Raw genomic sequence first — 40,685 nt, 5'->3', positions numbered from 1 at the left:
TGTTCGCGTTGGCGGATTTTACAAATTGCCGACGAAAAAAGATTTGCTTTCACTTGTTGAAAAATTGAAATGGGCTCGCGATGCGGCTATTGATACGGTGAAACTTGTTGCAACATTTCCCTTTCCGGAATTTGAACAAGACTATGAATACGTTGCGCTTCGTCATCCGAATGAATATCCGTTCAACGAAGGAAGACTTGTTTCCAATAAAGGATTAGACATTGAAATTAAAGATTACGAATATCATTTTGCAGAAGAGCATGTGCAACATTCCAACGCATTACATTCTGTTTTGAAAGAGCGTGGAAATTATTTTGTCGGACCGAACGCACGATACAATTTGAACTTTGATAAACTCACATCGCTTTGCAAAGAAACGGCAAAAAGTGTTGGACTTCCATCGTTCATAAAAAATCCGTTCAAGAGTATTATTGTTCGCGCAGTGGAAACATTGTATGCAATTGAAGAAGCACTGCGAATAATCGAGCATTATGAAATGCCGGAAAAACCTTGCGTAGAAATTATTCCGAAAGAAGGAATTGGTTACGGATGTACGGAAGCGCCGCGAGGGATTTTGTTCCATCGCTATCGTGTTGACGAAAGCGGAAATATTCTTGATGCGAAAATCATTCCTCCGACAGCACAAAATTTCCGAACGATGGAAAGTGATTTACGAAATCTTGTTCCCAAAAATCTTGAACTCGATAATGAGAAACTCACGTGGTTATGCGAGCAAGCAATCCGTAACTACGACCCGTGCATTTCGTGCGCTACTCATTTTTTGAAATTGGAAATTGAACGCAACTGAAAAAATAAATTCTCCAATTATTGTTATCGGCGTAGGAAATGAATTTCGCAACGATGATGGAATTGGAATTTACGTTGCTCGAAAAATAAAAGAACTAAATCTCAACAATGTAAAAGTAATTGAACACAGCGGCGAAGGAGCAAGTTTAATGGAGTGTTGGAAAAATAAAGAAATGGTTTTTGTTGTTGATGCAGTTTCGTCAAACGCAAATGCTGGAACTGTTCATTTCTTCGATGCAAGCAAAGAAAAAATTCCCACTAATTTTTTTAATTACTCGTCGCATCTCTTCAGCATCGCTGAAGCAATCGAACTCTCTCGCACGTTGAATCAACTTCCGCAACAACTGCTTGTGTTCGGAATTGAAGGTAGAAGTTTTGAAACAGGGAATATGTTCTCCTCTGAAATGGTAACTGCGGCTGATTCTGTCATTGAGAACATTCTGAACTCTTGTGAGCGTTGATGATGTAAGATGCAAAAATCCCCAAGTACATTTTCGATTATTGGGCAAAGCATACACTGCGTCCGATATTTCACCGCATAACGACAATTGCGGCATCGGATACAACGGTTTTGTTAGTGGGAGAAACAGGCGTTGGAAAAGAAATCATCGCGGAATTTATTCACCGAAACAGTTCTCGCAGCGCGCAAGCGTTTATTAAAGTAGGACTTTCGACGCTTCCTCCGGAATTGCTGGAGAGCGAATTATTTAGGCATGAAAAAGGAGCATACACAAATGCGATGTCGGGAAAAATGGATTGTTTGAACTTGCAAACACCGGAATAATTTTTCTTGATGACATAGACGACAGATGAAACTGAAACCGGTGTGCAAAACTGGCGTATGTATCTTTCGGATGATAAAACGGATTCTGCGTTAACTGATGTCAACGGAAACTATACTTTTATTGGATTACTTGCGAAAAATTATTCTGTGCAATGGAATGCAGAAAAATTTTCGAGCGGAATGTATTTCTATCGTTTATCCGTTGGAGGAAAAACAGAAACGAAGAAAATGATTTTGATGAAGTGATTTTTTAGAAAACTACAAAGACGCAGAGGAAAGATTTTTCTTTTCTCTGCGTCATTCCTTTTTAAATTAGAAGAATAAGTTCTAAGGAATGAAATATTTTTCCATTGAATGTTAATACGTTGGTTTGCTTGTTCGTTGTAGAGTTGATTAAAAAGAAATTTGAATTTTTGGCAATTGTAGATTTACTTATTACTTTAATCCCGAAAATTTTATTACGATATATCGAACTATGAATAAGCACACAACACAATTTTTTGTTTTTCTCATTCTTACATTTGTCATTTCCCCCTTGAGTTATTCACAATGGGTAACGTTAAACTCCGGAACTTCTCAAGGAATAAATTCGGTATTTTTTCCTCACACGGATTCAATGCACATCGGTTTCGCAGTTGGAAAGCAGGGAACGATAATAAAAACAACGAATACAGGAAACACGTGGACGATTCAACCGACAGGAATAAATGATGAGTTAATGGCAGTGTATTTTCTCGACGCAAATAAAGGTTTTGCGGCGGGATATAACAGCAGATTTTTGGTAACTACTAATGGTGGAATGAATTGGACTTCTAATTCCATTGGGCAAACATATATTTTCACGGGGATAACATTTCTCAATGACAGTATTGGCTATATGTGCGGGATTGGAGGTTCACCGATGTACAAAACCACGAATGGCGGAGCGACGTGGTTTGGACAATATTCAGGTATCACTGTGGGGTTATACGCGCTTTCCTTTGTAAATGTGAATGTTGGTTTTGCTTGCGGCAATGGAGGAAAAATTTTTAAGACAATCAACGGAGGAACAACGTGGTCGCAAATACATTCCGAAACGAATGATGATATTTTTCTCGGCGCGCATTTCCGGAATGAGAATGTCGGTTACGTTGTTGGCGATTACGGAAAAGTTTTGAAAACCACGGACGGAGGAACATCGTGGTCAACTACCTCGCTGTTTGACGCTTTGTTGCATTCGGTAACGTTTTCAACGGATAGTATCGGTTATGCAGTTGGAACACCGGGATTTATTTTCAAGACGACAAATACAGGAACATCGTGGGAGATGCAGAATTCCGGCTCTTCTGCGGCATTGTTCACCATCACCTTTACAAAAGTTGATTCACTTGTTACGTATTATGTCAGCGGTTCGCAAGGAACGCTTCTCCGTTCTTCAGAAATTATTCCTACATCGGTTACCATGACAGAAAATAATTTTCCGTCGGAAATTTCTCTTTTTCAAAACCACCCAAATCCCTTCAATCCGTTAACCGTGATTCGTTATTCGTTAATCGTGAATAGTATTGTGTCCTTAAAAGTTTTTGATGTTCTCGGAAGAGAAGTAGCAACGCTTATACAAAATGAAGAAATGGATGAAGGAGAACACGAAGTAGAATTTGACGCAATGAATTTGCCGAGCGGCGTGTATTTTTATCGTATCGAAATAACAGGCGAATCAGAAGTTTTTGTTGACGTGAAAAAATTAGTGCTGGTGAAATAATACAGGAAAGAAATTCAACATTCCACGCTTCGAGAAACAGGAACGTGTAGTGTATGGAGTTACAACATATAAAACTTCAAATCAATTCCCTTTTTCATTTTCGTGATATACACAATTTGTCCGAGATGATACGAGAGGTGTTCGACAACTTGGGCAATGAGTTCCAGAACCGTTACGTCATAAATTTGAATACGACGCATTTCCCAAAGAGTTGATGAATCAACGCGTTGCAGTACGCAATCCGCTTCCTGCATCGTCGTTTCCAAGTTATGCAACAATTCGTTTTTGGGAATGTGGGTTCGTTCGGAAAATTCTTTTGCGCGCTCGCGAATATCCGCCGTTCCACCGATGCCGGAAATTATCCACTGACGTATATTTCCGCACAAATGCAGAAGGATATTTCCAACACTATTGTCCGTTTCGTTGGCGCGCCACCAGATTTCTTCTTCGCTTAATTCATTGACACAACGTTGAAATTTCGGGAAATATTCTTTCAAAATTTTTTTTCTGCAATATGCGATGTACTGGTGTGAAAAGGTTTCGTTGTCTTGTGTCATACGTGGTCTTTTCGATTTACACGGTATTACTTCGATAAGTACAAATAAAATGTTTTACTCGTATCTCAGCGCTTCAATCGGAACAAGTTTTGACGCTTTCCACGCGGGATAGACACCAAAAACTATTCCAACAAAAGAACAAATCAGTAATCCAATAATTGCCCAATCAAACGGAATAACGACAGAAGTTTCCATTAAGAGTGCGACAATATTGCCTCCGAGAATACCGAGGAAAACTCCAACCATGCCGCCGATTTCGGAAAGAATAACTGCTTCAATGATGAATTGACGGAGAATATCCCGTTTGCGCGCGCCTAATGCTTTTCGGATTCCAATTTCTCTTGTGCGTTCTGTAACGGATACAAGCATAATATTCATAATGCCGATTCCCGCCGCCAGCAACGCAATAGAACTGATGAAAAGAATTCCATACTTCACGTATTTCGTAAAATCATTGAATTGGTCAATAAGAGAATCGTTGGAAAAAATAGCAAAGTCATCTTCTTCCGAAGGAGCAACGCGGCGAATGTTGCGGAGTTGCGAGCGCACTTGTTCCATCGTTTCCGTGAACAACTGTTGCGATTGCGCTTTCACCATAATATTGAAACTGCGTTCTTTTCCGTAGTAGCGCATAAACGTTGTTATCGGAATAATTGCCTGATTATCCTGATTTCCTCCAAGCGATGAACCTTTTTCTTCGAGAACGCCGATAACACGATAATGTCTTCCATCAACTTGCACCGTTGCGTCGACCGGGTTTTCGTGAGGAAATATTTTTTGAACGATACGTGCGCCAAGTACAATATTATTGCGAGCATATTCAATATCGTCCTCGCTTATTCCGCGTCCATCTTTTGGAATCCAGTTATTCGTAATTAGTCCATCGGTATTTTCGCCGAAGAGCGTCACGGAAGGATTGGTTTCGTATCGTTTTGTTCGTACGGTTCTTCCGTATTCTAATGTTTCCACGCCAACATATTCAGCAAGAGTTGCGCGTTCTTTGACGGCAATTCCTTGTTCATACGTGATATTTTTTCTGTTGCGAAATTTGGAACGGTCTCTTCCGCCGCCGCCGATATTGACCGGAAATTTTTGCACCTGAAACGTGTTTGCACCTAAATCGCTCAAATCTTTTTCAATTGTACTTTGCAGAACACCCATTGCCGTCATCACCGCAATAATAGAAAAGACGCCGACGACAATTCCTAAAAGTGTAAGAATGGAACGAAGTTTATTGGCGCGAATGGAAGTAAGCGCAATTGTAAGAAGTTCTTTGAATTCCATTGAAACTAATGTTGTTTGAAAAAATATTATTCATACCGCAAGGCATCCACCGGGTCTAATTTAGCCGCGCGATAAGCAGGAAGCAATCCGGAAATTAAACCGACAACGATGGACATTAAAAGTGAAACGACAACGATGGAAAGAGGCATAGATGTTGGAAGAAACGAATCAATGAGAAAACTTAATGGTGTTGCAATGGCAAGTCCGATAAGACCGCCGATTAAACAAATTGCCGCCGCTTCAATCAGAAATTGTAAAAGTATCGTTCGACGTTTTGCGCCCAACGCTTTTCTTATTCCGATTTCTTTCGTGCGTTCCGTTACGGAAACAAACATAATATTCATTATTCCGATTGCGCCAACGAACAAGGACATTCCCGTAATAAACAATCCAATTCCGTAAATCACAGAAAAGATATTATCGAATTGTCGTTGCAAAAGTTCCTGTTGATTGATGGCAAAATCGTCTTCTTCCGCTGGTTTCAGATGTCGGACTTTTCTCATTATTCCGCGCACTTCTTCTTTTGCGTCTTCAATGTTTACACCATCGGCAACTTTTGCATTGATAGTGAACAACACTTGCTTTCCATATAGGTCAATAAAATTTTTTATCGGAATAAACACACGGTTATCGAGACTCATTCCCAAAAAATTTCCCTGCTTTGCATTTAAACCAATAACGATGAATGTTTTACCGCGGATCTTCACGCTTTTTCCAAGCGGTTCTTCGTGAGGAAATAATTTTTCTGAAATATCTTGACTGAGAACGACAACCGGTCTTCCATTTTCTGTATCATCCATCGAAAGGAATCTCCCGTCGGAAGGTTCCGCAAAACCGACTTTATCAAAGTTCTCGTCAACACCGTTGACGACGATATCATCCACGCGTTTGTCTCCGGTTTGAATAACACCGCGTAATCCTGCGGATGGCGAAACGATGGAACATAATTTTGTTTGTCGCTTCAATGCGTTCGCTTGTTGCAGTGTTAAATCTTTTCTGTTTCGTAATCGCCACCATTCTTCGCCAATAAACCATGGAGATTTTTGGATATACAGAACATTGGAACCCATCTTCGATATATTATCGGAAAAAGCGCGGTTCATTCCTTCGATTGCGGTTGCCATAAGCGTAACGGAAACAATGCCGATAACAATTCCTAACGTCGTAAGAATTGCGCGCATTTTATTTGCTTTAATTGATTTCAGTGCAATGCGGAGCCCTTCGGTGATTTCCCAGAGTTTCATTTCCTATTTCCGATTGCCAATTTCTGATTTGTTTGGCGTTGCTGTTTTTCTTTTCGGGAAGGATTCTGCTAATCGAATCACCCGTAAAGCCATTTGTTTTCCCCGTTCTTGTAGTTCTTCTTTCGTCATCGTAGAATTGAAAATTATCACCTTCGCTCATCTTTTTCAATCATTCCGTCTCGCAAACTAACAACACGATGCGCATGCAAAGCAATATCGTGTTCGTGCGTAACGAGAATGATGGTATTATCCTGCGAGTGAAGTTGTTCAAACAACGCCATAATTTCTTCCCCTGTTTTCGAATCGAGATTTCCCGTAGGTTCATCGGCAAGAATGATCGAGGGATTCGTAACTAATGCGCGCGCAACCGCAACACGTTGACGTTGTCCGCCGGAAAGTTCGTTCGGTTTATGATGCGCGCGGTCTTCAAGTCCTACTTGACGCAATGCTTCCATCGCACGTTCACGGCGGTCGCGTTTCCCAATTCCTCCATAGATAAGCGGGAGTTCAACATTATGCAACGCATCGGAACGCGCAAGTAAATTAAATGTTTGAAACACAAATCCGATTTCTTTGTTGCGGATTTTTGCCAATGCATTATCTTCCATATCGTGAACATCTAGTCCGTTCAAAATATAAATTCCCGACGTTGGCGTATCGAGACATCCAATAATATTCATCATCGTGGATTTGCCGGAACCCGAAGGCCCCATAATTGCGATATATTCATTTTTTTGAATTTGCAAATTTACCCCGCACAATGCGTGCACTTCTTCCGCTTTTCCCATATCATATGATTTCGTGAGTTGTTCTAGTTTGATGAGTGCGTGATTTTCCATTCAAATTAATTTAGTATATGATGAGTGATTGATAATTTTCAAGAAACCTATTGATTAACGCTATTACTGCTCTATATTCTATCATCTACTTTTTATCTTCAGTTTTCTGTTTCTCTTGTTCCACGCGAATTTTAGAACCTTGCTCTAAATCGCGATTGATTGCGCGATAACTTCCGGAGACAACGTTTTGACCTTCACTTAATCCTTCAAGTATTTCGATGAACGAATCATCACTTGCTCCGGTTCTTACTTCTGTCATATTTACCGTATCGCTTCCTACAACAAACACAACTTCTCTTACTTTCTTTTCTTCTTTCTTTTTCACAATTGTTGCTGCCATTTCTTGCCGTTCTTCTTCCGATTGCTGTTTCTTTTCTTCATCTTTTTTTGTTCGAATCGTTACGCTTTGAATCGGCACCGAAAGCACGTTCTGTTTTGTATCCGTTTCAATCACTGCTGTTGTGGACATTCCCGGACGAAATTGTTCATCGTTGAGCAATCGGATTTTCACTTCAAAGTTTGTAACTTCTTGTTGTGTGCCAAGCCCAAATGTTTTTGCAGTGTTCGCAATTTCACGCACAATACCGTTAAATTTGGCGTTCGGAAATGCGTCAACTTCTACGCGCGCAGTGTCGCCGAGTGAAATATTGATAACATCCGTTTCGCCAACATCAACTCGCGCTTCCATTGTCGAAAGGTCCGCAACGGTGAGAATGTGTGTTCCCTGCATAAACGTACTTCCGCTCACGCGCTCACCTACTTCGCTGATGAGTTCGCTGATAGTTCCACTCATCGGCGCATAGATTGTTGTTTTCGCAAGCGCTTCACGAATATTTTTCAGTGACGCTTCTGCTTGTTCAATCGCAAATTTCTGCGACTCACATTGTGCTACGGAAACATCCCAAACGGTTTTCGATGCATCAATATCCTGCTGTGAGGCAAGACTTTTTTCAAACAATCCCTTGATACGCTTGAAATCATTTTCTGCTTTTTTACTCTGAGTTTCCTGTATTACTAAGGCAGAACGTTGCGCATTTAACCCCGCTTCTTGCTGTTTCACTTGCGCTTCGTATTGGTCGGGTTTAATGCGCACGAGCAAATCGCCTTTTTGTACACGGTCACCTTCTTTCACTTCGATAGCAATAATTTCGCCGCTGACTTCGGCATTAATCTTGACCATTTTTTCAGGCTGAATTTTTCCAACAGCAGTTACACTTTGCGTAATAGTTCGTCGTTGCACTTTTTCTGTTTGAATAATGATTTCCGGTTTTTGTTTCCCTCTCAAAACCATTGTTACGACAAGTCCGATAACGACTACGCCGATGATTGACCAAATGATAATTTTCTTTTTCGATTTCTTTTTCTGATTTCCGTTTGACATAAATAAATGATGTACGATGTTTGTTTTTCGAATTATGATTTTCTACTTACTACTGACTTCTAACTACTTTTACTTGAGTGTTCCTACCACAAATTCAAGATTGCGTTTCGCAAGAATATAATTATAGACAGAATTGACTTTGTTTGAAATTGCCGACGTATAATTCGCATCAGCAACGAGTTTATCGAGCAACGTTCCAGCGCCAAGATTATATTTTTCTTCTGCTATTCTTCTGTCTTCAATTGCAGAACGAATTCCCGTTTGACTTACTTCGAGTGATTTTACTGCAGTTTCCAAATCCAATACTGCTTTCCGAACTTCTGCTTTCACCTGTCGCTCTTTCAAAGAAAGTTGCTCGTTTGCATTGCGCAAATCAATTTCCGATTGCTGAATCGAATTCTCTCGTTGAAAATTATTGAAGAGCGGATAACTTGCCGAAATTCCCCACGACATTCCACTGTACGTCGTTTTGCTCAATTTCCTTCCGGAGTAATCGAGCGATGCAAACGCGCGCAACGAGGGCCACCAATCGCCTTGGTAATATTTCACTCCCAATTCCGCCGCAGTTACGTTTTGTTCAGAAGTTTTAAAATCGAATCTGCGTTGCATTGCTTGTTGTGAAAATGCCGAATAGTTTTTTTCTTCACGTTTTACATTTTGAATTTCGACCGAATCAATTTCTTTCGGAACTGTTGCATCGGCGAATTCAAATTGCACGAGAGGGTCAAGTGTTAAATACGTTACCAAATCTACTTTCGATTTATCAAATTCATTTTGCGCTTGAATCAACGCAAGTTCATCGTTAGAAACAATTACTTGCTGACGATAGACATCCGCCAACGCAACACCGCCAAGTTTTTGCGATTCTTGAATTCGCTTGAGTTGCTCATTACTTCTTCGCAAATTATCTTTTCGCACATTCAACAATTGCTCTGTTCGCAAAACATTTAAATACAAGGAAATTGTTTGAAATATAGTTTGTTGTTCTGTTCGTTCACGCGTCAGTTCGGAAGTTTCCACATTTAAATTTGCTCTGTCCAACGCCGCAAAGTTAGCAAACCCATCGAAGAAGGTTAAACTCGCATCAACTCCAGCGGAAAAAGAATTTGAAACTCGCGGTTGGGTAATTGTTCCAAAGCCCGGAATTGTTGTCGAACTTGCCGTTGGATCTTGTGAACGCGTCCAGTTCCAACTTGTAGAAACGCTGGGAAATAAAGCTCCGTACGCAACCCGTTGAAAACTCTGCTGCGATTCAACAGAATTTCGAGACGATATCATTTGTGTATTTTTTTCCGAAGAAATCGAAATCGCTTCCGAAAGAGAAATAGTTTTTGTTTGAGAAAATGTTTTCGTTCCGCAAAAAATAATCGCGAACAACAATAAATAAATATGTTTCATCAATTTTGAAATGAACATTGGTATAACTGATTTGAATAATAAATGTATTAGATACTAAAATTGGTAAAAAGGTTGCAAGCAGTTATTGTCTCACGCAAAGACGCAGAGTCGCAAAATAATTTTCTTTGCATCTTTGCGGCTTTGCGTGAAACAAAACATTAGACTTGTACTTTTTGAGAAATTACTTCATCTTTTATAGAAAAAAGAAAATTTAAAGCCGCATCGTGTTCATTGGGAATTCTTCCTTCGAGAATTTCTTCTTCAATCATTTTTTTTAACATACCGACAAGTTTTCCTTCGGGAATTCCACACACACGCATAATTTCTTCACCCATCACCGGCGGTCGCCACGCACGAAGTTTATCGCGCTCCTCCACTTCTTTCATTTTTTGAACGACAACATCGTAATTTTTCAAATACTCTGCAACACGTTGCGGGTTTTGCGACGTAATATCTGCGCGACACAACAACATCAAATCGTCAATGTCGCTGCCGCAATCAAACAACAAACGCCGAATTGCTGATTCTGTAACTTCTTCTTTCACCAACACCATCGGTCGCAAATGATAGCGCACAAGTTTTTCGACATAGGAAAGTTGTTCGAGAGGAAGTTTTAATTTTTTGAAAATCTTTTTTTGCATTCGCGCGCCAACTTCCTCGTGTCCGTGAAACGTCCATCCAACATTTTCATCGAACGCTTTTGTGCGCGGTTTTGCAATGTCGTGCATCAATCCGGTAAAACGTAGCCAAACGTTATCGCTTGATTTTGCAATGTTGTCCACCACTTTCAACGTATGAAAAAAAACATCTTTGTGGTGAAAATCTTTTCGCTGTTCTTGTCCCACCATTTGCGAAACTTCGGGAAAAATTATTTCAAGCAATCGTGTTTGATGAAGTAATTTTAGTCCAACGCTTGGTTTCGGCGATGCAAGTATTTTGAAAAACTCATCCGTAATTCTTTCTTGCGACACAATCGAAATTCTCTCGCGCATTTCGTTAATAGCAGCAAGTGTTTTTTCTTCGATAAAAAATCCCAACTGCGATGCAAAACGAATCGCGCGCATCATTCGCAAAGGGTCATCGCTGAATGTTGCTTCCGGTGCAAGCGGTGTTTTTATGGTTTGCTCTTCAATCGCTTTTCTTCCATTGAACGGATCAAGAATTTCTCCGAAAGAATTTTTATTCAGCGATGATGCAATTGCATTCATTGTAAAATCTCTTCGCGCTACATCATCTTCAATCGTTCCGACTTCGACAAAAGGTTTGCGTGAATTTCTGTCGTATGCTTCTTTGCGCGAACCGACAAATTCAATTTTCACGTCATCGAGAATAAGTTGCGCTGTTCCAAATTTTTCAAACGTAACAATGTTTTTTCTTCCGAAATGTTTCGCAACGGTTTTCGCAAATGCCACTCCATCGCCAACAACAACAATATCAATATCGAAATGCTCGCGTTTACGTTCCATCAAAGCATCACGTACAAATCCGCCAACGACATACACTTGAACGTTTTCCGCGTCAGCAATTTTGCCGATGTGATGGAGTAATGGAGTATTGGAGAATTGGAGTTTGTTCACTTACAATAATTAGAATTTTTCTTTATAACAAAAAGTCATTAGTCATTTGTAATTGGTCATTAGTGTTTTTCAATTTACGAATGACAAATGACTAATTACTAATAACAATTAACAGATTGCCGTTCACGATTCACGAACCACGAAACGTTGTTCATCAATTCTCGAAAGTATCTCACTCGCAACAACCAACGCTTGCTTTCCCTCTTCCGCAGTAACTTTCGGCTCGGTGTTTTGCTGAATGCATTTCACAAACTCTTCTAACTCGACTTTTAGCGGATTGAGTTGCGGAATTTCTGGTTGTTCAAAAATAATGTTACGCTGATATTTTCCCGAATCAATCGCGCCGAGTTTCATCATTCGCGATTGCATTTGAAAATGTTCATCCACAAGCCGAAATACTTCCGCGTTGTTCTCCGAAAAATTTACTGAGATATACGCATCGTGCTGAAACATTCTCATCTTCCGCATTTTCTGCTGCGAAATTCTGCTCGCCGTTACGTTTGCAACACATCCGTTTTCAAACTTGATGCGCGCGTTCGCAATATCCACTGAATCGGAAACAACCGCAACGCCATTCGCATCAATTTGTGCAACGTCCGATTTCACCAAACTCAAAATTATATCAATGTCATGAATCATCAAATCAAGCACAACGGCGACATCGGCTCCGCGAGCAGTGAATTGCGCCAAACGATGCGCTTCAATAAACATCGGCTTCACATCGTATTTTTCAATCGCAAGAATCGCGGGATTAAATCGCTCAATATGTCCAACTTGAATTTTGCAATTGTTTTTTCTTGCGAGCGTTATCAATTCTTCTGCTTCGTTCGGCATTGTCGTAATTGGTTTTTCAATGAAGCAATGAATTCCGTTTTGCAAAGCAAGTTTAGCAATTTCAAAATGAAATCGTGTATTTGCAGCAATCGTTACTGCATTCACAGTTTCGAACAACTCATTCAAACTTGGAAATGCGCGAACGTTGTATTTCATTGCAATGTCATTTCGCTTTTGTTCATCAACATCAAACACACCAACGAAATTTGCCGAAGAAATTTCCGCAAGCATTTTTGCGTGTAATGAACCAAGATGCCCAACGCCAATAACTGCGATATTTGTTTTGTTGTTACTCATATTTCGTCATGCTGAACTCGTTTCAGCATCTACTTTGATTGAACAAAAGTTCCCGAAACAAGTTCGGGATGACGTGTTGATTGCTTCAAAACATTTTCTTTCAACCAATTTGAAAATTCACTCACCGAAAAAAACTTCAATTCTGGATTAAGCAATAAAATTTCTTCCAACGCATACGAATCCCACAATGCAACAGCACACGGTACGCCAACTTCCGCCGATGCTTTCATATCAGAAATTGCATCGCCGACCATCAGCGTTTCGTTTTTATCGAGCGAAAGTTCGCGCAGAATAATTTCGATTCCTTCGCCGCTCGGTTTGTGTTTTGTTACATCGTGTCCTGTTACGATGTAATCGAAATAATGTTCAATGCAGAATTGCTGCAACGAAATGTGCGTAGAAATTTTTCCTTTGCCCGTGAACAATCCGATTTTGATATTATGCTCTCGTAAAAATTCAAACAAGTCAATAATCCCATCGTACAGCGAACATATCGAATGATTCTCGCGATAGAAATTCCAAAAATCCTGCATCGCTTCGGCAAGTTTTTCTTTGCCGATGAGTTTTTCAATCGCTCCTTCTTCTGCCGGACCAAAGAGAGCGGTGATTTCTTTCGGGGAAAAAGTTTTGCGCAAATATTTTTTCGCAACGCAATTGAACGAACCGAAAATCAAATCGTTGGAGCGAGTTATTGTTCCATCCATATCAAAAATTACGGCGGAGAGTTTTTCGAGATGCGGCATTAATCGGGTTATGCGGAGTTGGTTTCAAAAAGCGGGGAAAATATAAACAAAAGCGAATGAAGCGTGAAGAATTGTTATTGAACGTAAGAAGTGATATTTTTTGCCCCGAAACTAATTCTGAATAGAACACGGATGAAACTGATTCAACGGATTTTCGCTGATATAATCCGTTACAATCTGTTTCATCGACGTCATCTGTGTTCTATTTAAATTCAAAATAGAACTACATCGTATGAACAAAATATTTTCTTTCCTTCTTTGTATTACATTATTTTCTTCATTCTCTTTCTCTCAAGAAAACCCCGCTCCAACTTGCGCTCGATTCTATTGGACAACCATGGGAAAACAAAAATAGCACATTGTAATTTTCTTTCAAAGCATGACGTAAAAAAATTTTTCTGGATTTTATTTTTTCCCATTTGTAAAATTCATTTAGATGATTATCTTTGCACCGCATTTATTTTTGTAACAATAACTTTTTGGGAAAATTTTTATGGGTACAGTTATTCAAGAGAATAATTATAAAACCGTTCTTATTACAGGGGCTTCAAGTGGAATAGGATTGGAATTAAGTCGGCTTTTTGCAGATGATGGATATCGCCTGATTATGGTGGCGCGTGAGTCGAAAAAATTGAAAGAAGCCGCAGGCGAATTGCAACTGAAGTACGTTGTTCCGATCAATACTATTGTCAAAGATTTATCGGATCCGAATGCTCCTTCTGAAATTTTTAACCAACTGCAAAAAGAACATATTACGGTTGACGTTCTCGTCAATAATGCTGGCTTTGGAACGTACGGTAATTTTTCAGAAACAGAACTTGAAGATGAATTGAAAATGATTCAAGTCAATGTTGTCGCACTGATGCATTTGACAAAATTATTTTTAAAAGAAATGGTGAAACGGAAAAGTGGGAAAATTATGAATGTTGCTTCCACTGCGGCATTTCAACCGGGACCGATGATGGCTTCGTATTACGCAACGAAAGCATTTGTACTTTCGTTCTCTGAAGCGATTTCGAGCGAGTTACGGAGAACAGGAGTAACATTGACTGCACTTTGTCCGGGACCAACGGCAAGTGGATTTCAAAAGCGGGCAAAAATGGAACGTTCGCGTTTTGGTCGCAAAAAAATGATGGATGCGGAAATAGTTGCTCAACTCGGTTACAAAGCGATGATGAAAGGTAAAACACTTGTTATTGCCGGATTGAAAAATAAAGTTCTTGCCAAAGCTGTTCGTATTACGCCGAGAAAAATGGTAACGGCAATTGTTCGCACTCTGAATACGTAGTTATTGGTGCATCGTGATTCGTGAACCGAAAATACGATGCACGATTCACTTTTTCAGCCTCTTCTGAATCGCCTCGCTTTGCAATTCACGTAATGCATCGCTTGCAATCCATTTTGCTGAACGAGAATCGCGTTTGTGAATTTCTTTCGCAACGCGAATTGCAATGGTATTTAAATGAACATTTCGCTTTCCGATTTGCCGCAACGCCCAATTTACTGCTTTCTTTACAAAATTTCTTTCGTCCGTTGACTCGCGTACGATATGCGGAAAAAATAGTTCGAATTTCGCATCGCTTTCTTTCTTGTCGTGAACGGCAAGATATGCCATTAACGAAAATCCCGCACGCTTTTCATATTCTTTTTCGCGTGAAGTCCATTCGCTCACTTTTTCGTACGCATTGGGTAGCAAACGAAAAAGATAACAACACGCCGTATCCACAATTGCCCAACTATCGAAATCCTTCAGCCACGATTCTGTTTGTTTCTCAGAAACTTTGTGCGGTTCTTCAATAAGCACAGCAATTGCCCGCGCTTCAAGCACGTTTGTTGCCCACAGTTCTTGCGCGAGTTTGTGATTTTTTCCAATTTTTTTTGCAAGAGTTTTCAGAATCGGAGCAGAAATTCCAATTACATTTTTTGATTCGATTTTAAAATACGATAACGCTTCTTTCGCTCGAGGATTGCTGAGCGAGTGAAGCATTGCAAGGATTTGTGTTGAGTTCATTCGTCTTAAAACAGTGCGATACGTTACAAATTTTTTCTGTTTCCCAGCGCAAATTTCAAGAACATAAAACTTCCGTGCAGATTCAATTTATTCGCAATGTTTGCACAGTGTTTTGCGAAAGTCCGTTGTCAATAGTTGAACGCTGAAATGTCAGTTTATCTTGTGCGACAAGATGCCGTTTACTTGCGAGCAAGAGAACAAAGAAATACAGGATGACGTGAAAAAATCGTAGGAAGAAAAATAATGTTGCCTCTTGTTTCATAAAAAAATTCAGTCAAACATACCAAAGATAATGAGAAAAAAAGCGCGCTCATTATTCCCATCGTTTCATCCATTGTGTTCCGCAAATGGTTTGGAATGAACAACGCGGACAACTTTTTTCCAAATCTTCTGTTGGTTTGAAGTCTGTCTTTCCATCAGTAATTTCGTTCAGAAGTTTGAAAATTACTTGATGCAACATCGCGTATTTTTCAGTTATCTGTTCTGCGGTATCAAATAACGGAACTTCTATACGTTCATCTATATTCTTCATTCCAAGAAAAATATAGACAGGAAAAATTTTTTCTAACGGAATGTTGTACGCACGAGAAGTGATGAATGCATAGAGCGGCAATTGCAACGAACCGATTGCGTTTCTCCACGTTGTAGCATCATCAGGTTTGAGTTTATCGAAGCGAATACGGTATCGTGTTTCGTCGCCGCTCGTTTTGTAATCGAGAATATACCATTGTTCGTCGCGTTGTTCTATTCTATCAATGCGCGCGGAAAAACGATACTGTTGATACTGAACAGAATGTTGTTGTTCGCTCTGTTTCAACACAATTGGTTGTGAACGAAGCATCGGAAATTGGTACTGTTCTAGAAATCGGTGCAATTGTTTTTCTATTTGCGACCGAAGCAACGCGATATGGATAAAGTTCCCATCTCCCAATGTTGTTCGCAGTGTTTTGGAAAGAATTTCCGAAAGTGTTTCCGGGCTCAAGTGTTTTTCTTGCAACGTTTGTTCCGTCCATGGATTAAAAAATTCGTCTAAAACTTTATGAACAATATTTCCTACATCGCTCATTTCTATATCATCATTGAATTGTTCTCCTTCCGATAAACCGAGAACGTACCGGTAATAAAACTTCAAATCACATTCCAAGTATGTATCAAGCGACGTTGCTGAAAAAGAAAATTTTTTGAGAAAATCAATGATAGAAGCGGTTTTTGGAATAGTTTCCGGGGTGGAATTTTTTAGCGAAAGTTGATACGAAATTGTTTTTACGTACTGTTCATCGGAATATACTTTATCTCGACGTTGTTTTTCCCACAATAATTTCTCAACAAATCTGCTACGCTCTTGTTTTTCGTTTTCCGTAAAAAAGATGTGCGCTTCTTCTGCGCCTTTCAATAATACGTCGAAATAATATGCGGCGAGGTTTTCTTTATCAGAATGGAATTCCATTCCGAGTTTCTCTCTCGCCTGTTGAGGAATAAATGATTCTGTTCCCGATGAACTTGGTGGCAAAATGTATTCATTCGCATCCAACACAAACACGCGCCGAAATTGTATCGTACGCGTTTCCAAAAATCCCAACACTTGCAATCCCTTCAACGGTGTTCCCGAAAAATGAATTTCGATTGTTTGCAAATACGCGCGCATCAATTGCGCATACGAACGAGCGGTTGAAAATTTCTGTTTCGCAATGAGCGAATGGGTTAGCGTATCAAGCGCATCAACTATTTTTTCCACAAACGGATAAAAATACAAATGACGTTTTGCCGTACTGTTTTCTTCAATGTATTGGAGAACGGAGATGCTGTTGTTTGCAAAATCACCGATGGTTTCATACGATTGCATTTGATGAATCGTGCGGCGATGAATTTCCCGAAGATGCGATTGAAGTTCGTTTGAAGAATATTCTTCCGTATCTGCGATAAGCGAAGGGAGATGGTTTTCCAATTCTTCCAGCGAAAATACTGCATTCGCTTTCGATGCGGCAAAATATTTTTCTATCGAATGAACCATCATACGTGTTATGTCCGCACGTTGATGAAAAAGAATATTTTTGATATACGGATGAAGAATAAAAGCGATATACTGCGATGCTGAAAAAGTATGTTCATTTTTTGTTGCCAGTAATTCCAATAAAGCGTTATAGAAAGAAAACACCGGCGAACGCGTTATTGCGTACCCGGCGGAAATATTGTATTCAACATTCGGCAACGACGAAAGAGAATGATGAAGCAACGGAAATAACGAATCTGAAGAAGGAAGGACGATAACTGTTTCTTCGTCAAGATTGTTATCCCTGCGCAGACACTCGTTCAATTGTTCATTGCAAGCAAATACTTGTCCGTGCGAATCAGGAGAACGATAGAAAAATGTTGTTGGCGTTCGTTCTTCTTCGGCAATTTTTTCCGTTGGAATTTCAAGCCGCGCGAGAAAACGCTGAATGCCGCTTCCTTGTTGAAAAAGAAACGTAACGTGGTGAAGTTTCGAAAATTGTTGCAAGAGATGTATTTCCGTTTGCGTGAACGAAAAAAATCCCGCGAACACAACTTGTTGAAATTCCGATAACGCCGACGGAGAAAAATTGTTTGCGACACGACGATATTTCATCGCCCGCGTAACACGATGTTGCTGTTCCAACGCAGTGTAAAATTTTTCGTACACGTCAGCAATGATGTGAACATTTCCGTATGTAATTCCAGCGAGAGTTGCGCGCGCTTGTTCGTATGAACAATTGGCAAGTTGCAATTCTTCCAACTCGCCAAACAATTTGATTCCTAACGGAAGAAATGTATCAAGAGAAAGAAAATGGTCTCCGCCGAATCGAATGTGTAATGCGCTATGAATCTCGAAAAGTAATGCTACCGCATCCAACGACGAAATTGTTTGTTGCTGTTCGGCAAAAAGGCGTTTCGTCAAGTCTTCGATTAGTTCTTCAATCGAAACAATGCGTGGCGGAATAAAACTTTGTTTTCGTTTTTCCGATATGTTCTTTCTTAAAAAAAACGCAGGACGTTTTCCAGGAAAGACCACAAGATTGCTCGAATAATCGGCTTTGGTGAACATCAATCGCGAAGCGACTTCTTCGATAAGATTGTGCGACGCAGGGAAAAGAAAACTTGCGCTCATTCTATCGTTATCACTTTCTGTAAATCCACATACGCGATGACACCGCGAATGTTCTTTGGCGCATATACTTCGCTAACGACGTTCCGATATTCTTGTACTTGTTTTCGGTACGATGCTTCGCGCTCGTTTCCTCCGGTTTTGAAATCCATAACGGTAACGATGGTTTCATCAATAATGATTCTGTCGCAACGATGAAGAACGCCGTTTCTATCCACGATTTCCTGTTCATTCAAAATTTTCCGTTGGGAAATATTTTTGAAAAAAAACAGAATTTCTTCCATCGAGAAAAATTGTTTGAGTGCCGATAAAATTTCTTCGGAAGAAACAGGCGTCTGAAGCATTTCCATTTCATTGTGAATAATGTTGGCAAGCGTTGTTTCCCAAGAATCATCAATGAATTGGATGTTCGAAAGTATGTGATGAATATATTCGCCGCGCAACGTTTCTACTCGAGAGGCACGCGGAGCAACGGGAACAAGATTTTCCGAGAAACGCTGATGATGGACTAGTTTTACCATATTGAATTTCTCTTGCGCGTTTTGTCGAGGGGAACGTTCGCTCGGTTTGATGACTGAAGGAGTAAGCAATGCTGTTGGGCTTTTTCTGTTTGCTTCATCTTTGAAATGCGCGAGGATGTAGAGTTCTTCTTCTGCACGAGTGAACGCAACGTATAATTTGTTCAACGCATCCGTTTGTGTCAGTAATTCTTTTTCGCGCTTAATAGTTGCGAGCGTTTCATTTTTCTTGCAGAGTTCTTCCCTGATATTCAGAATGCGCGCACGTTCTTCGCTGTCATCAATAATCAGATTTTTTGGAGTTGCGTTTTTTTCCGGAAGCACGCCGATGACAACGGGAAATCCTAATCCTTTCGCTTTATGAATTGTCATCACGGATACAGCGTTTGCTGATGATGAAAGACGGATGTTCCACTGTTCCGATTCGTCGTTCATTTCTGTAAATTCCAAATATGTATGAAGTGTATTGATTCCGTTTTTTTCCGAAACGCAAACAACTTCGAGAAATTTCAACAATGCCGCTTCTTCTTCGGGAAAATGTTGAAAGACATTGAAATGCTGATACACGTACGAAATACAATCGTACAGCGGTAAATATCCAACAGCGGTGAACAATGGTTCAAGGAATTGCATCCACGCATCCGGAAATTTCTTTTGAAATGATTTATATAAAGGAATGGTTGTTGCCGAGAACGTTGTGTTGCGCGATTCAAATAAAAAATTACAGAGTTCGGTTTTTGTGCAAGAAATTGATGCACGTTCGCACGCTTTCAAAAACATATTGCCCGATATCAACGTTGCAAACGAATGATTATCCATCGGCGAATCAAGAAACTTCAACAGCGAAAGAATTTCAGCAATGGTTTTTCGTTTTCGAACATCAAGATTGCTATGGGAAATGAATTCTATCTGCGCTTCATTTAGCCACGAACTTATAGCAACAACATCTTGGTTGCTGTACGTAAGAATTGCTATATCACTCCACGTATAATGTCGTGACTCGCAATCGCGAATGATGTTGATAAGCTCTTGCTGAACATTTTTCTCTTCATCGTTTTGCTGAATGCAATGAACAGCAACAACGCCTTTCTTTTCAGTTCCTTCCTTTGCGTGTTGAACAAAATCCGATAAGCCGGTACGTGCCGCCGCTTCTGCATAGTCGTTTGCCGTCGCAAGTTTTTCCGTGAAGAATTCGTCGTTGAACTGAACAATATGTTCATAACTCCGATAATTCGTTTCCAGTTGTTTCACTATTGGCGGAACGGAATAAAACTCGCTTCCGCTCATCAAACGTTTCATAATTCTCCAATCGGCGCCGCGAAAACCGTAAATGGATTGTTTCAAATCGCCGACGACAAACAACGAACCGTGTTTTGCAAGCGATTCTTCGAGCAACGGTCGTAATATGCACCACTGAATAGGTGATGTGTCTTGAAATTCATCAATGAGAAAATGAGCAATATCGTCGCCCAGTTTTTCGTAAAATTCCGGAATTGTGTTGTTCGTGATATAGTTCTTCATCATCCTATTGACTTCATCTATCGTAATGACCGATTCGCGTTTTGCAATGGTGGCAATTGGTTCTTCGAGAAGTGATAAAAATTTCACGTACGGGAAAAAATGAATGCGCGAAAACGTGAGCGCATAGCGGGATAATACTACATAAAACTGTTGCGCTGCGTCAGTAATTTTTGTTCCGTAGGTTTGTTCAGCGGCGATGTGTTGTTGAGTTTTCGGGGTATTGTAAAATTTGTATTTGATTTCTTTTTTAAGCACCGAAGGTATTTTTTTTTCACACGCGTCGTGCAAATCATTCTGAAAAAGTTTGTACGGCGGCAATCCCGATGCCGCGAGAAGTTTCAGCACAGCATTTGCTTGTTCTGCAAGTTCAGTTTCGAGCATTAGAAGCGTGCGCGAATAATCCTCCGTATCCAGCGGTTTAACGAGCGAGCGAAGTTCAGTAAATATGGTAATTGTTTCATTCAGGAACTTTTGAAATGGATTCCACAAATATGTTCCGCCGCGATTCGTGTGTTCCATCAATGCAACCAACTGCTGAATTAGCGGTACGTGTTGTTGATGCAACTGCGTATTGCGGGAAAATTCCTGAAACGCTTGCGTAAAAAATTCTCTCGAATGAAGAATGATTTCCGTGTGGGGATGAAAACCCAATTCGAGAGATGACGATTTGAAAACGGAAAGAATAAAACTATCAATCGTTTTGATTTGAAACTCGGAATAATGTTCGAGAATATATTCGAGTTGTTGTTCTGCGCGACGGAGCAATTCTTCTTTCGTGAGAGAAACAATTGCTTGTACGTCGTGAACAATTTTTTTTTCGCCAAGACAGATGCGTTTCAAACATTCGAGTATTCTCCGTTTCATTTCGTTTGCCGCATTATTGGTGAACGTAATGGCGAGAATATTGCGAGGATGCGATTGAGAAATTTTTTTTGAAAGGAGAAACTGCACATAGCGAAGCGTGAGTGTGTGCGTTTTTCCGGAACCCGCAGATGCGGAAATAACCGTAAGATTCGGGAACGAAAGAGCGGAATCGTTTTCGAGAGGAGAAGACATATTCCTCAATAGTGATTATTCTTGCCTCGAAAAAAAACAACTGTGCGAATAGTACGTGAATCCACGTATACTGTTCACACAGTCGTTATGTATTTCACAATGTTTGCTGTGAAGTTTTTTTCCGCCGTACAAGTTGATGCGCAATAGAAGAAGCGGCAAAAAGTTTAACCATATCCCAAACGGAAAACAACAGAAATCCTTTTTCAACCGATTCTGAAAAACGGTGAAGATAAAATGTGTAAAGATGAAATGTTCCGATGAAAAAAAGCACAAGCATACTTGTGAACATTGAAGCAAAAATCCACCAAAAATTTTGCGCGCGCTCCATTGCATAGCCAACGAGAAAAGCAATGAATGGAAACGCCAGTAAATATCCTCCCGTGGGTCCAAGTATTTTTGCGATTCCAAATCCTGCTCCCGAAAAAACCGGAACTCCTGCGATGCCAAGAGAGATATACAGAAGTTGACTCAAAGCACCGTTGCGTTTTCCGAGAACTGCGCCAGAAAGAAGAACAAAAAATGTTTGCAACGTGAAGGGGACCGGAAATGTTGGGATTTCGATTTGAGCGCCGATTGAAGTAAGCAGTGAAAATCCAACAATAAAAACAATGTTGAGAGTTGTTGCATTGTGTTTTGCAATGGATAATGTTGATGAATGAGTATGTTCCATACTGTTATAGTTTTGATTGAAAAAAATGTGCAGTTACATCTACAACGTGTCGAACAGTTGTTCTATCGTGTTCGTTGAATGCGTTGTAAAGATGACCGACGTGATGTAAAAGTAAAAACTCCGTTTGTGTCTTATTCGAATGTTCAAGAAGTTCATGCGCTTCATTGAGCGGCGTAATAACATCTTCAGTCCCTTGCACGATCAGCCAAGGAATAGTTAACCGTGATGCGGATGTCGTAATACAAAATTTTTCTGCGTTGTATTCCATATCGTTCAAAAAATCAATTCCTAGTTTCAACGGATGTGATTGTATCCGATTGCTTGCCGGAAGAAATCCATCTTTCTGCCAACGAATTTTTTGATTTGTGTTCCATCTGTCGAAACGAGCAATGGAAGACCACGTCGCAAGCATTGATACACGCGAATCGTTTGATGCGTGAACAATTGCAATTCCTCCGCCTCGCGAATGAGCGACTAGCGCAATAGTTTTCGTGTCAAAGAAATTTTTTTTCAACGAACCGTCGTACAGTTCATCGGTAACGCTCCGAATATCCGCCAGTTCTTTAGAAATTGAATTGTGTTCGAATGCGTTGTAATCAGTAATTTTTTTATTGTTGTCTGCAATTCCGTTATGAGAGAAATTGAAAACAACTGAAACAAACCCGTGGTGCGCAAATTCTTTTCCAACAAATGGGAACATTCCCCAATCTTTGAACGCCATAAAACCGTGACAAATAATAACGAGCGGTTTTTTTGTTCCATCATCCATCCAACGAATATCTCCCGTGATGATTTTTCCTGATGAAGAAGGAATTGCAAATGATTCTTGAAAAATCTTTGACTTGTATTGCAGAGTTATTGTTCGATTTTCTTTCGTATCGTTTTTTAAAGTGGGTGAAAAATACGAAAGGGATATTCGATTTGCAATTCTTTTGAAGAAATATTGACAAAAAAAATCGCTTTTCTTTCTTTACGTAAATTTTCCTACTTTTTCCCACAAAAAATAATAACAGGAATATTTTATGAGAGCGAAAGTATTTTTCTTTTTTCTTTTCATTACAATGTTTGCAATGGTTCGCGCGCAAGAAGAAACAATTCTTCCTGCGCAAGCGGAAGCGATTCGAATACTTGCAAAAGAGCGCGGCTTTACAGAGAAAACGTTGGATGAATACACCATTATCCATTACGGAGTTCCATTCGTGCGACTTTCAAAATTGAAAGCCGCAGGTGTCATTATGGTTTTTCAATCGTCAAATCCGCCATCGCCGCCCGCTGAAATTGTGCAGCCGTCTTCACCGCCAATTCAACAACACTCTCCTAAAAAACTACTCCTTGCGGGAAATTTGGAAGTGGGAATGTCGAAACTATTTCATCTCGTTGATGGAAAAATAATACAAGAAACAATAACCGCAACCGCGCTACTCGACGGAATATGTTCCATCGAAACTCAAGTTTGAATTTGGAACCTTTGTATCAGTTTTATTCAAAACGTCAAGCGGGAAGTTCTGTTGCGGCTGCGCTTGGTTTCGATTTCGGTTTACTCTATGCCGCAAATGAAAGTTTGCGACTGGGAATTCATTTTAAAGAACCGTACACGTACTGTTTTGGCGTATTGTCGAATTTTAGTCTTGAAACATTGCACTCTCTTCCTCAACATCGTGTATGAAACTTGCAATCATTTCCGATATTCACGCAAATCTTGAAGCGTTGTCGAAAGCGTTGCATATTATTGATTCGCTCGCAGTGGATGAAATTGTTTGTCTTGGCGATATGGTAGATTATGGCGCAAATCCGAATGAATGTATCGAACTCATCCGAAAACATTGCTCTGTCGTCTTACTCGGCAATCACGATGAAGCAGTGGAAAATATTCAAAAAGCGCATTCGAATTTTACGGAACTTGCATTGAAATCTACGGTATGGACAAACCAAAAAATCACTGACCATAATAGCATTTTCCTCACGCATCTTCCGATATCATGCGAGCAATTTGGAAGCAAATTTGTTCATTCGTCTCCCAAAGATCCTGCGGGATGGCATTATATTCTTTCGGAATACGATGCGTACGAAAATTTTCGTTACTTTTCTACGCAACATTGTTTTTTCGGACATTCGCATTATGCCGAAATATTTTCGAACAGTGAAGAAACACTTGAACCGATACGAATAGAAAACCAAAGCGCATGTTCCATTTCAGAATTTCGTTTGAATCATCTACATAAATATTTGATTAACGTTGGTAGTATTGGACAACCGCGCGACCACGACTGGCGTTTGAGTTTCGGCGTGTTCGATACGGAGCAACTCATTTACAGAAATTATCGTGCCGAGTACGATGTGTACTCTGCGGCGCAAAAAATCCGTCGTGAAAAACTTCCGGAACATAATGCACGACGTTTGTTCGTTGGGAAATAACTTGTTTCTTTCAAAAAGTTCTAAAAAAAACGCGGAGAAAGCATTACGGTTTCGTTCGTTCCTCACGCTCCTCAATTTTTCCATATATTTATTGCCACGTTGGAACTAAATTTTCATACAATATCTTTTCATCAGCGATGAAATCAATTCTTCTCGTACTTTTCATTAGCTCGGCTTATACCGAAATTGTACTGACGCAGTCAAACGATATGAAATCCAAACTCGCTCAGAACTATGAACGCGGCGGCGATTGGGAAAAAGCAATTTCTCTGTACGAAGAACTATTTCGCAATGATTCTGCGAACACTTTCTATTTCGACGCACTTCGGCGCGGATATTTGCAACTGAAAAAATATGAAAACGCAATTTCCATTTGCGAAAATCGTTTGAAAAAAACTCCGAACGATATTGCGCTTATCGCTTCTCTTGGTTCAGTGTTTGCAAAAGCGGAGAAAGAATCGCTTGCCTTACTCACGTGGGAACGAGGAATTGCGCTCGACAGAAGAAATTTCGTTGTATATAAAATCGTTGCAGATGCTGCGCAGGAAAACCGAATGTGGGAAACAGCAATTGCTTTTTATTTGCGTGGAAGAACGGAAATCGGGAATAAAAATTTATTTGTAACAGAAATAGGTTCGCTCTATGCTATGACGATGCAGTATAAAAATGCAGCAAGGGAATTTCTTTTACTTTTGAACGATACGCCGCAGCAACTTTCTCTCGTCCAAACGCGACTATCTTCATTCACCGGGAAAAAAGAAGGTCTTGTCGCGGCAACAGAAATGGTAATAGAAGCAAACAGTCGAGAAAAAAATAATTTGCAACTGAAACGACTTCTCGCGTGGCTTTTGATGGAAGGGAAACTATATTCGGAAGCGTTGAATTTGTACCGCGAAATAGATGAGCAAACGCGCGCCAATGGAAACGAACTGTATAATTTTGCCGAACGTGTTTTTCGTGATAAGGAATTTTTTATCGCGGCGCAAGCGTATTACGATGTCATCAGGTTGTATCCGCGTTTTCCGATGATTGCAACCGCACAATTTGGGTTTGCGCAATGTTTGGAAAAACTTTCCGAAACCTTGAGCGTTGCAGATTCGACAACGTCAAGAAAATTTTCTTCCTTGCAATTCCGCATTTCATTCGAAGATGCCGTATCTACGTACAGAACTCTTGCTTCCACTCACAACAAAAGCGAACTTGGGACAAAATGTTTGTTGCAGATTTCGATGATTCAAAGTGAGCATTTCAATAATTCTTCGGAAGCGCTTGCAACACTTGGCGAACTGAAAAATAACGTTCCTCTCTCTTCACCGTTGCGAATTGATGGTATTCAGCGAACAGCAGAAATTCATTTGCAACTTGGCGATACTGCTCTTGCAGAAAAAGAATTGCGCTCTATTCTTCAGGAACAACGCATTCTTTCTTCGCAAAAAGAACTTGCGCAGTTTCGTCTTGCGGAAATTTATTACTTCAAAGGAAATTTTCAAGAAGTATCGAAACACCTGGAGGAACTCACGAAAGTGCTTGCAACCGATATCGCCAACGATGCGTTGAGTTTGAGTTTATTCATTGAAACGCATCGCGGGAAAGAAGAGTTTGTTCTAAAAAAATTTGCCGCCGCAGATTTTCTTGCTCGGCAAAATAACTATTCCGAAGCCATAACCGCGTTTCAGCATCTCGTGGAAAATTTTTCCAATTCGGAACTCGCCGATGATGCCTTACTGAAAACAGGCGAGCTTCAATACACAGTGAAACAATACAGCACAGCAATTTCTACGCTGCAAAAAATTTATTCTCACTATTCCGAAAGCATGCTGCGCGACAATGCAATGATGATGATAGCGAAAATCTATGACTATGATGAAAAAAATATTCCGAAAGCAATTGAATCGTACGAAATTATATTACACGAATTTCCGAAATCGTTATTTGTCGAAGAAGCGCGAAAACGCATTCGGGTGTTAAGAGGAGATACGCTATGATTTTCGATTCCAGAAAATCTCAAAAACTTTTACTACTTACTTCTTACTTCTTTCTCCTAACAACACTTTCCTTCACGCAGGGAAAAATACTTATCCCTATGGACTTATCGCAATCCGACCATTTGAAGTCGTACGGAATTGCGTATTGGATACTTACAAAAAATATTGATGTAGATTGGCTTTTGAATTATCGCGGCGGTTCGTTTCTCTGCGATGCCAACGAAAGCATCGCAAACGAATGTCGCGTGCGCGGAGTTTTTTACGAACAAGTTTCTGGAAGCGATGCGGCGCGAATTTTCAGCGAAGTGCAAAGCGAAGATAATAATATGGAAGCGGTTCGTTTAGAAAAAGCGCCGAAGGTTGCAGTGTATCAACCATCGAATTTTCGGCCGTGGGATGATGCAGTTGTGCTTGCGTTAACATATGCGGAAATTCCGTTCGATAAATTATGGGATGAAGAAGTGCTGGGAAAAAAGTTGAATCAGTACGATTGGTTGCATGTTCATCACGAAGATTTTTCGGGACAATATGGAAAATTTTATGCGTCGTTTCATTCTGCGCAGTGGTATATCGAACAACAAGTGCTGAATGAACAAATGGCGAAGAAACTTGGCTACAAGAAAGTTTCGGAAATGAAAAAAACAGTTGCGCGCGAAATAAAAAATTTTATTGCGGGAGGAGGATTCACGTTTGCAATGTGCGCCGCAACAGATGCATTTGACCTTGCTCTTGCGGCGGAACATACTGACATTTGCGATGTGATGTACGATGGAGACCCGCAAGATTCCAAAGCGCAAACGAAATTGGATTTTACCAAAACTCTTGCATTTGAAAATTTTACATATGAAACAAATCCGCTTCGCTACGAATATTCCGATATTGACATTCCTCCGAGCGATATGGCAGGAATGATGAATTCTGAAACGGATTATTTTACGCTGTTTGAATTTTCTGCAAAGTATGACCCGGTACCGACAATGCTTACGCAAAATCATGTCAATGTGATTCACGGATTTATGGGGCAAACAACAAATTTCAAAAAAAATTTGATAAAGAAATCTGTGATTGTACTTGCCGAAAAAGAAGGGACACAAGAAGTGCGATACATTCATGGTAATTACGGACGCGGAACATTTACGTGGTACGGCGGACACGACCCGGAAGATTATCAGCACGCTGTTGGAGACCCTCCCACGCAATTGGAGTTGTACAAAAATTCTCCCGGATATCGTTTGATTCTGAATAATGTTCTCTTTCCCGCGGCGAAGAAGAAACAGCAGAAGACGTAATTGGTAATTTGTTATTAGTTGTCTTGCTTAAAAAAACGTTGAGATTTTACGAATGACTAATTACCAATTACAAATGACCACCGACGAATAACGGCAATCCCAAGTGAATCACCAACAACTTTTTTATTCCTACGATGAATGGAAAGTAAATAAATTTTCCACGTATGTTATTCATTCTGAAATTGAAGAGCATATTCATTCGTTGAAAGAAAGCGAAATAAAAATTGAAGAAGCCGGGATTTCGTTTGAAGATAGAACAATGTATTTGCTCTCCATCGGGAATGGAAAACGAAAAATATTTTGCTGGACACAAATGCACGGAGACGAATCTACTGCAACGAAAGCAATATTTGATGTTCTGAATTTTCTTTTGACAAACAGAAATACAAGCGAAGCAGAAAAAATTCTTTCCGAATGTACATTGTATTTTCTTCCGATGGTTAATCCCGACGGAGCAGAATGCAAGCAACGAAGAAACGCGCAAAACATTGACATTAACCGCGATGCGCAAGCGTGTGTTTCGTACGAAGCAAGATTGTTGCACGGTTTACGTTTGAAGTTGCGACCGGAATTCGGTTTCAATTTACACGACCAAGAATTGAGTACTATTTCCAGCACAAAAGAAATTACTGCTCTTGCATTACTTGCCCCGGCATTTGACGAAGCGAAAAGTGAAAATGAAACGCGAACAAAAGCAAAGCACGTTGCCGCTGTTATTTCCGAAACAATGAAACAATTTATTCCGAATAATCTTGCGCGATACAACGACGATTTTGAACCGCGTGCATTCGGCGATTCGATGCAATACTTTGGTGTGAGTACGATACTCCTCGAAGCGGGGCACAGAAAAAACGATTTCGAGAAAAAAAATATTCGGAAATTGTATGCGGTGAGTTTGCTTTCTGCTTATTATGCAATTGCTACAAACGAATTTTCTTCCTCGAAAATTTCTTCGTACGAGCAACTTCCATTTAACGGTAAAAAAGCGTACGATGTCATTTTACGCAATGCCATTATTCAATTTCCTGAAGAGAAAATGTTCACTGCCGATATTGGCATTTCGTATCAAGTGGATACACATTGCGAATTTCCTCCGAAAATAGTTGACATTGGAGATTTATCTACGTTCGCTGCGCTTCGAGAAATAAATGCAAGCGAAATTGTTATTCCCCGAGAAAAAATTGTATTGGGGAAAAATATTGATGTGGATTTTTTTCAAAGCAAAGGAATTGAATTTCTAAAAACGGCGTGGTAACATATCTTTTCTTGGTCAAACCTCTCTCTTTTAGTATTTTTTCACCGCTTAATTGAATACAACCATAGTTCACTAAACTGCACATCAATTTTTGGATATAAAACAAAAGCAAAAAGAATTTGAACGCATTGCCGTTCCACATATGGATTTACTTTTTAGTTATGCAATGCGAATCACCAACAACGAAGAAGATGCGCAGGATTTATTGCAGGAAACGTATCTGAAAGCATTTCGTTTTTGGGAACAATTCGAGAAGGGAACTAATTTGAAAGCGTGGTTGTTTCGGATAATGAAAAATTCGTATATCAACCGTTATCGCAAAGAAAAAAAAGAAGGCGAATCCGTTAGTTACAACGAAATCGAAGAATTTTATGACTCCCTCAAAGATGAATCTGCCGTCGAATCTTCCGACTTGCAGCATAATCTTTATACGAACTTACTCGACGACGAAGTAACTGACGCACTCGATTCCCTTCCCAACGATTTTCGCACCGTTATACTTCTTTGCGATATTGAAGGTCTGCAGTACGAAGAAATAGCAGAATTTTTACAATGCCCGATTGGCACCGTTCGCTCACGGTTACACCGCGGGAGAAAAATGTTACAAAAAAAATTACTTACGTATGCAAAAAAGAAAGGATATATAACCGATGTCTGAGGTTACTGTTTATTTATTTTTAATCGAAAGGAGACAACAATGAATTGCGAACAGTACTACGAACTGCTCACAGCATTAGCGGATAACGAACTTATTGCCGAAGAACAACACATACTCGATGCTCATCTCAACCAATGCGCACATTGTTCAAAACTCTACGAAGTTGAATTAGCAACCAAACAACTTCTTCGCGCAACGCTTCCTCCTCTGAAAACTCCTTGGAAAATCCGCGCAGATATTATTGAAAAAACCCGCATTGAAGCAGGAACGCAAACCGAACAACGTTTTCCTTTTTTTACTCATTGGTGGAAACCGTCATTTGCAATAAGCGGCGCCGTTGCAGTAGCGGCGTTCGTGTTTTTTTTGTTGTACAATACGGAGAAAACGCCACAGCAAACTTCCGAACAAAAAGTAGTTTCTTATCCTGCAAAAGAAACAGTAACGGAAAATATTTCTGTTCCCGTTGCAACAGAAACGAAACAAACGGAAAAACCAAAACCCAAAAAGAAATCGCTTCCGCCCATCCTCAATGAATCAATGACGGAATTCGATTTGTTTTTGCAAGGAAAAAAGAAACCTGAAAAACTTACATCGCAGAGAAAAGAATTGGAACAGTATCTTGCTTCACGTGTCAATTTTCCCGTGCGGCTTCCCGAAATGAGTGACTGCGAGTTGATAGGCGGCATTGTCTCGCAGTTTCAAAACGAACAGGTTGCACAAGTAATGTATTCACACCGTGGACATAATGTTGCATTGTATCAAACAACCTTCAATTCGTTTGATGAATTGAATCTTTTTTTCCTCCCGGAATCCGCACAAACAGTTTTAAAAAAAGGAAATTGGTATATAGACGATTCCGATTCAAATTGTTGCATCGCGATGTGGATAGATAAAGGTGTTTTGTACTATGCCGTGAGCAATGCGGATAAACAAGAAGTTCATCAAGAATTATTTCATGGTTTTAAAACAATCAACAGTGCAAAATGAATCACCGAATCTTCTTCCTTACATATTTTTCTTTTCTTGTTTTTTTCGTTTCCGGATGCAATAAAAATACTGCGGATGAACGAGAAGAAAACAAACAACAGCAATCCGTTTCGCAAGAAACAGGAACAACAACTCCCGTGCTTGGCGAATATCTTTTTGTGCAAGCAAGCAATACCGATGCTGCACCAAATCTTCACTGGAAAGATGCGCAAGGGAATAGCGTTACACTTTCATCGTTCACGGAAAAATTAACGCTTGTGAATTTTTGGACGACGTGGTGCGGACCGTGTAAAATGGAAACTCCCGATATGGTGGAAGTGCAAAACGAACTGCGAAACAAAGGAGTAAAATTTCTTGGGATTTCTGCGGATACGGGACCATCGGCTAGCGAAGACGTGAGAGAATTTATCAACCATTTTAAACTTTCGTATCCCATTATTATTGACCGCGATGAGGAAATTCAAAGTGCATTTGGAAATGTGCGAGCGTATCCCACAACATTTTTGTTGAACAAAGATGGGAAAATCGTTTCGCAATGGATTGGCGCGCGACCGAAGGAGTTTTTCCTGAGTGAGATTGAAAAGTTTCTTTAAGCATAAATCATAAAGGAAACCGATGAAATATCAATGGTGCAGAAGTTTGAAGATGCGATTTATAACGCTTGTTGTCATAACAATGTTTTGTTATTTTTAGCCACAATTTTTTTTTATCAATCACAAATTCCAGAGAAATTTATGTTTCGAATATTGAATTTTATATTCACTCTCTTTATTGTATTTTCTTTACAAACGCAAGCGCAGTTTGTTATAACGTCATCTACCCCTGTGGATGGCGAACAAGAAGTGCAACTATCCACAATCGTAAGTTTTAACTTTTCATCGCCTATTGATACGAATACTCGCTTCGGCGATTTGCAACTGCCGATAAATTTACTTGCGCATGACCCCCTAGATTCCATTACGTTGGGAAATGTTACGTACAGCGGAAATCTTCAAACAATATCAATCGAAGTAACGCACACTGCGAACACGGATTATGTATGGATTGTAATAGGAGCGCGTAGTTTGAATGGTGAAATGTTGGCAATGCCGTACGTATTAAATTATACAACTTCTCAGGAACATGGGCAATTTGTCGTGAAGGGAATTGTATCGTACGCAGGTGAAGTTTCGGGCGCATTTATTGCATTGTTAGATAAACCGTTGTTTTCAGATTATGGAAATGCTCGCAGTTCAGTTGTTATTACCAATTCAACGGGAGAGTATACTACGTATTATCTTCGTGATGGAACGTATTGGCCCGTTTGCGCAAAAGATGCAAACGGTGACGGTGAATTAGATCCCTTTGACGACTACATCGGTTTTTACGACGAGAATAACGACGGGGTGCAGGATAGTATCGTGATTCAAGGAGATAATCGCGATGGAGTCAATATGACATTGCGACAATTATTTTATTTAACAACGGCAACCGGGTTTGTTGATACTGCGAAAACTCTTGCATCACAGTACGCTTCTGACCAACAGTTACGATATGTATTTGCGCAATCAGATGGAGATACGATAAATTTAGACGGTACTTCGTTTGGATGGATGTATATGTTTTTCTCGCCAACATTGCAATTCTATACAACAGTGTTTGCATCGTCGTTCTTTATGATGGTAGATACAACCAATCCACCGCCGTTTCCGCAAAATTCGCGACCGATACCGGAAAATTTTATTGATAGCGATAGCGCAATGTGGGTAGTAGAGCATAATGGCGGGGAAGAATTTCGTCAACTGTATAATGTTGTTTCCCGAAGACTGTTCGGCGGAAATTTTGTTTGGATATATCCGCAGGATACAACAAAAGTAGTTTGGGTTGGTGAATATGAAGCGTTGTTATCAGATGGAACTTCGTTGTACTTCCACGCAATTATAGATATTGAAACCGGAGAATTTCTTGCGGGCGGAATTGATAATGTTCGCGAGAATTTTACTTCTACGCCGAATGATTTTATTCTGTACCAAAATTATCCGAACCCGTTTAATCCGACAACAAATTTCAGGTTTCAGATTTTGGATTTCCGATTTGTTTCCTTAAAAGTATATGATGTTCTTGGGAAAGAAATCGCTACACTTGTGAACGAAAAACTGGCAGCAGGAACGTACAATATTCCTTGGAACGCAAATGATATTCCGAGTGGCGTGTATTTCTACCGCTTGCAAGTCGGAAACAACGTTCGAACACAGAAAATGCTTTTACTTAAATAGTGCGTTGAACCGCGCTTCATTGTGCAGGCGCAGATATGAGGTACTATGCCTGCACAAGTATCTATTCTTCTTAATACATTCTTTTCTATTTTAAATTCTTATGAAATATTCTGCGTTCGCGATACCATTTCTCCACCACCCGGAGTTGTTACGCCAAGATAAAATGTAATGACGGGTCAAGAACCGGCAATGGCGTAACAGAGCTGTTTTGCCAACAACGAAGAACATTCGAAAAACTCAAAACGAATCCGCTGCAGATTCCGCATTTCCCCTTCTTCATTCTTTTTGTCAACATATTTCTTTAGAAAAAAATCTTTCTTAAAACACACTCGAATCGTACTCGAATGATGTCAAAGAATTTTTACAATTTCTCAAGAAAAAAAATATTCTGTTCGAACAAACTTCTGGGACAATATTCAGCATACAAAAACGACATTAACAACGACGCGAACGGATATTTACAGCCGAATCCCGGATGGGCGATGTATAATCCGTCGTGGGCGGATTATACTCCATCGGTGGCTGTGCTTTTTAATACTGCCGTTACGTACAACAAAGGCGCGTGCGTGCTTCACATATTGCGATATACATTGGGTGATTTATTATTCTTTTCTGCAATAAATTCGTATGCAACGGATACTGCTCGATTTAAGTATAAGTTTGCGACTACGGATGCATTTATGCAAAAAATGAATGAAGCGACAGGACAAAACCTCGATTGGTTTTTTAATCAATGGGTAAAATCACCAAATCATCCCGTGTATCAAAATTCGTACGGAATTTCTTCACTCGGCGGAAGCGTTTGGCAAGCGAAATACATTACGAAGCAAACGCAAACGAATACAGGATTTTTTCAAATGCCACTCGAATTGAAAATCAGTTTTTCCGGTGGAACCGATACCACAATTCGTGTTTTCAACGATACAAACAATCAAATGTTCACCTTTACGTTCACGAAGCAACCGTTGAGTTTGTTTTATGTGATGATGGTCGTTCTGTTCAGCAATCAAGTGATAGAGGATAGATCATTGTAGGTTATTCTTCCTCGTTGTCCGATTTTATCGAACGAGAGACGACGTGGATTTGTTTCTTAAATGAAAATTGTCATTGGTATATAAAATTACACTTTCAAGTTATACGAATAAATTTTAAGATGCAATACCACAATTTGAGTATTTAAGAAGAACTCCAAACACGATGTTCAAACGAAACAACAAAAGGTAATTGTAGCGTGCTTGTTTTCGGCAATAAATATTTTAAGTAAATTTGCCCTTGCTTTTATGAAAAGATTCACTCATTCAATTCGCTTTTTATTCACGATACTTTGCATTGCTACGCTCGCGCGAACTCAAGATGCGCAAGAGAATGCCGAATTCAAATTTGCAGTAAAATTGTATGAGGACAAAAGTTACGACCTCGCGCTTGAACAGTTTCAACGTTTTGCAGAAAAATATTCCTCATCGGCAAATGCAATCGAATCAAAATTTTATATCGGCCAAATTCAAACGCAACTGAAACAATTCGATGAAGCGCGTTCGACGTTTCAAAATTTTGCATTGAGTTATTCAACCAATCCCAAAGCGCCGCAAGCGTGGATGTACGTTGCAGAAATATTCGAGCGTGTCAGTAATTTCAAAGAGGCGGCAAATGCGTACGAGCGTCTCAAAGTTTTTTTCCCGAATGATGCAAGCGTTCCCGATGCATTGTTCAGAGCGAGCGATTGTTACAAAAAAACGAACGATGGAGAAAATGAAAAACGTGTTTTGAAAGCCATCACACGCGAATTTTCAACGGCAAAAATTTTTCCGAAAGCAAAATTGCGTTTGATTTCCGTTTCGATGGAGGAAGGAAATATTTCTTCTGCGCAAAACGAATTGGAAAAACTTGCGAAGGAAAGCACAGATAAATCAACGCAATGTGAAGCAACGATTGCGCTTGGAAAACTCTATCTTCGCGTTGCACGATTCGATGATGCAGAGAGAACATTTCGTCGTGCTCTTGAAAAATTTTCTGAAACGCAAAACGTAAATGAAGCCAATTTTGAAATTGGGAAATTATTACAGCAACAAGAAAAATTTCTCGATGCGATTGAAATGTTTAAGAAAGCGGTGAGAGATTCGTTCACCATTGGAGAACAAGCAACGTTTGAAATTGGAAATTGTTTTCTTTCTCTGAACGATGAAACGAATGCGCTTCATTACTACGAACAATTCTTGCAAAAATTTCCTTTGAGTGAATTGCGAGCGAACGTTTTGATTCAAGCGGGAATTGCGTCATCCAATGCAAAAAAGTTTTCCAAAGGGAAAGAATATTTTCAACAAGCATTGCATACGGAAAATGCTTCGCTGAAAAAAAGTGCGTTGTTTCATTTTGCTGCAAGCGCGGAAGCAAACAACGATTTCGCTCTCTCTGCAAATGCATACGAACAACTCGCAACGCTCTGTAAAGACACCATCAATTCTCCGGTCGCTTTATTCCGCGCAGGAAAAGTTTTATTGGAACACACGGAACATTATGAAGAAGCGCGGCGATTTTTTTCATTGTTTGAAGAAAAATTTCCTCAACACACGTTCTCCGATGATGTTTCGTTTGCTATTGCGGTTTGTGATGATTCGTTACGTGAATATGAAAAAGCAGTCGAAAAATATTCTTCGTCAAAAAAACAATTCCCTTCGAGCGGGTTGATTGACAGCGCGGAACAGCGAGCGAAATACATACAGATATATTTGCAAAAAGATTATCGAATTGCGGTAGAAAAACTTGCGTTGCTTGTTGGTGATGCAATAAGCGGAGGAAACAAAGGAGATGTTGCGTTCCATCTCGGCGAAATTTATTTCAACGATTTCAAAAATTATTCTGCCGCGGCGCAACAATTTGAAACTGCACTGAAGAGCGAACTTGCGAGCGATAAAAAAGCGGAAGCAATGTTTTTTAGAGCAAAGAGCGTGGAATTTGTTGAGGAGAACAATAATGCAATTTCATTGTATGAAGAATTTCTGAAACAATTTCCTGCACATCGGTTTGCAAATGAAGCGGCGTATGCTCGTTTTCAATTACGGAAGAAAACAATTTCCATTCAAGAATTACCGCTTGTTGTTGAAAATCTTCTCGTTTCGTTTCCGATGATTCCGGGAAAAGATGAAGTCATTCTTTCGTTAGCAAAAGCATTTGAACAAAGTGGACAAATTGATACAGCGAAGAAAACATATTTTCAAATTGCAGAACAATTTCTCTCAACCGAAAGCGCGGAAGAAGCGTTGTTTCGTTTAGGAAAGATTTTTAAGACGAATGCAAATAGCGATTCTGCGAAATTGATTTGGAAGAAAGAATTGCAAAAATATTTCAATGGAAAATTTTCCGCTCAAGCGAATTTTGAGTTAGGAACTATACTGCTGCAAGAACAAAACCTTTCTTCAGAAAATAACGCCGAAGAATTGTTCAGAAATCTTCGGGAACAGTTTTACTATACAAAGTATGCAGCGAGTGCAGAGAGTTTGGAAGTTGAAGCGTTGTTTTTGCAAAAGCAACATAACGAAGCGGTTATCCTTTTGCAGACAATGCTTGACGAACAAGGACGGAATTTATTTTCAGAACGCCATACATTTTCATTGCACCAAAAAATTGCCGCGATTTTTTTCACTGAGAATAATGTAACCAAAGCGCGCGAACATTATTTGTACGCGCTTTCGCTCGATCATTATTCAACCAATGCCGCGCAAGTGTTTTTCGCGTTGGGAAATTTGGAAAAGAGCGAAGGAAATTCAGAACTTGCTGCTGCGTATTTTCGTCAAGCAAGTGCACTCGGAACCACGGGAAATGCAGAAAAAAATATCGCTGATTTGCTTTTTGAAACAGAGCAATACGTTGAAGCGATTAGGCAATTTGAGGAGTTGAAAAAAAATGCTCAGAACGACTCGTTGAAAAAATATTATCAAGAGAAAATTATCGTCGCGAAACTGCGTTCGGAAAATTTACTCGGTGCAAACCCGTTGTTTGATGAGTTCAAAAAATCGTACGCGAATGACAGCATAACAATCGCTTCGCTGGAAATAGAACGCGCGCGATATTTTATGCGACAAAGTAATTTGCAAACTTCGTCGAAAATTTTGGATGGAATTCTTGCAAAGAAAATGAATGATGAAACAATTGCTCGTGCGTTGTATTGGCGAGGAAAAATTTTTGAAGCGCAAGAAAAACCGGATTCAGCTGAGAAAATGTATCGCCGTGTCGTTGCAATTTCTTCAGATGTTGATGTTATTCCGCGTGCAATTCTTTCTCTCGGGAATATTGCGTACAATAAAGAGCAATTTGATTCCGCGATTTCGTTGTATCAACGCGTATTGGCGTATCAAGAAAAAGCAAGCGACATTCTACCGTTGGCGATGAGTAATCTGATTGAAGCGTTTCAATCGCTGCGTTTATATGATGCCGCATTGAAAGCAACGAGAGATTTTATTGCTGCATTTCCAAACGATGAATCTGTGTTGAGCAAAAAAATCACCATCGGCGTTTTGTTCACGCGGCTCGAATATTATGACCAAGCGGTGGTACATTTTCAAAAATTGCTTGACGATTACGGAAGCGACATTGAAGCGGAAGTGCGCTACGACATCGGAGAAGCGTATTTTTACAAAGGCGATTATCAGCAAGCGATTTTGGAATTTTTAAAAGTGCCGTATCTCGTAATAAAGAAAACCAAAATTGATTGGACGGCGACAGCGTTGTATATGGCGGGACAATCGTATGAACAACTTTCTAAATTTGATAATGCCATTGCTATGTATCAACAAATCATTGATAGAAACGGTATTGATGCAATGTTTAAAGCGTCGGCAAAAAAAGAAATTGATCGCGTAAACAATTTGATGAAGAAGTAATGTTGATAAATTTCAAATTACAAAGTTCAAATGTCAAATCAAATCCAAAGTTCTAAAGAAAAGAAATATGATTTAGCTGAACGCACAGCAAAATTTGGAGAAGATATTATTGAATTTGTTTTGGCAATTCCGGAAACATCGGTGAATAAACCATTGATAAATCAAGTGGTTCGTTCTGCAACAAGTATCGGCGCAAATTATATGGAAGCCGATGGAGCTGAATCGAAAAAAGATTTTTATCACAAAATCGCTTTATGCAAAAAAGAGTCGAAAGAAACAATGCATTGGTTAAGAATGATTGCTAAAGCAAACCCAACAAAAAAAGACGAATGCAGAACATTATGGAAAGAATCGCACGAACTCACTCTGATTTTTTCTTCCATCATTTTGAAAAAGAAATTATAGTTCAGTTTTGGATTTTAGGAATTTGAAATTTATTTGACATTTGATTTTTGAACTTTATACTTTTATACTACTATGTTTGACCAAGAACTCGAACGACTTACGGTAATAATTCATGCGCGTACTATTGGCTCGCGAGGGAAAATAACATTGCGTGAAATTTTAGTAGCGGATATTCCTTCAAGTATTCAATATTATTTTCGCCTCGGCGTGGAAGAAAAATTTGCGCGTGAATGGAAGCAAACAGTATCGCAGAGTAAATTTTCGTATGCACCTGCAACGATGCGTACAATAAAAAATGAACTGCAATCTGTGCTGGTGCTCAATTATTCTTTTCCGCGGAAGGAGTTTTTACATTCGCTCGATGATGGAATTCATTTGATGCTCAATTATCTTGTGCGTCCGCAGTGGACTCTCCGTAGTTTTGTGTTCAATAACAGCGAAAAAATATCTTCGACTACCATGCTCGAAATGTTGAAAGGATTTTCCGAATACGATTATATTGTTCGCATCGTGGAACGCGTTGTTGAAGAAACGAAAATGGCGCAATTCACGAAAACCGAACTCGAACTCTTATTACACAATCTCGACAAAGAATATTTTCAACGAAGAACCCCGCGCGAGATAGTAACAATAATGAAACCGATTTTCAGGTATTTCAACTGCGGTTCCTCCGTTGGTGTAGAAACGATTCCTGTTCAAGCGGCACAGAAATTTTTTGAAGATAAAAAAATGAATTCTGTTGCCGAACAGGTTCAAAAAAATATGGATGCAAACAATTGGGACCCGGTAACGGAAAAAGATGTTCAAAACATTCTCGAACATATTTTTTCGACCAAAGGAAGTTTGTTCGCGCAAAATTCACCTGTTGCTTCAGATGCTATAACTCCATTTCAAAACAAAGAAGAAATTACTCCGCAAGAAGCCGAAAGCAGCGAATTCGACGATGCGTTATCTTCTATGGCTCCAACAGAAGAAGAGGTGCTTGCATTACTTAAGAAACCGTCGTCGCCTATATATTTTCCTTTGGAAGAAAAAAACATTCCCAGGGAAGAAGAGTCTGTTCAAATCGAATCATCAGGAGATTTTTCTGCAAGAGATACAAAAGAGCAACAACATCACGGACCACTGTTTGAAACGAAACAGGATGTAGAACGAAAGGAAGAAAATGTTATCACTTCAAGAAAAGATATTCGTTCAACCATGAGTGAACGAATGCAAAAAAAATTCACGAAGAAAATTTTTCGGAGGAGTGAAGCGGAATATCAGAAAGCGATTGATACTCTCAACGCGATGCAATCGTGGAATGAAGCACGGTTGTATATAGGCGATATTTTTATTCATAATGAAATTGACCCGTATTCATCCGCCGCGGCAAAATTTACGGATGTCATCCATTCGTGGTTTCGTACATAGTTGTTCGCAACCTGGGAAATAATTTTTTTTCATCGCAAACCTTTTCCTTCAGTCCCCTTTTTTGTAATTTTTGCCTCCAAAATTTACTCACCTTGAAAATTGTTTATGCCCAAAACAAAACCCGTTGATTACTATAACATCGAAAGTTTGCTCTCGCCGGAAGAAATTCTCGTACGCGATACTGTTCGCGAATTTGTTGATGATAACGTTCTTCCGATTATTGAAAAACATTGCCGCGAAGGAAAATTCCCGCTCGAACTCGTTCCGAAAATGGCGGAGTTGGGAATGTTCGGTCCCACACTTCCGCAAAAATATGGCGGTTCGGAATTAAACAACGTTGCGTACGGATTGATGACACAAGAACTTGAACGCGGCGATAGCGGAATACGAAGTTTCGCTTCTGTACAAAGCGGTTTGGTGATGTATCCGATTTTTGCGTACGGGAACGAAGAACAAAAAATGAAATGGCTTCCACAACTTGCAAGCGGAAAAAAAATCGGTTGCTTCGGATTGACGGAACCGGATTTTGGTTCTAATCCCGGCGGGATGATTACACGCGCCGAAGAAACTTCGAGCGGATATGTGTTAAACGGAGCGAAGATGTGGATTACGAATGGAACGATTTCAGACGTTGCAGTCGTGTGGGCAAAATTGAATGGCGTTGTGCGCGGATTTCTTGTCGAGAAAGGAACGAAAGGTTTTACCGCGCCTGAAATGAAAGGCAAACATTCTCTTCGCGCGTCGGTGACTTCGGAATTAGTGT

The 40,685-nt window shown here is 39.8% G+C and carries 36 protein-coding genes; 21 read left to right on the top strand and 15 right to left on the bottom strand.

What is annotated here, in order from left to right; genetic code table 11:
- The 5 genes from FJ218_04050 to FJ218_04030 all read left to right on the top strand — a co-directional run.
- Positions 1–808 (top strand): Ni/Fe hydrogenase subunit alpha (locus tag FJ218_04050; protein ID MBM4166077.1); only part of this gene is annotated, 808 nt, incomplete at its 5' end.
- Positions 809–833: 25 nt separating this feature from the next.
- The gene (locus FJ218_04045) at positions 834–1,268 is read left to right on the top strand and encodes a hydrogenase maturation protease (GenBank protein ID MBM4166076.1); all 435 of its coding nucleotides are present in this window, start codon (positions 834–836) and stop codon (positions 1,266–1,268) included.
- A 17-nt stretch (positions 1,269–1,285) separates the two neighbouring features.
- Positions 1,286–1,591, top strand: coding sequence for a sigma-54 factor interaction domain-containing protein (locus FJ218_04040; GenBank protein MBM4166075.1), 306 nt, complete (start codon positions 1,286–1,288; stop codon positions 1,589–1,591).
- A gap of 42 nt (positions 1,592–1,633) precedes the next feature.
- Positions 1,634–1,837 (top strand): T9SS type A sorting domain-containing protein, encoded by a 204-nt coding sequence (locus tag FJ218_04035; GenBank protein ID MBM4166074.1) that lies wholly within the window; start codon positions 1,634–1,636, stop codon positions 1,835–1,837.
- 229 nt (positions 1,838–2,066) lie between these two features.
- Positions 2,067–3,332, top strand: a complete 1,266-nt coding sequence (locus FJ218_04030; protein MBM4166073.1) for a T9SS type A sorting domain-containing protein — start codon at positions 2,067–2,069, stop codon at positions 3,330–3,332.
- A gap of 59 nt (positions 3,333–3,391) precedes the next feature.
- Here the strand turns inward: FJ218_04030 and FJ218_04025 are convergent, their stop codons facing one another.
- From FJ218_04025 to FJ218_03985, 9 genes are all read right to left on the bottom strand, one after another.
- The gene (locus tag FJ218_04025) at positions 3,392–3,889 is read right to left on the bottom strand and encodes a DUF1572 domain-containing protein (protein MBM4166072.1); all 498 of its coding nucleotides are present in this window, start codon (positions 3,887–3,889) and stop codon (positions 3,392–3,394) included.
- Positions 3,890–3,943: 54 nt separating this feature from the next.
- Positions 3,944–5,173, bottom strand: coding sequence for an FtsX-like permease family protein (locus FJ218_04020; GenBank protein ID MBM4166071.1), 1,230 nt, complete (start codon positions 5,171–5,173; stop codon positions 3,944–3,946).
- 26 nt (positions 5,174–5,199) lie between these two features.
- Positions 5,200–6,417: an FtsX-like permease family protein gene (locus tag FJ218_04015; protein MBM4166070.1), complete on the bottom strand. Its 1,218-nt coding sequence runs from the start codon at positions 6,415–6,417 to the stop codon at positions 5,200–5,202.
- 146 nt (positions 6,418–6,563) lie between these two features.
- Positions 6,564–7,256, bottom strand: a complete 693-nt coding sequence (locus tag FJ218_04010) for an ABC transporter ATP-binding protein (protein MBM4166069.1) — start codon at positions 7,254–7,256, stop codon at positions 6,564–6,566.
- An 85-nt stretch (positions 7,257–7,341) separates the two neighbouring features.
- Positions 7,342–8,637, bottom strand: coding sequence for an efflux RND transporter periplasmic adaptor subunit (locus FJ218_04005; GenBank protein MBM4166068.1), 1,296 nt, complete (start codon positions 8,635–8,637; stop codon positions 7,342–7,344).
- A 69-nt stretch (positions 8,638–8,706) separates the two neighbouring features.
- Positions 8,707–10,053 (bottom strand): TolC family protein, encoded by a 1,347-nt coding sequence (locus FJ218_04000; GenBank protein MBM4166067.1) that lies wholly within the window; start codon positions 10,051–10,053, stop codon positions 8,707–8,709.
- A gap of 140 nt (positions 10,054–10,193) precedes the next feature.
- Positions 10,194–11,612 carry an HD domain-containing protein gene (locus FJ218_03995; GenBank protein ID MBM4166066.1) on the bottom strand — a complete coding sequence of 473 codons (1,419 nt, stop codon included), beginning with the start codon at positions 11,610–11,612 and terminating at the stop codon, positions 10,194–10,196.
- 123 nt (positions 11,613–11,735) lie between these two features.
- A complete protein-coding gene (locus FJ218_03990; GenBank protein MBM4166065.1) occupies positions 11,736–12,743 on the bottom strand; it encodes a Gfo/Idh/MocA family oxidoreductase in 1,008 nt (335 codons plus the stop codon).
- A 29-nt stretch (positions 12,744–12,772) separates the two neighbouring features.
- Complete coding sequence (locus tag FJ218_03985) at positions 12,773–13,486, bottom strand: HAD family hydrolase (GenBank protein MBM4166064.1); 714 nt, start codon at positions 13,484–13,486, stop codon at positions 12,773–12,775.
- Between the two features lie 493 nt (positions 13,487–13,979).
- Between FJ218_03985 and FJ218_03980 the strand changes: the two genes are divergently transcribed.
- Positions 13,980–14,774, top strand: coding sequence for an SDR family oxidoreductase (locus tag FJ218_03980; GenBank protein MBM4166063.1), 795 nt, complete (start codon positions 13,980–13,982; stop codon positions 14,772–14,774).
- A 45-nt stretch (positions 14,775–14,819) separates the two neighbouring features.
- Here the strand turns inward: FJ218_03980 and FJ218_03975 are convergent, their stop codons facing one another.
- The 6 genes from FJ218_03975 to FJ218_03950 all read right to left on the bottom strand — a co-directional run bounded on the left by FJ218_03975 (position 14,820) and on the right by FJ218_03950 (position 23,152).
- On the bottom strand, positions 14,820–15,497 hold the full coding sequence (locus FJ218_03975; protein MBM4166062.1) for a DNA alkylation repair protein: 678 nt from the start codon (positions 15,495–15,497) through the stop codon (positions 14,820–14,822).
- 82 nt (positions 15,498–15,579) lie between these two features.
- Positions 15,580–15,759 carry a hypothetical protein gene (locus tag FJ218_03970; GenBank protein MBM4166061.1) on the bottom strand — a complete coding sequence of 60 codons (180 nt, stop codon included), beginning with the start codon at positions 15,757–15,759 and terminating at the stop codon, positions 15,580–15,582.
- 51 nt (positions 15,760–15,810) lie between these two features.
- Positions 15,811–18,621 carry a hypothetical protein gene (locus FJ218_03965; protein ID MBM4166060.1) on the bottom strand — a complete coding sequence of 937 codons (2,811 nt, stop codon included), beginning with the start codon at positions 18,619–18,621 and terminating at the stop codon, positions 15,811–15,813.
- Positions 18,618–21,713, bottom strand: coding sequence for a hypothetical protein (locus FJ218_03960; GenBank protein ID MBM4166059.1), 3,096 nt, complete (start codon positions 21,711–21,713; stop codon positions 18,618–18,620). Before FJ218_03960 ends, FJ218_03965 begins: the two co-directional genes overlap by 4 nt.
- Before the next feature lie 94 nt (positions 21,714–21,807).
- Positions 21,808–22,383: a biotin transporter BioY gene (locus FJ218_03955; protein ID MBM4166058.1), complete on the bottom strand. Its 576-nt coding sequence runs from the start codon at positions 22,381–22,383 to the stop codon at positions 21,808–21,810.
- A gap of 4 nt (positions 22,384–22,387) precedes the next feature.
- The gene (locus FJ218_03950) at positions 22,388–23,152 is read right to left on the bottom strand and encodes an alpha/beta hydrolase (protein MBM4166057.1); all 765 of its coding nucleotides are present in this window, start codon (positions 23,150–23,152) and stop codon (positions 22,388–22,390) included.
- 253 nt (positions 23,153–23,405) lie between these two features.
- On the opposite strand from FJ218_03950, the gene FJ218_03945 reads away from it, so the two are divergent.
- The 15 genes from FJ218_03945 to FJ218_03875 all read left to right on the top strand — a co-directional run.
- Positions 23,406–23,840: a hypothetical protein gene (locus FJ218_03945; GenBank protein MBM4166056.1), complete on the top strand. Its 435-nt coding sequence runs from the start codon at positions 23,406–23,408 to the stop codon at positions 23,838–23,840.
- On the top strand, positions 23,837–24,049 hold the full coding sequence (locus FJ218_03940; protein ID MBM4166055.1) for a hypothetical protein: 213 nt from the start codon (positions 23,837–23,839) through the stop codon (positions 24,047–24,049). The genes FJ218_03945 and FJ218_03940 overlap by 4 nt, the downstream gene beginning before the upstream one ends.
- A complete protein-coding gene (locus FJ218_03935) occupies positions 24,046–24,798 on the top strand; it encodes a metallophosphoesterase family protein (GenBank protein ID MBM4166054.1) in 753 nt (250 codons plus the stop codon). The genes FJ218_03940 and FJ218_03935 overlap by 4 nt, the downstream gene beginning before the upstream one ends.
- Positions 24,799–24,935: 137 nt before the next feature.
- Positions 24,936–26,783: a tetratricopeptide repeat protein gene (locus FJ218_03930; protein MBM4166053.1), complete on the top strand. Its 1,848-nt coding sequence runs from the start codon at positions 24,936–24,938 to the stop codon at positions 26,781–26,783.
- Positions 26,780–28,072 carry an asparagine synthetase B gene (locus FJ218_03925; protein MBM4166052.1) on the top strand — a complete coding sequence of 431 codons (1,293 nt, stop codon included), beginning with the start codon at positions 26,780–26,782 and terminating at the stop codon, positions 28,070–28,072. The genes FJ218_03930 and FJ218_03925 overlap by 4 nt, the downstream gene beginning before the upstream one ends.
- 103 nt (positions 28,073–28,175) lie before the next feature.
- Complete coding sequence (locus tag FJ218_03920) at positions 28,176–29,327, top strand: peptidase M14 (protein ID MBM4166051.1); 1,152 nt, start codon at positions 28,176–28,178, stop codon at positions 29,325–29,327.
- A 142-nt stretch (positions 29,328–29,469) separates the two neighbouring features.
- Positions 29,470–29,985, top strand: coding sequence for a sigma-70 family RNA polymerase sigma factor (locus tag FJ218_03915; protein ID MBM4166050.1), 516 nt, complete (start codon positions 29,470–29,472; stop codon positions 29,983–29,985).
- 39 nt (positions 29,986–30,024) lie between these two features.
- Positions 30,025–30,972: a hypothetical protein gene (locus FJ218_03910; GenBank protein MBM4166049.1), complete on the top strand. Its 948-nt coding sequence runs from the start codon at positions 30,025–30,027 to the stop codon at positions 30,970–30,972.
- Positions 30,969–31,565, top strand: a complete 597-nt coding sequence (locus FJ218_03905; protein MBM4166048.1) for a TlpA family protein disulfide reductase — start codon at positions 30,969–30,971, stop codon at positions 31,563–31,565. Before FJ218_03910 ends, FJ218_03905 begins: the two co-directional genes overlap by 4 nt.
- Positions 31,566–31,598: 33 nt before the next feature.
- The gene (locus tag FJ218_03900; protein MBM4166047.1) at positions 31,599–33,227 is read left to right on the top strand and encodes a T9SS type A sorting domain-containing protein; all 1,629 of its coding nucleotides are present in this window, start codon (positions 31,599–31,601) and stop codon (positions 33,225–33,227) included.
- 344 nt (positions 33,228–33,571) lie between these two features.
- Positions 33,572–34,261: a M1 family metallopeptidase gene (locus tag FJ218_03895; protein ID MBM4166046.1), complete on the top strand. Its 690-nt coding sequence runs from the start codon at positions 33,572–33,574 to the stop codon at positions 34,259–34,261.
- Between the two features lie 246 nt (positions 34,262–34,507).
- Positions 34,508–38,104 carry a tetratricopeptide repeat protein gene (locus tag FJ218_03890; protein ID MBM4166045.1) on the top strand — a complete coding sequence of 1,199 codons (3,597 nt, stop codon included), beginning with the start codon at positions 34,508–34,510 and terminating at the stop codon, positions 38,102–38,104.
- Positions 38,105–38,134: 30 nt separating this feature from the next.
- Entirely contained in the window at positions 38,135–38,509 is a 375-nt protein-coding gene (locus tag FJ218_03885) for a four helix bundle protein (GenBank protein ID MBM4166044.1), read from the top strand.
- A gap of 72 nt (positions 38,510–38,581) precedes the next feature.
- Positions 38,582–39,922: a hypothetical protein gene (locus FJ218_03880; protein ID MBM4166043.1), complete on the top strand. Its 1,341-nt coding sequence runs from the start codon at positions 38,582–38,584 to the stop codon at positions 39,920–39,922.
- 105 nt (positions 39,923–40,027) lie between these two features.
- On the top strand, positions 40,028–40,685 hold a 658-nt coding region (locus FJ218_03875; protein ID MBM4166042.1), incomplete at its 3' end, for an acyl-CoA dehydrogenase.

This window comes from Ignavibacteria bacterium (genome assembly GCA_016873775.1).
Classification (GTDB): Bacteria; Bacteroidota; Ignavibacteria; order UBA10030; family F1-140-MAGs086; genus JAGXRH01.
This window is presented reverse-complemented; position numbering and strand designations above follow the sequence as displayed.

Excerpts from the sequence above, each read along its gene's own strand:
- FJ218_04030 (MBM4166073.1), top strand. The coding sequence starts at position 2,067 with ATGAATAAGCACACAACACAATTTTTTGTTTTTCTCATTCTTACATTT.
- FJ218_04025 (MBM4166072.1), bottom strand. The coding sequence starts at position 3,889 with ATGACACAAGACAACGAAACCTTTTCACACCAGTACATCGCATATTGC.
- FJ218_04020 (MBM4166071.1), bottom strand. The coding sequence starts at position 5,173 with ATGGAATTCAAAGAACTTCTTACAATTGCGCTTACTTCCATTCGCGCC.
- FJ218_04015 (MBM4166070.1), bottom strand. The coding sequence starts at position 6,417 with ATGAAACTCTGGGAAATCACCGAAGGGCTCCGCATTGCACTGAAATCA.
- FJ218_04010 (MBM4166069.1), bottom strand. The coding sequence starts at position 7,256 with ATGGAAAATCACGCACTCATCAAACTAGAACAACTCACGAAATCATAT.
- FJ218_04005 (MBM4166068.1), bottom strand. The coding sequence starts at position 8,637 with ATGTCAAACGGAAATCAGAAAAAGAAATCGAAAAAGAAAATTATCATT.
- FJ218_04000 (MBM4166067.1), bottom strand. The coding sequence starts at position 10,053 with ATGTTCATTTCAAAATTGATGAAACATATTTATTTATTGTTGTTCGCG.
- FJ218_03990 (MBM4166065.1), bottom strand. The coding sequence starts at position 12,743 with ATGAGTAACAACAAAACAAATATCGCAGTTATTGGCGTTGGGCATCTT.
- FJ218_03985 (MBM4166064.1), bottom strand. The coding sequence starts at position 13,486 with ATGCCGCATCTCGAAAAACTCTCCGCCGTAATTTTTGATATGGATGGA.
- FJ218_03980 (MBM4166063.1), top strand. The coding sequence starts at position 13,980 with ATGGGTACAGTTATTCAAGAGAATAATTATAAAACCGTTCTTATTACA.
- FJ218_03975 (MBM4166062.1), bottom strand. The coding sequence starts at position 15,497 with ATGAACTCAACACAAATCCTTGCAATGCTTCACTCGCTCAGCAATCCT.
- FJ218_03970 (MBM4166061.1), bottom strand. The coding sequence starts at position 15,759 with ATGAAACAAGAGGCAACATTATTTTTCTTCCTACGATTTTTTCACGTC.
- FJ218_03965 (MBM4166060.1), bottom strand. The coding sequence starts at position 18,621 with ATGAGCGCAAGTTTTCTTTTCCCTGCGTCGCACAATCTTATCGAAGAA.
- FJ218_03960 (MBM4166059.1), bottom strand. The coding sequence starts at position 21,713 with ATGTCTTCTCCTCTCGAAAACGATTCCGCTCTTTCGTTCCCGAATCTT.
- FJ218_03955 (MBM4166058.1), bottom strand. The coding sequence starts at position 22,383 with ATGGAACATACTCATTCATCAACATTATCCATTGCAAAACACAATGCA.
- FJ218_03950 (MBM4166057.1), bottom strand. The coding sequence starts at position 23,152 with ATGGATGATGGAACAAAAAAACCGCTCGTTATTATTTGTCACGGTTTT.
- FJ218_03945 (MBM4166056.1), top strand. The coding sequence starts at position 23,406 with ATGAGAGCGAAAGTATTTTTCTTTTTTCTTTTCATTACAATGTTTGCA.
- FJ218_03935 (MBM4166054.1), top strand. The coding sequence starts at position 24,046 with ATGAAACTTGCAATCATTTCCGATATTCACGCAAATCTTGAAGCGTTG.
- FJ218_03930 (MBM4166053.1), top strand. The coding sequence starts at position 24,936 with ATGAAATCAATTCTTCTCGTACTTTTCATTAGCTCGGCTTATACCGAA.
- FJ218_03925 (MBM4166052.1), top strand. The coding sequence starts at position 26,780 with ATGATTTTCGATTCCAGAAAATCTCAAAAACTTTTACTACTTACTTCT.
- FJ218_03915 (MBM4166050.1), top strand. The coding sequence starts at position 29,470 with ATGGATTTACTTTTTAGTTATGCAATGCGAATCACCAACAACGAAGAA.
- FJ218_03910 (MBM4166049.1), top strand. The coding sequence starts at position 30,025 with ATGAATTGCGAACAGTACTACGAACTGCTCACAGCATTAGCGGATAAC.
- FJ218_03905 (MBM4166048.1), top strand. The coding sequence starts at position 30,969 with ATGAATCACCGAATCTTCTTCCTTACATATTTTTCTTTTCTTGTTTTT.
- FJ218_03900 (MBM4166047.1), top strand. The coding sequence starts at position 31,599 with ATGGTGCAGAAGTTTGAAGATGCGATTTATAACGCTTGTTGTCATAAC.
- FJ218_03895 (MBM4166046.1), top strand. The coding sequence starts at position 33,572 with ATGATGTCAAAGAATTTTTACAATTTCTCAAGAAAAAAAATATTCTGT.
- FJ218_03890 (MBM4166045.1), top strand. The coding sequence starts at position 34,508 with ATGAAAAGATTCACTCATTCAATTCGCTTTTTATTCACGATACTTTGC.
- FJ218_03885 (MBM4166044.1), top strand. The coding sequence starts at position 38,135 with ATGTCAAATCAAATCCAAAGTTCTAAAGAAAAGAAATATGATTTAGCT.
- FJ218_03880 (MBM4166043.1), top strand. The coding sequence starts at position 38,582 with ATGTTTGACCAAGAACTCGAACGACTTACGGTAATAATTCATGCGCGT.